Annotated in this window: 62 protein-coding genes and 2 pseudogenes (2 of these 64 running past the window's edge); 25 read left to right on the top strand and 39 right to left on the bottom strand. The window is 67.9% G+C overall.

Going from position 1 to position 53,049, the window contains the following annotated elements; translation table 11 throughout:
- On the top strand, positions 1 to 42 hold the end of the coding sequence (locus tag J2753_RS12180) for a ParA family protein (protein ID WP_209492330.1). Its footprint begins 744 nt before the window's first position; the window shows 42 of its 786 coding nt (coding positions 745-786); the start codon falls outside the window, past its left edge; its stop codon occupies positions 40 to 42.
- Here J2753_RS12180 and J2753_RS12175 read toward each other — a convergent pair.
- Complete coding sequence (locus J2753_RS12175) at positions 39 to 536, bottom strand: DUF7858 family protein (protein ID WP_209492329.1); 498 nt, start codon at positions 534 to 536, stop codon at positions 39 to 41. The two genes, J2753_RS12180 and J2753_RS12175, sit on opposite strands and share 4 nt — an antisense overlap.
- Before the next feature lie 169 nt (positions 537 to 705).
- Here J2753_RS12175 and J2753_RS12170 point away from each other — a divergent pair, with 169 nt between their 5' ends.
- A complete protein-coding gene (locus J2753_RS12170) occupies positions 706 to 1,560 on the top strand; it encodes a transcription initiation factor IIB (RefSeq protein ID WP_209492328.1) in 855 nt (284 codons plus the stop codon).
- A 15-nt stretch (positions 1,561 to 1,575) separates the two neighbouring features.
- Here the strand turns inward: J2753_RS12170 and J2753_RS12165 are convergent, their stop codons facing one another.
- From J2753_RS12165 to J2753_RS12135, 7 genes are all read right to left on the bottom strand, one after another.
- Positions 1,576 to 2,235, bottom strand: coding sequence for a MinD/ParA family ATP-binding protein (locus J2753_RS12165; RefSeq protein WP_209492327.1), 660 nt, complete (start codon positions 2,233 to 2,235; stop codon positions 1,576 to 1,578).
- On the bottom strand, positions 2,232 to 2,915 hold the full coding sequence (locus J2753_RS12160; RefSeq protein ID WP_209492326.1) for a DUF7857 domain-containing protein: 684 nt from the start codon (positions 2,913 to 2,915) through the stop codon (positions 2,232 to 2,234). Before J2753_RS12160 ends, J2753_RS12165 begins: the two co-directional genes overlap by 4 nt.
- 41 nt (positions 2,916 to 2,956) lie before the next feature.
- Entirely contained in the window at positions 2,957 to 3,769 is an 813-nt protein-coding gene (locus J2753_RS12155; RefSeq protein ID WP_209492325.1) for a DUF7856 family protein, read from the bottom strand.
- Entirely contained in the window at positions 3,769 to 4,107 is a 339-nt protein-coding gene (locus J2753_RS12150; protein WP_209492324.1) for a DUF7855 family protein, read from the bottom strand. Before J2753_RS12150 ends, J2753_RS12155 begins: the two co-directional genes overlap by 1 nt.
- Positions 4,108 to 4,133: 26 nt before the next feature.
- The gene (locus J2753_RS12145; protein WP_209492323.1) at positions 4,134 to 4,763 is read right to left on the bottom strand and encodes a DUF7504 family protein; all 630 of its coding nucleotides are present in this window, start codon (positions 4,761 to 4,763) and stop codon (positions 4,134 to 4,136) included.
- 78 nt (positions 4,764 to 4,841) lie between these two features.
- Complete coding sequence (locus tag J2753_RS12140; RefSeq protein WP_209492416.1) at positions 4,842 to 5,117, bottom strand: DUF7854 family protein; 276 nt, start codon at positions 5,115 to 5,117, stop codon at positions 4,842 to 4,844.
- Between the two features lie 181 nt (positions 5,118 to 5,298).
- Positions 5,299 to 9,873, bottom strand: coding sequence for an LAGLIDADG family homing endonuclease (locus J2753_RS12135; protein ID WP_209492322.1), 4,575 nt, complete (start codon positions 9,871 to 9,873; stop codon positions 5,299 to 5,301).
- A 130-nt stretch (positions 9,874 to 10,003) separates the two neighbouring features.
- Here J2753_RS12135 and J2753_RS14585 point away from each other — a divergent pair, with 130 nt between their 5' ends.
- Positions 10,004 to 10,135 (top strand): hypothetical protein, encoded by a 132-nt coding sequence (locus tag J2753_RS14585; RefSeq protein ID WP_281064221.1) that lies wholly within the window; start codon positions 10,004 to 10,006, stop codon positions 10,133 to 10,135.
- 90 nt (positions 10,136 to 10,225) lie between these two features.
- On the opposite strand, the gene J2753_RS12130 is transcribed toward J2753_RS14585, so the two are convergent.
- Complete coding sequence (locus tag J2753_RS12130) at positions 10,226 to 11,626, bottom strand: MATE family efflux transporter (protein WP_209492321.1); 1,401 nt, start codon at positions 11,624 to 11,626, stop codon at positions 10,226 to 10,228.
- Between the two features lie 100 nt (positions 11,627 to 11,726).
- Here J2753_RS12130 and J2753_RS12125 point away from each other — a divergent pair, with 100 nt between their 5' ends.
- From J2753_RS12125 to J2753_RS12115, 3 genes are all read left to right on the top strand, one after another.
- Complete coding sequence (locus tag J2753_RS12125) at positions 11,727 to 12,065, top strand: hypothetical protein (protein WP_209492320.1); 339 nt, start codon at positions 11,727 to 11,729, stop codon at positions 12,063 to 12,065.
- A 75-nt stretch (positions 12,066 to 12,140) separates the two neighbouring features.
- Positions 12,141 to 12,671, top strand: a complete 531-nt coding sequence (locus J2753_RS12120; RefSeq protein WP_209492319.1) for a TRAM domain-containing protein — start codon at positions 12,141 to 12,143, stop codon at positions 12,669 to 12,671.
- 53 nt (positions 12,672 to 12,724) lie between these two features.
- Positions 12,725 to 13,210 (top strand): Tfx family DNA-binding protein, encoded by a 486-nt coding sequence (locus J2753_RS12115; RefSeq protein WP_209492318.1) that lies wholly within the window; start codon positions 12,725 to 12,727, stop codon positions 13,208 to 13,210.
- A 28-nt stretch (positions 13,211 to 13,238) separates the two neighbouring features.
- Here the strand turns inward: J2753_RS12115 and J2753_RS12110 are convergent, their stop codons facing one another.
- Together J2753_RS12110 and J2753_RS14465 are read right to left on the bottom strand one after the other, a co-directional pair.
- The gene (locus J2753_RS12110) at positions 13,239 to 14,282 is read right to left on the bottom strand and encodes a mannose-1-phosphate guanylyltransferase (RefSeq protein WP_321168820.1); all 1,044 of its coding nucleotides are present in this window, start codon (positions 14,280 to 14,282) and stop codon (positions 13,239 to 13,241) included.
- Complete coding sequence (locus J2753_RS14465) at positions 14,276 to 14,551, bottom strand: DUF7091 family protein (RefSeq protein ID WP_245334616.1); 276 nt, start codon at positions 14,549 to 14,551, stop codon at positions 14,276 to 14,278. Before J2753_RS14465 ends, J2753_RS12110 begins: the two co-directional genes overlap by 7 nt.
- Positions 14,552 to 14,746: 195 nt before the next feature.
- Here J2753_RS14465 and J2753_RS12105 point away from each other — a divergent pair, with 195 nt between their 5' ends.
- From J2753_RS12105 to J2753_RS12095, 3 genes are all read left to right on the top strand, one after another.
- Positions 14,747 to 15,676 (top strand): replication factor A, encoded by a 930-nt coding sequence (locus J2753_RS12105; RefSeq protein ID WP_209492316.1) that lies wholly within the window; start codon positions 14,747 to 14,749, stop codon positions 15,674 to 15,676.
- Positions 15,677 to 16,282 (top strand): RPA family protein, encoded by a 606-nt coding sequence (locus J2753_RS12100; protein WP_209492315.1) that lies wholly within the window; start codon positions 15,677 to 15,679, stop codon positions 16,280 to 16,282. It begins immediately after the preceding gene.
- Positions 16,283 to 16,453: 171 nt separating this feature from the next.
- Positions 16,454 to 17,605, top strand: coding sequence for an NAD(P)/FAD-dependent oxidoreductase (locus J2753_RS12095; RefSeq protein ID WP_209492314.1), 1,152 nt, complete (start codon positions 16,454 to 16,456; stop codon positions 17,603 to 17,605).
- Between the two features lies 1 nt (position 17,606).
- Here the strand turns inward: J2753_RS12095 and J2753_RS12090 are convergent, their stop codons facing one another.
- Both J2753_RS12090 and J2753_RS12085 read right to left on the bottom strand, forming a co-directional pair.
- Positions 17,607 to 18,089: an Hsp20/alpha crystallin family protein gene (locus J2753_RS12090; RefSeq protein ID WP_209492313.1), complete on the bottom strand. Its 483-nt coding sequence runs from the start codon at positions 18,087 to 18,089 to the stop codon at positions 17,607 to 17,609.
- On the bottom strand, positions 18,086 to 18,244 hold the full coding sequence (locus J2753_RS12085; protein WP_209492312.1) for a DUF7559 family protein: 159 nt from the start codon (positions 18,242 to 18,244) through the stop codon (positions 18,086 to 18,088). The genes J2753_RS12090 and J2753_RS12085 overlap by 4 nt, the downstream gene beginning before the upstream one ends.
- A gap of 140 nt (positions 18,245 to 18,384) precedes the next feature.
- Between J2753_RS12085 and J2753_RS12080 the strand changes: the two genes are divergently transcribed.
- Entirely contained in the window at positions 18,385 to 18,741 is a 357-nt protein-coding gene (locus J2753_RS12080; protein WP_209492311.1) for a DCC1-like thiol-disulfide oxidoreductase family protein, read from the top strand.
- Here the strand turns inward: J2753_RS12080 and J2753_RS12075 are convergent.
- The 6 genes from J2753_RS12075 to J2753_RS12050 all read right to left on the bottom strand — a co-directional run bounded on the left by J2753_RS12075 (position 18,736) and on the right by J2753_RS12050 (position 24,141).
- On the bottom strand, positions 18,736 to 19,086 hold the full coding sequence (locus J2753_RS12075) for a DUF7853 family protein (RefSeq protein ID WP_209492310.1): 351 nt from the start codon (positions 19,084 to 19,086) through the stop codon (positions 18,736 to 18,738). The genes J2753_RS12080 and J2753_RS12075 overlap by 6 nt on opposite strands.
- A gap of 37 nt (positions 19,087 to 19,123) precedes the next feature.
- Complete coding sequence (locus tag J2753_RS12070; protein ID WP_209492309.1) at positions 19,124 to 20,089, bottom strand: phosphotransferase family protein; 966 nt, start codon at positions 20,087 to 20,089, stop codon at positions 19,124 to 19,126.
- A gap of 478 nt (positions 20,090 to 20,567) precedes the next feature.
- Positions 20,568 to 21,731: an acyl-CoA dehydrogenase family protein gene (locus J2753_RS12065; protein ID WP_209492308.1), complete on the bottom strand. Its 1,164-nt coding sequence runs from the start codon at positions 21,729 to 21,731 to the stop codon at positions 20,568 to 20,570.
- A 294-nt stretch (positions 21,732 to 22,025) separates the two neighbouring features.
- Positions 22,026 to 22,574: a hypothetical protein gene (locus J2753_RS12060; RefSeq protein WP_209492307.1), complete on the bottom strand. Its 549-nt coding sequence runs from the start codon at positions 22,572 to 22,574 to the stop codon at positions 22,026 to 22,028.
- 65 nt (positions 22,575 to 22,639) lie between these two features.
- On the bottom strand, positions 22,640 to 23,368 hold the full coding sequence (locus J2753_RS12055; protein ID WP_209492306.1) for a type 1 glutamine amidotransferase: 729 nt from the start codon (positions 23,366 to 23,368) through the stop codon (positions 22,640 to 22,642).
- 56 nt (positions 23,369 to 23,424) lie between these two features.
- Positions 23,425 to 24,141 (bottom strand): phosphoribosyltransferase, encoded by a 717-nt coding sequence (locus J2753_RS12050; protein WP_209492305.1) that lies wholly within the window; start codon positions 24,139 to 24,141, stop codon positions 23,425 to 23,427.
- A gap of 117 nt (positions 24,142 to 24,258) precedes the next feature.
- Here J2753_RS12050 and J2753_RS12045 point away from each other — a divergent pair, with 117 nt between their 5' ends.
- Positions 24,259 to 25,080 (top strand): amidohydrolase, encoded by an 822-nt coding sequence (locus tag J2753_RS12045; protein ID WP_209492304.1) that lies wholly within the window; start codon positions 24,259 to 24,261, stop codon positions 25,078 to 25,080.
- A 16-nt stretch (positions 25,081 to 25,096) separates the two neighbouring features.
- Here the strand turns inward: J2753_RS12045 and J2753_RS12040 are convergent, their stop codons facing one another.
- Together J2753_RS12040 and J2753_RS12035 are read right to left on the bottom strand one after the other, a co-directional pair.
- Positions 25,097 to 25,567 (bottom strand): DUF6789 family protein, encoded by a 471-nt coding sequence (locus J2753_RS12040; RefSeq protein ID WP_209492303.1) that lies wholly within the window; start codon positions 25,565 to 25,567, stop codon positions 25,097 to 25,099.
- Between the two features lie 245 nt (positions 25,568 to 25,812).
- Positions 25,813 to 26,733 carry a glycosyltransferase family 2 protein gene (locus J2753_RS12035; protein ID WP_209492302.1) on the bottom strand — a complete coding sequence of 307 codons (921 nt, stop codon included), beginning with the start codon at positions 26,731 to 26,733 and terminating at the stop codon, positions 25,813 to 25,815.
- 87 nt (positions 26,734 to 26,820) lie between these two features.
- On the opposite strand from J2753_RS12035, the gene J2753_RS12030 reads away from it, so the two are divergent.
- The 3 genes from J2753_RS12030 (at position 26,821) to J2753_RS12020 (ending at position 28,217) form a co-directional block, all read left to right on the top strand.
- The gene (locus J2753_RS12030) at positions 26,821 to 27,213 is read left to right on the top strand and encodes a PPOX class F420-dependent oxidoreductase (RefSeq protein WP_209492301.1); all 393 of its coding nucleotides are present in this window, start codon (positions 26,821 to 26,823) and stop codon (positions 27,211 to 27,213) included.
- A 39-nt stretch (positions 27,214 to 27,252) separates the two neighbouring features.
- Complete coding sequence (locus tag J2753_RS12025; protein WP_209492300.1) at positions 27,253 to 27,435, top strand: hypothetical protein; 183 nt, start codon at positions 27,253 to 27,255, stop codon at positions 27,433 to 27,435.
- 74 nt (positions 27,436 to 27,509) lie between these two features.
- Positions 27,510 to 28,217 carry a class I SAM-dependent methyltransferase gene (locus J2753_RS12020; RefSeq protein ID WP_209492299.1) on the top strand — a complete coding sequence of 236 codons (708 nt, stop codon included), beginning with the start codon at positions 27,510 to 27,512 and terminating at the stop codon, positions 28,215 to 28,217.
- A 1-nt stretch (position 28,218) separates the two neighbouring features.
- Here the strand turns inward: J2753_RS12020 and J2753_RS12015 are convergent, their stop codons facing one another.
- From J2753_RS12015 to J2753_RS11970, 10 genes are all read right to left on the bottom strand, one after another.
- The gene (locus J2753_RS12015; RefSeq protein WP_209492298.1) at positions 28,219 to 28,635 is read right to left on the bottom strand and encodes a TRAM domain-containing protein; all 417 of its coding nucleotides are present in this window, start codon (positions 28,633 to 28,635) and stop codon (positions 28,219 to 28,221) included.
- An 84-nt stretch (positions 28,636 to 28,719) separates the two neighbouring features.
- Entirely contained in the window at positions 28,720 to 29,439 is a 720-nt protein-coding gene (locus J2753_RS12010; protein WP_209492297.1) for a YkgJ family cysteine cluster protein, read from the bottom strand.
- Between the two features lie 48 nt (positions 29,440 to 29,487).
- Positions 29,488 to 30,285: an MBL fold metallo-hydrolase gene (locus J2753_RS12005; RefSeq protein WP_209492296.1), complete on the bottom strand. Its 798-nt coding sequence runs from the start codon at positions 30,283 to 30,285 to the stop codon at positions 29,488 to 29,490.
- Between the two features lie 449 nt (positions 30,286 to 30,734).
- A complete protein-coding gene (locus J2753_RS12000) occupies positions 30,735 to 32,456 on the bottom strand; it encodes a radical SAM protein (protein WP_209492295.1) in 1,722 nt (573 codons plus the stop codon).
- Positions 32,457 to 32,894: 438 nt separating this feature from the next.
- Entirely contained in the window at positions 32,895 to 33,344 is a 450-nt protein-coding gene (locus tag J2753_RS11995; RefSeq protein ID WP_209492294.1) for a hypothetical protein, read from the bottom strand.
- Positions 33,341 to 33,916, bottom strand: a complete 576-nt coding sequence (locus J2753_RS11990) for a DUF7342 family protein (RefSeq protein WP_209492293.1) — start codon at positions 33,914 to 33,916, stop codon at positions 33,341 to 33,343. The genes J2753_RS11995 and J2753_RS11990 overlap by 4 nt, the downstream gene beginning before the upstream one ends.
- A gap of 91 nt (positions 33,917 to 34,007) precedes the next feature.
- Complete coding sequence (locus tag J2753_RS11985; protein WP_209492292.1) at positions 34,008 to 36,170, bottom strand: (Fe-S)-binding protein; 2,163 nt, start codon at positions 36,168 to 36,170, stop codon at positions 34,008 to 34,010.
- A 51-nt stretch (positions 36,171 to 36,221) separates the two neighbouring features.
- On the bottom strand, positions 36,222 to 36,926 hold the full coding sequence (locus J2753_RS11980; RefSeq protein WP_209492291.1) for an energy-coupling factor transporter transmembrane component T family protein: 705 nt from the start codon (positions 36,924 to 36,926) through the stop codon (positions 36,222 to 36,224).
- Positions 36,926 to 37,657 carry an energy-coupling factor ABC transporter ATP-binding protein gene (locus tag J2753_RS11975; protein WP_209492290.1) on the bottom strand — a complete coding sequence of 244 codons (732 nt, stop codon included), beginning with the start codon at positions 37,655 to 37,657 and terminating at the stop codon, positions 36,926 to 36,928. The genes J2753_RS11980 and J2753_RS11975 overlap by 1 nt, the downstream gene beginning before the upstream one ends.
- A 1-nt stretch (position 37,658) precedes the next feature.
- The gene (locus tag J2753_RS11970) at positions 37,659 to 38,243 is read right to left on the bottom strand and encodes a biotin transporter BioY (protein ID WP_209492289.1); all 585 of its coding nucleotides are present in this window, start codon (positions 38,241 to 38,243) and stop codon (positions 37,659 to 37,661) included.
- 90 nt (positions 38,244 to 38,333) lie between these two features.
- On the opposite strand from J2753_RS11970, the gene J2753_RS11965 reads away from it, so the two are divergent.
- Both J2753_RS11965 and J2753_RS11960 read left to right on the top strand, forming a co-directional pair.
- The gene (locus J2753_RS11965) at positions 38,334 to 38,942 is read left to right on the top strand and encodes a conditioned medium-induced protein 4 (protein ID WP_209492288.1); all 609 of its coding nucleotides are present in this window, start codon (positions 38,334 to 38,336) and stop codon (positions 38,940 to 38,942) included.
- A gap of 36 nt (positions 38,943 to 38,978) precedes the next feature.
- Positions 38,979 to 39,653, top strand: a complete 675-nt coding sequence (locus J2753_RS11960) for a CRISPR-associated protein Cas4 (RefSeq protein ID WP_209492287.1) — start codon at positions 38,979 to 38,981, stop codon at positions 39,651 to 39,653.
- Positions 39,654 to 39,661: 8 nt separating this feature from the next.
- Here J2753_RS11960 and J2753_RS11955 read toward each other — a convergent pair whose 3' ends face one another.
- The 3 genes from J2753_RS11955 to J2753_RS11945 all read right to left on the bottom strand — a co-directional run bounded on the left by J2753_RS11955 (position 39,662) and on the right by J2753_RS11945 (position 41,100).
- Positions 39,662 to 40,246 carry an L-threonylcarbamoyladenylate synthase gene (locus J2753_RS11955; RefSeq protein WP_209492286.1) on the bottom strand — a complete coding sequence of 195 codons (585 nt, stop codon included), beginning with the start codon at positions 40,244 to 40,246 and terminating at the stop codon, positions 39,662 to 39,664.
- A 78-nt stretch (positions 40,247 to 40,324) separates the two neighbouring features.
- Positions 40,325 to 40,834: a redoxin domain-containing protein gene (locus J2753_RS11950; protein ID WP_209492285.1), complete on the bottom strand. Its 510-nt coding sequence runs from the start codon at positions 40,832 to 40,834 to the stop codon at positions 40,325 to 40,327.
- A 5-nt stretch (positions 40,835 to 40,839) separates the two neighbouring features.
- The gene (locus tag J2753_RS11945; protein WP_209492284.1) at positions 40,840 to 41,100 is read right to left on the bottom strand and encodes a glutaredoxin family protein; all 261 of its coding nucleotides are present in this window, start codon (positions 41,098 to 41,100) and stop codon (positions 40,840 to 40,842) included.
- Positions 41,101 to 41,256: 156 nt separating this feature from the next.
- Between J2753_RS11945 and J2753_RS11940 the strand changes: the two genes are divergently transcribed.
- Complete coding sequence (locus J2753_RS11940) at positions 41,257 to 42,639, top strand: hemolysin family protein (protein WP_209492283.1); 1,383 nt, start codon at positions 41,257 to 41,259, stop codon at positions 42,637 to 42,639.
- Positions 42,640 to 42,695: 56 nt separating this feature from the next.
- On the opposite strand, the pseudogene J2753_RS14580 reads toward J2753_RS11940, so the two are convergent.
- From J2753_RS14580 to J2753_RS11925, 3 genes and pseudogenes are all read right to left on the bottom strand, one after another.
- A pseudogene (locus J2753_RS14580) lies at positions 42,696 to 42,926 on the bottom strand (amino acid--tRNA ligase-related protein); the annotation flags it as partial.
- A gap of 31 nt (positions 42,927 to 42,957) precedes the next feature.
- Positions 42,958 to 43,659, bottom strand: coding sequence for a phosphoglycerol geranylgeranyltransferase (locus J2753_RS11930; RefSeq protein WP_209492281.1), 702 nt, complete (start codon positions 43,657 to 43,659; stop codon positions 42,958 to 42,960).
- Between the two features lie 49 nt (positions 43,660 to 43,708).
- Positions 43,709 to 44,656: a WD40/YVTN/BNR-like repeat-containing protein gene (locus tag J2753_RS11925; RefSeq protein ID WP_209492280.1), complete on the bottom strand. Its 948-nt coding sequence runs from the start codon at positions 44,654 to 44,656 to the stop codon at positions 43,709 to 43,711.
- Positions 44,657 to 44,735: 79 nt separating this feature from the next.
- Here J2753_RS11925 and J2753_RS11920 point away from each other — a divergent pair, with 79 nt between their 5' ends.
- On the top strand, positions 44,736 to 45,194 hold the full coding sequence (locus J2753_RS11920) for a hypothetical protein (protein ID WP_209492279.1): 459 nt from the start codon (positions 44,736 to 44,738) through the stop codon (positions 45,192 to 45,194).
- A gap of 3 nt (positions 45,195 to 45,197) precedes the next feature.
- Here J2753_RS11920 and J2753_RS11915 read toward each other — a convergent pair whose 3' ends face one another.
- Positions 45,198 to 45,401, bottom strand: coding sequence for a hypothetical protein (locus tag J2753_RS11915; RefSeq protein ID WP_209492278.1), 204 nt, complete (start codon positions 45,399 to 45,401; stop codon positions 45,198 to 45,200).
- 99 nt (positions 45,402 to 45,500) lie between these two features.
- Here J2753_RS11915 and J2753_RS11910 point away from each other — a divergent pair, with 99 nt between their 5' ends.
- From J2753_RS11910 to J2753_RS14575, 5 genes and pseudogenes are all read left to right on the top strand, one after another.
- The gene (locus J2753_RS11910) at positions 45,501 to 47,051 is read left to right on the top strand and encodes an AAA family ATPase (protein ID WP_209492277.1); all 1,551 of its coding nucleotides are present in this window, start codon (positions 45,501 to 45,503) and stop codon (positions 47,049 to 47,051) included.
- The gene (locus tag J2753_RS11905; RefSeq protein WP_209492276.1) at positions 47,048 to 48,388 is read left to right on the top strand and encodes a hypothetical protein; all 1,341 of its coding nucleotides are present in this window, start codon (positions 47,048 to 47,050) and stop codon (positions 48,386 to 48,388) included. The genes J2753_RS11910 and J2753_RS11905 overlap by 4 nt, the downstream gene beginning before the upstream one ends.
- 4 nt (positions 48,389 to 48,392) lie before the next feature.
- A pseudogene (locus J2753_RS11900) lies at positions 48,393 to 48,608 on the top strand (restriction endonuclease); the annotation flags it as partial.
- A gap of 78 nt (positions 48,609 to 48,686) precedes the next feature.
- Positions 48,687 to 49,499 carry a hypothetical protein gene (locus J2753_RS11895; RefSeq protein ID WP_209492275.1) on the top strand — a complete coding sequence of 271 codons (813 nt, stop codon included), beginning with the start codon at positions 48,687 to 48,689 and terminating at the stop codon, positions 49,497 to 49,499.
- A gap of 113 nt (positions 49,500 to 49,612) precedes the next feature.
- Positions 49,613 to 49,747: a hypothetical protein gene (locus tag J2753_RS14575; protein ID WP_281064218.1), complete on the top strand. Its 135-nt coding sequence runs from the start codon at positions 49,613 to 49,615 to the stop codon at positions 49,745 to 49,747.
- Between the two features lie 44 nt (positions 49,748 to 49,791).
- On the opposite strand, the gene J2753_RS11890 is transcribed toward J2753_RS14575, so the two are convergent.
- A complete protein-coding gene (locus J2753_RS11890; RefSeq protein ID WP_209492274.1) occupies positions 49,792 to 52,305 on the bottom strand; it encodes a DNA topoisomerase I in 2,514 nt (837 codons plus the stop codon).
- An 89-nt stretch (positions 52,306 to 52,394) separates the two neighbouring features.
- Between J2753_RS11890 and J2753_RS11885 the strand changes: the two genes are divergently transcribed.
- Together J2753_RS11885 and J2753_RS11880 are read left to right on the top strand one after the other, a co-directional pair.
- On the top strand, positions 52,395 to 52,796 hold the full coding sequence (locus J2753_RS11885) for a plastocyanin/azurin family copper-binding protein (protein ID WP_209492273.1): 402 nt from the start codon (positions 52,395 to 52,397) through the stop codon (positions 52,794 to 52,796).
- Positions 52,793 to 53,049 carry the 5' portion of a hypothetical protein gene (locus tag J2753_RS11880; RefSeq protein ID WP_209492272.1) on the top strand. 148 nt of this gene lie beyond the right edge of the window, so only the first 257 of its 405 coding nucleotides appear in the window; it begins with the start codon at positions 52,793 to 52,795; its stop codon lies off the right edge, out of view. Before J2753_RS11885 ends, J2753_RS11880 begins: the two co-directional genes overlap by 4 nt.

Genomic DNA, 53,049 nt, shown 5'->3' with positions numbered 1-53,049 from the left:
GGTATCGTCGAAACCGTCGCCTCGTTGGGCGCGGACCGCTAGAAGAACTCGTCGGCGTCGCCGACGGCGTCGGTGAGCGGATCCTCTGTCTCGGGACTCCCAACGTCCGCCACCGCGGCCGAGAGTGCCGGATCGGCGTCGTGGCTCTCGATGTAGCTTCCCAGTGCGAACTCCGCCTCGCTGGCGCCCGTGAGTTCCAGCGCGTCCGCACGCGAGAGGTCGCCGGCCAGCCAGTCCCGCACTACCTCGCGGGCCATCGGTGACAGCGGCGTCACACCCGAGACGCCACAGCGATGCAGCGCTTTCGCGGCCGTGACGGGGGCGATCCCGGCCTCGCGCGCGCTCTCGCCCACGCTGGTGCCCGCGGCGTGGGTCTCGACGACCGTCGCCGCCGCCTCGGGGGTGCAGGGGAGCCCGTCGGCGTGGTCCCGCAGGCGTTCGACCAGATCGGCGCCCGTCTCGTCGACGGCGGCGACGCCGCGGGCCTCCTGCTCGGCGGTCACCTCGATGCCGGCGGCGATCTCCGAGAGCGTCATACGAGACGGTTCTCCCCGGGATAGTTTAAGAACTTTCCCTATTGAACTATCAGAGCTGTATCGCGGGCTGATAACCTACCGATAACCGGTAGGTTCGCCCGCGGTGATCGGGGTCGAAACGCCGCTGACCACCCGGGTTTATGTATTCGATCGGGACCGATCTTCGAGTATGAGCACGACGCGCTCTACTGGCTGTCCCGAGTGTGAGGGGCGACTGACCGCCGACGGCGACGAGACCGTCTGTGAGAGCTGTGGCCTGATCGTATCGACCGACCGGCTGGACCGCGGCCCCGAGTGGCGGAGCTTCGAGGACGACGACCGCAACCCCGCGCGGTGTGGGGCGCCGCTGACCCGGTCGCGACACGACCGCGGGCTCTCGACGGAGATCGGCCGCAGCGGCCGCGGGAAGAGCCGCAAGTGGTCGCGCCTGCGCCGGCAGCACCGTCGCACGCAGATCCGCTCGAAGCGCGAGCGCAACCAGGTGTACGGCTTCACGGAGATCCGCCGGCTGATGGGCGCGCTCTCCTTGCCCGACCGGATCCGCGACCAGTCCTGTTCGCTGTTCGAGTCCGCCCAGAACGAGGACTTGCTTCGCGGGCGTTCAATCGAGGGGTTCGCCAGCGCGGCGGTGTACGCGGCCTGCCGGGTGGCCGGCGTCTCCCGCACGATCTCGGAGGTCGTCGACGCCGCGAAGGCGACCGCCGACGAACACCGCGCGGCCTACGACGCGCTGAACCGCGAACTCGGTCTCCCGGTCGCGGCCGCCGACCCCGCGGAGTTCGTCGCACGGTTCACGAGCGAACTCGATCTCGGGCAGGCGGTCCGCCGCCGGGCCCGTGACCACGCCGAGCAGGCAGTCGAGTCGGGCCACGCCAACGGCCGCAACCCCGGCGGCGTCGCCGCGGGCGCCGTCTACCTCGCTGCCCGCGAGGAAAACGAGCCCGTCACACAAACCGAAGCGGCCGAGGTCGCTGACGTGACGGCCGTCACCGTCCGAACCACGTATCAGGCGCTGCAGGACTGATCGACGCGTTCGCCATCACTTCTCGGAGCTGTCGACCCGCCCTGCGAGCGCCGCGAACGTGGCCGCCGGATCGCTGTCGGGCGCGGCGTCGACGACCGGTGCCTCCTCCTCGACCGACTGACCAACACGCGGATCAGCGGGAACGGACTCCACCGGCGCCCCCAGCGCGTCCCGAACCGTCGGGATCGGTGGCTCCTCGACCACCCTGTTCAGCGCCACCGCCACGAGCGGCGCGTCGAGTTCCCGGGCCAGTTCCCGGGTGCGGAGCGCGTCGGCCAGCGCGAACGGCTCCGGTGCGGCGACGAGCACGGCGGCGTCGGCGACCGCCAGCGGGACACCCACGTCCGCGCGCAGGCCGGCGGGACAGTCGACGACGGCGGTTCCGTGCTCGCGTTCGACACTCGTGAGCGCGTCGCCGAGCGCCGACACGTCCGCTGCGCGGGCGCCCGCCAGCGACCGCCCGCAGGGAAGCACGGTCACGGGGCCGGCGCGGAGCGCCTCCCGCGCGCTGGCGCGCCCGGCCAGCACGTCGTGGAGCGTCGGCCCGTGATCGGCCGGGAGGTTCGCCATCCCGAGGTCGCCGTCGACGACCACGGCGTCCAGCGCGGCCGCGAGGTTGTACGCGACCGTCGATTTGCCGACGCCACCCTTCCCGCCCGCGACGGCGACGATCACGACAGCCTCCGGAGCGACTGGGTCGGCGGCGTCGCCGCCTCGGCCCGGTCGGCCAGCGTCTCCGCGGCCGCAGCGAGCGCTCGGAGTCGCGTCGCGTCCGCCTCGAGGCTCTCGGCGAGCACCTCGACGCCCACGAGACCGTCGTTTGTGGCGAGCAGGTCGGTGGCCCCTTCCACGCCTACGGCCCCCAATGCCTCGGCCGTCTCGATCCGGGTTCGGTAGTCTGTGAGGGGCTCGTGGGTGTCGGTTGAAGAGGTCGTTTTGCGGGGTCTCGTCGATGTCTCGGCCACGACTGACTCGTCCGATTCGGTCCCGTCGCAGCAACGATCCAACACGTCCCGCGGCGGCCGGTGGTCACCGAGTTTCCGGACCGCGGTGGCTGGGTCGGTTTCCCCGCCTCGGTCTGCCGCCGGTTCGACAGCCTCGACCGCGACCGGCGGCGTCGACTCTGGTGCGGGACAAGCGTAGCCGAGCGCAACCGTCCCGCCGGCCGGGACGACCGTCGTGACGCCGCCCCGGTCCCAGCCAGCCTCGGGGACGCCGTTGCGCCGCGGCGGGAAGACCGGGCCGTCGAGGCGGTTCTCGAGGCGGACCCGGCGGTCGGTCGCGCGTCTGTTCCGCAGGCGGGCCGCGACGAGGCTCACTCCCGCGGCGGACTGCTGTGTCCAATCGAGATCCATCGTCGGACGTGGTGCCCGATCCCGCAAAAGGGGTCGTCCGGTCAGAGCAGGACGACGGGGACGTCGAGTGCGTCAGCGGCCGCGCCCGCACTCTCGAAGCGCCCGGTAGTGTCGATCACCGGGGCTCGGAGGTCGGCGATCCGCGCTGCCGCCAGCGCCGCGGTCACCGCGTCGCCCTCGACGCCAAACGGGTCGAGCGAGAGTGTCGCCTCTCCGGGTAGAGAACCGGCGGCGGCCGCGAACGGGTCCGCGACGCTGGCGGCCAGCGCGCGCCGGGTGTCACGCCGGCGATTCGCCACGCGGTCCTGAAGCCGGAGTCGACGCTCGCGAGACTTTCGGGCCTCGCGCGTGCGGCGCTGGGCGGCTTCGTGGGCCTGTTCGGCGGCAACGCGTTCGGTTTCGGCCTCTGAGAGCCGCCGGGTAGCGTCCTCGAGTGCCGCTTCGGCCTCGGCGGTGGCGGCACCCATCTCCCGACGGCTCTGGAGTCGCCCTCGAGCAGTCGCGACTTCCTCCCGCAGACGTTCGACTTCGGTTCCAGCGTCGGCGAGGCGTCGCCGGGGTTCCTCGGTATCGACGCGCTCGACGGCGATTTCTTGTAGCTCCCGCTGGGCGGCTGCGAGTTTGCGCTCGATGGGTGGGTGGTGGCCGCGGGAGCGTGCGGCGGCGACGAGGCGGTCCAGCGCCGACGTGTCGTCGCCGGGAATCCCGAGCGAGGGCCACCACCGAGTCGGCTCGGGGCAGTCGACGCGCAGGGTCGAGTGGTTCCTCTGAATCGCTTCCCGGACTGCATCGACGGATATCGACGCCGCTCGGAGGTCGATGGCACGATCAGTGCTATCGCCGACGGCCCGCATCAGAGCTCTCGGTCCCGCATCGTCGTCGGATCCGGGTGGTCGGTCCCGGCCGCGAACTTCGCGTAGGGGGTGCTCGGCTGTTCGCGGGTCGCGTAGGCGGCCGCCGCCTCGCGAACCCCCTCGGGGACGGCCGCGTACTCGTTCAGTGGCGACGTCCGTTCGATCTGGACGTCGGCGCCGTGTGTCTCCCGGAGGCGGAGCGCGAGGAAGGCGCCGAACTCGGTCTCGGCCAGCAGCGCTGCGCGGCCGAACCGCCGGATTACGGCGGACTCGTGGCTGCGAACGGCGTTGCGTAGACTCGTCCGTGCCTCGCGGGAGTACGTCGCGACCAGCAGCATTTGACTGCGGGTCTCCGGCAAGAAAATTAAGCCTTGCGGGAGCGGATCGTTTGCTCGCCGTCCTCGTCGACCTCGACGACGGCGTCCATCAGGCTGGTGACGATCTCGACGGTCTGTTCGTCGTGGGCGTCGGGGTCCATATGGAAATGGGCGAACGCGCCGGCGCTGGCCATTCGGCCGGTGATGATGTGAAGGAACTCGTAGGCGGTGTCGAGTTCGACGTACTGCAGCAGGGCGGTCAGGGAGTCGAAACAGACCACCGTGCGGTTGTCGTTGTCGGCCCAGTCGCTCAGGAACTCCGTGATCCGGATGCCGAGCCCCGTGAGGTCGTTCGGGCTGTTGACCGTCTCGATGGGGGCGTTGGGGCCGGGCAGCGACGGGCCGCCGTCGCCGCCGGCGTCGGCGGCAACCGAGCGGGTGGAGTCCTCGACGCTCACCATTCCCATCTCCGCCGGCCGGTCGTCGGTGTGTGCGCGCCAGCGACGAAGCTGTTGGTCGGGCGATTTGGTGTAGGAGACCCAGAGGACGTTCGTGTCGTCGGCCGCGCTCGGACGAAGGAGCTCCGCGCAGTTCTCGCCGTCGCTGAACGACGAGGAGAGAAGCAGCGTGCTGTTCGCGCCGTCGAGTCGGTCGGGGAGCGTCTCAGTTTTCTGCATTGATCTCACGGGCGAGCCTCTTTGCTTACTGTTTGACGGGAACTGTCAAAGTCTTTTCGGCTACGTCAACGCCGGCGTTCAGAGCGGCTCCACCCGGAACTCGGCGTCCTCGGCGTCGGCGAGTGACCGCACGCGCGCTGTGGCGGCTTCGGCGTCGGCGGCGACGACGACGACGCCGTCGGCCGGCGCCTCGCCGTGAGCGCGGTAGGCGCGGCGCGCCTCGGCCTCGAACTCGGTGGCGTAGCTCTGGAGCACGGACTGCACGCGTCGCTGGGTGGTCGCCAGATCGGCGTCGCCGTCCTCGAACGCCCGCAACGACTCCTCGATGTTGCGCAGCGCGGAGATGTGGTCCACGTCGGTCGTCGGTGGCGCGCCCGGGACCATAATGGTTCCCGAGCGTGATCGGCGCTACACAGTCACGGCAACACGCTCCGAGCGCCGATCCGGCGGTCGGCGCCGGTCACGAGCCATCACCAGAAATCGGAGATTTTGGTTGGCAGCCGAGAATCGCAGATTCTCGGCGACGTGACTGGTGTTACGTCGTCCGGAGGTGGCCCTGCACGGGTTCGTACAGTTCGCCCTTCTTCCGCAGGCTCTCGATTTCCTTCTCGGCTTTGTCCTCGTCCATACCGACCTCACCGGCCCGGTCGAGCACCTCCTCGATGGGCGCACCCTCGTCGTACTCCTCCTCGATATCGCCGATGAGCGCCTTCACGCTCTTGATGCGGTCGCGCTGGGACTTGGTGGTCCCCGTTTCGACCACGTCGGCGTCGAACTCGCCGGTCTCGGGGTCGACGCCGATGTCTTCGAGGCTGTCCCGGACGATCTTGATCACCTTGTCGGCGTCCTGCTCGTCGACGGTGTCCGAGAGGCGAACCCGGGCAGAGGCCTCTGCCAGCCGAACCAGCGCCTCCAGCTTTCGGGCGGTGACGGGCACGGGGGCGTCCTCGTCGGCGCCCTTCGCGCGCAGGTCGACGTAGAACTCCTCGATGGCGTCCTTGGCCTCGTCGGTCATCGTCGGGTAGACGTTGCGCTTGGCGTAAGCGATGTACTTCCGCAGGAGTTCGGCGTCGATGTCCGGCGCCACGTCCTCGGTGACGTCGTCGACCTCCTGCTCGGTGAACTCCGAGTTGGGCACCTCCTCGCGTTGGGTGTTGAGCTCACCGGCGTAGTTCGTCTTCAGGATGTGCTCGGCCAGCCGACTGTCGTGTTCGGGGTCTGGCTCGTCGGTGACGGTGAAGATCAGGTCGAACCGGGAGATCAGCGCCGGCTCGAGGTCGATCTGTTCGCCGATGGGTTCGTACTGGTCGAACCGGCCGTACTTCGGGTTCGCGGCACCGAGCAGCGAACACCGGCTCTTGAGGGTGGCGTTGATCCCGGCCTTGGAGACCGAGATCTTCTGCTGTTCGAGCCCCTCGTGCATGGCTGAGCGGTCCGAGGAGTTGTGAACGACGAGCCCGTTCGCGACGAAGTTGTGCGTCCCCTCGACGGTCAGATCGTACACCTTCGGTGTCTCGCCGTCCTCGATGCGGTCGAGCAGCGCCCGGAGCTCGCGTCTGACGGCCCCGATCTCCGCCAGCGCGGCCTCGCGGGCGTCGTCGAAGCGGTCGGTCTCGACGGTGCCCGAGAGCCATCGCGAGACGGTCGACTGGGCGACGCCGAGACCCCTGGCGAGGCCGTCGTGGCTCACCCCGTGGGCGTCGATTTCGCGGGCCAGTTCGTCCAACGACTCGACCGTCGGTTCGCGGGCGAGCAGTTCGCGAGCACGCTCTTCGGCGGTTTCGGTTGGGCCGCCGAGGACATCAGTGAGCCGTTCCCGAAGCACGCGACCGCGGTGCTCCGCCGACTCAGGGTCGACGGTCTCGACCGACTCGACGCGACGCCACTTCACGTCGCCGTTGACGAACTGCCGGAGGTCGTCGAGGTCGGTCTCGGACACGCCAGCGACGATCTCCTGCAGCCGTTCGGCCACCACCTGTCGGACTGCGTCTCCCTCTCCCCACTCTCGGGAGATCTGCTGTTGGCTCAACGCCGTGCCGTCAGCGAGTTCGGACTGGGAGGCGTGATAGCGGGCCTTCAGTTCCCCCAGCGTCTCCCAGTCGGGGTCGTCGAGCAGGGAGCGGTCTTCGGCCGCCGACTCGCGTCGGCTTTCGAACGCGTCGAGCACCCGACGCGCTCGGTGGAGCGAGACGTTCGCCGTTCCGTTCTCGAAGTCGCAGTACGTTACCGGATTGATGCCGCACTCGGACTGATGGAGGCGGAGCGAGTCACGCGCGTCCGAGAGCAGGCCGTCGATCTCCGGAATCACGTCCAGAATCGTCCGGTCGCCGTCCGCGGAGTCGACGACCTCCTCCAGCGCCTCGGCCTTCCGCGTCGCGGTGAACCCGACGAACCGACGGAACGCCGCAAGCGAGTCGGCGTCGGTCACGGTGAGGTAGTACACGTCCCGGCCGTCGTCGCGCTCGTCACGCTGGAGCTGACTCGATACGCCGAACTGGAGCAGGAGGCTCCGCGTGCCCCGTAGGAGGTCTCGGCTCGCGGAGGCCACCCGGACGTTGCCGCTGGCGACATCGACGTGGCCCTCGCTGTCGGCCAGCGCGCGGACGAACGCTGCCTTCGCGGCCCGCGACCCCGTCGAGACTGCGGCGGGGAAGCATTTCTCGTCGTAGCGGCCGAGGCTCATCCCCGCCTCGAGCACGGCGTCGGCGTGTTCCTTCCCGTTCACGCGGACGGTTCCGACGCCGCCGCGCTGCTCGCTCGGCGGGCGGGTCGGCGTCGTACCGAACGCCTGCTCGGCAGCGCGCTCGAAGTCGTCCAGTAGCTCCCCGTCCGCGTTGACGAACCGAACGCCGTAGGACCCCTCCTCGCGGTCGTAGTAGACGTTCCCGTCGCCGGAGAGGTAGCCGAGCACGCTCGCCATCGCGGGCGAGACGCCGTCGTCGACGCTGACGCTGTCGGTCACCCCCGGTTCGGCGGCTACCCCTGCACCGTTCGCGGCTTTCGTCGGCACCTCGCGGGGGACGTACACCCAGTCACCCTCGTCGAGCCGTGCTGCCTCGCGCTCGATTCGCTCGCCGTTTTGGAGGACAAAGAACGGGTGGTCGGCGGTCGCGGTCAGTTCTTCGCCGGTCGCCATCTCCACCCGCGTGAGTTCACTCGGCGCGTCGTACTCGTGGACGACCGAGACGGGTCGTTCGACGAACTGCCCGTCCTCGTCCATCGTCCAGACATCGAGGTCGACATCGCGGACCAGTTGGCCGTTCGAGAGCGACTCGATCTCGCCGTCCTCGGCGGCTTCGCGGGCCAGTTCGTCGATGCGCTCGACGCGGCCGTCCGAGAGAGAGACCAGCGTGTCGCCGGTCACGCAGTCCATCTTGTCCAGCTCGTCGACTGCGGCGATGCCTTTGTCCGCGAGCACGAGTGCGCCGGCTTCGAGCGTCCACTGCTGGCCGTCGCCGAAGTCGTCGCGGACCGCGGCGGCGGTGAGCCCTGCCGCGGACGACCCCTTGCCGGAGGTGTAGACGGATCTGGGGGCGACCTGTTCGACGTACGAAATCATCTGGGAGTTGTGAGAGACTACCCCGTTGGAGATGTAGTTGTGCGTCCCTTCGACCTCTAGGTCGTATACCCAGTCGTCTTCGGGTTCGACGGCCTCGATCGACTCGATCCGGTCCCAGTCAATGTTCTTCTCCGCTGACGGGGCTGTGGACTGCGTCCCGACTGCAGTCGTACCACCGTCGGCCAGTACTGGCTGATATTCTTGGGCTGTCGCGACGAACTGTCCCGCCTCGAGTTTCGCGGCCCGAACTGCGTTTGGCCCGACACTCCCCGGAACGAACAGCGGGTGCGACGGCGTCACGTCCAGTTCTCGGCCACTGGCGGTACGGATCCGGTAGAGCTTCTCGGGCGCCTCGCGCTTCCAGACTTTCGTCGCGCGCTGTGGCTCGATATGTCCGTCGTTCTGCATCGACGGCACCTCGAAGTCCACCTCGTCCCAGACTCCGTCGTCGACGGGCTTCGGGTCGTCGAGGTTCTCTTCGACCAGTTCACGGATCGGCCGTTCGTGCCCGTCTGCGAGTGTCACTCGCGTATCGCCGTCGAGACACTTCCCGGTACCGGGGTCCCCTATCAGCAGCAGGTGTAGGTCACCACGAATCCGCGAGCCGTCCGGGAGGTGTTTGGTCACTCCGGAGAACAGCTGGAGCACCATCGCGAGTTTCTCCTGGTCGTAGCCGTAGATGGCGGGCGCGATGGAGCCGACCATCTTCTCGTAGATCTCGGGGTCGTTCGAGAGTTCGACGATCTCGGCGATGTCCTCGTCGTCGATGTCCATCGCCTCGAACTCCTCGTCCTCCATCTCGACGGTGACCCCGTCCATGTAGAGGTCGAACAGGGCGGTCTTCTCCTGGCCCTGCGTGACCTGCTCGATGTGGAGCACGCCGGTGACGGTGACGTGGTCGCCGGCGGTCACGTTGCCGGTCACGTCGTCCTCGATGTCGACGTCGATGCTCTGGGGCGTCTCGCCGCCGCGGAGTCCCTCGGGGCTCTCCTGCACCCGGAGCTTCTGGGAGTCGACGAACTCCGACTGGTCGTGGTTGACCGAGAACGGCCCCTGTCGCTCACAGCCCTGACACTCGTGGGGCTCCTGAAACCCCCCGTCGGTCTGGGGGATGTAGCTCATCGTCCCGCAGCGCTGGCACTCGAAAGCCGCCTCGGTCACTTTCGGGCGCACGTCGGTCGCCTTCCGGATGATCCCCTGCACGGCGACCAGCGAGCCGATGTGGTCGTCCTGCACCCGGAGGTCCCGGATGTCGACGGTCTGCTCGCTCGGGAGGTTCCGCAGGCGCACGTGGGCCTGCCCGAGACTCACGTCGGCGGGCAGGTCGTAGAGCCGCAGGGCCTCCTCGGCGTACTCCTGCATCTGCTCGGGCTTGGCGAGGTAGTCCTCCGCGAGGTCCCGGTCGAACGTGAACAGGTCGTTGTAATCGACGTAGAGCGAGCGGCGCTCGTTGGGGTACTCCTGTGCGAGGCGGCCCACCTCGTCCCGGTAGTAGTTCCGGTAGAACTGGATGAAGCGATCGGTAAGTTCCTGGTTCCCCGTCTGAGCCATCTTACGAGGCTTACTGGCCTCATGGGTTAAGGAGTATCGCCTCCGACGACCGACGGGATTCGTTCGTGATAATCAACGTTTGGGTTCCGGAGAAACACTTATCCCCGCCCGGCGCATGGTGACGCTTGTCATGGCTATCCGTGGTGACGAGATCCGGCGGCGAACTGGCTTCGAGCGCGTCCTCTCGTGGTTCGACACGGAGGACGAGGAAGTCGAGAGCGAGGCCGCTTACCGGACGCTCGAAGACGAGTTCCTCTACTGACCGGCGTCGACGCCGCGCCCCGGTCGGGGTGTCGTTAGCCCCGCTTCGGGTCCCGGACCGCTCTCTCGTCACCACACTCGTTTCCGGTTCTCACCCCCAGATCGTCACGTCCGAGCCACGCTCCTCCATCATCTCCGCGGCACGGTCGGCCCAGCCAGTGACGTGGAAGCCGCCCGCGACCACCAGCGCCATCCAGACGTAGGTGGCGCCGATGCCGACGTAGGCGCCCAGCGGCCCCCAGCCGAGCACAACGCCGAGCAGGAACGTGAGGCCGAGTTGGAGGCCGAACACGCCGGTCGTCCGCGCGACGAACGGGATCCGCGTCTCGCTGGCGCCCTGCAGGCCGCCGGAGAGCACCGAGAACACCACCAGCGCCGCGCCACAGATCCCGTACACCTGCGCGAACGCGACGGCGTAGGTCACGGTTTCAGGGTTGCTGGTGAACAGCGAGACGAACGCGTCGGCGGCGAACACGAGGCCGACGCCGACGCTGCCGACGGTGACGAGTCCGAGGCCGGCGACGGCCCACCCCTCGAAGCGCGCGCCGTCGGCGTCACCCTCGCCGAGTCGCTGGCCGACGACGACGCTGGCCGCGACGTTGTAGCCTCGCGAGAGCGGCCCCGTCACCTGCTGGTACATCCGGCGGCCGATCTGGAAGCCGGCGTTGACCGGCTGGCCGAACCCCAGCAGGATGGCGTTGAACGGGAACTCCGCGATGGTGGAGGCAAAGCCCTCGGCGACTTTCGGCGCGCTCACGACCACGAGCTGTCGGGCGATCACGAAGTCACGGGGCCGGGAGAAGGAGGCGTCGGACCAGTCGGTCCAGATAGCCAGACAGAGCATCGTCGCGGTGAACACGTTCGCGACGGCGGTGGCGACGCCGACGCCGACGATTTCGAGGCGGGGGATCCCCAGCGGCGCGAACCCGAAGCCCAGCGCGACGCTCCCGACGATGTTCATCGCGTTGGCGACGACGTTGACGTACATCGGCGTCCGGGTGTCGCCGGTACCCTGCAGCGCGCGGGCGCCGATGAGCGCGACGTGGCGTGCGGGCGCGGTGGCGAAGATGATCGCCAGATACGTCGACCCCAGCGCCACCACGTGTTCGAGGTTCTCCACGTCCTGCCCCGCCCCGAACACCCGGATCGCTGGCTCGCTCAGGAAGAACCCCAGCAGCATGAACGGGATCCCGAGTAAGGCCCCGAGCAGGATCCCCTGCGTGATGGCCTCGTCGCGGTTGGCCTCGGCGGCGGCGCCGCTGTCCTGCGAGGAGAGCGCGATAGTGCCGCCGCCGAGGCCGAGACCGATGCGGAGCGGCATCCGGGCGTAGAGGTCCGCGAGGCCGATGGCGACGACGCTCGCGGGGTTGAACGTCGCGGTGACGATGACGTCGACGGTCCGCATCAGCGTCCGGAACGTCTGCTCGGCCATCACCGGCCACGCCAGCGCGATAACCCGCTTCCAGACCGCCCGGATGCGGGGCCAGTCCATGCGCCGGCCTTGCACGGTGGCGGCTTGACGCTGGCGGAATCGGCGACCCAGCGGGTGGACAGTCGGTGGCGTTTTGCCCCGGCGCGCTGAACGTCCGGGCGTGACCGAGGACTGGCGCGAACGGCTGGCCGAGGTGGGGGAACTCACCCCCGCGATAGTCAGCGCCATCCTCGACGCCCACGGCGACCGGGGCTCTCGCGCCATCGAGGCCGTCTCGGAGGGTCGGGTGAAGGAGTACCGCGACTTCACGGTCGTCGTCGGCCACGAGGACGAGTACGTCGTCGAGGACGGTGGCTGTACCTGCGCCGACTCGGCGTACAACCTCGACAGCGAGGCCGGCGAGCGCTGTTGGCACGCGCTCGCCGTCGACATCGCCGAGCGCGTCGGCGCCGTCGACCACCACGACATGTGGTACTCCGAGGTCCGCGAGTTCATCTGAGCCGGCCGCAGCGGCCGGCTCGGCGCCCGTCCGGGAGTCAGAAGCGTTTAGACCGTCGGCTTTCTAGGTACCAGTATGCCGGAATGTCCGCTCGCCGACGACTGCCCCAGCTTCTCCGAGCGAATCGATGGCATGGGCTGTCAGCACTACGGCGACAAGGGGGGTGCCGAGTGGTGCAACCATTACGACATGCCCATCGACGAGCTCAAGGAGCAGCCCGTGAAGCCGGGCGAGGAGATCGTCGTCGACGTGACGGACATCCACGAGAGCGGCGCGGGCGTCGGCCGAACCGAGGACGGCTTCATCGTCCTCATCGACGGCCTGCTGCCCGAGTGTCGCGCCCGGGTCCGCATCGACCGGGTGATGTCCAACCACGCGAAGGCTGTGAAGGTCGTCGAGAAGATGCCCCTCGAAGAGGACGAAGAGGGTGACGAGGAGGCCGACAGCGCCGAGGACGAAGACGAGGGCGAGGAAGGCGAAGGCGATGAGGAAGCTGCTGACGAGGACGAGGAAGACGACGAGGAGGAAGAGGAGCGCAGTCGGCCCAGCCGGGACCGCGAACGGCTGGGCTCGCGCGACAACTTCTGGGGCAGCGACGGCGCCTGAGGCGCACGTCACGAACTGTAGGCTTTTCACCCGCGAGCGCACACCATCTGCCCATGGACGACGCCGAGACCGCCGAGGGGACCGACGCCGACGAACTCCTCGCGCGGGCTGGGTTCGATGCCGCGAGCAACGTGCTCACCCGCCGGCAGGCGGAGGTACTCGCACTCCGGGAGCGGGGGCTCCGCCAGTCGGACATCGCCGACCGGCTGGGCACCTCCCGGGCGAACGTCTCCAGTGTCGAAGCGAGCGCCCGCGAGAACGTCCAGAAAGCGCGTGAAACCGTCTCCTTCGCCGAGGCGCTCTCCGCGCCGGTCCGGGTCCGGGTCGCCGCCGATACGGACCTCTATGACGTGCCCGAGCAGGTGTACGACGCCTGCGACGAGGCCGGCGTGAAAGTCGGCTACGCCGCGCCGGAACTGATGAAGATCGTCGGCGACGCCGCCGGCGACGCGGTTCACGGCCGCGAAGTCCGCGAAGAGCTACTGGTTGGCGTCACCAGCGACGGGCAGGTGCGGGTGCGCCGCGCTCACGAGGAGTAGCCAGCGCTGCACGAACTGCTCCCGAGCCTCAGAACGACCCTTCTTCCTCCAGTAGCGCGACCAACTCCCGAACACGCTGGGCCTCACCCTTCGGCACCACCAGCACGCGGTCGTCGTAGGCGACCACCGCGAGCCCCGAGACCCCGACCAGCGAGACGTGTTTGTCGTCGCTAACCACCACGTTGTCCGCGGCGTCGACGGTTCGGTGGTCCCCGATGGCGACGTTGCCGTCGCCGTCCGGCGCCAGCACGCGGTCCAGCGCGTCCCACGAGCCCAGATCATCCCACGCGAACGCGGCGTCGACGACGGCGACGGTCGCCGCGCGCTCGAGCACCGCGTAGTCCACCGAGACGGGATCGACCGCGGCGAACCCCGCCTCCGGGTCGCCGTCGTCCAGCGCCTCGACAAGCGGTGCCAGCGGGGAGTCCGCGGCGGCCGCGAGGAACGCCTCGGGCGTCCACGCGAACATGCCGCTGTTCCACCGATAGCCGGCGTCGACGTACTCCCGAGCCGACTCGGCGTCGGGCTTCTCGTGGAACCGCGCGACGTCGTGGAACGCCTCGCCGGCGGCCTCCCGCTTGGTTCCGGGTTCGATGTAGCCATAGCCCGTTTCCGGGCGCTCGGGCGTGACGCCGAACGTGACCAGTCCACCCGTCTCGCGGGCGACGCGCGTACCGGTGGTCATCGCTTTCTGGAACGCCCCGTCGTCGCCGACGTAGTGGTCGCTGGGGAGGGTAACGACCACGAGGTCATCGTCGCCGTCGGAACCGCCATACTCCTCCCGGATCCTGTGGGTCGCGTACGTCAGCGCCGGCCCGGTGTCCTTGCCGTCCGGCTCGACCAGCACGTCGGCGTCGGGGGCGTGTTCCTCGATCTCGTCGGCGAATCGTGGGCGGGTAGCGACGACCACCTCGTCGGCGAAATCGGCGCGGTCGACGGTCCGGGCGAGCAAGGAGCGGTCGCCGCCGATGGGGAGGAACTGCTTGGGTCGGTCGCCGCGGCTAGCCGGGTAGAGTCGGGAGCCGATACCGCCGGCGAGTACGAGTGCGACGGTCGTCTCGCCACTCACCACGTCTCGACGACCCCCTCGCGGACGTCCTCGGCACAGCCACGGCAGTCCGGGTGGTCGGCGTCGAAACACGACGGGCGGCCCTCGCTGTCGACATCGACCGCGCGGCGCTCGGCGTCGCGCCGGCAGACGATTTTCGCGCGCCCTTCGTCGTCGGTCGGGAGGTCGAACGCCTCCGCTCGGCCCTCGCGGTACGCCTCGCGGGCCTCCTCGAACTGCTTGCCCGCACGCCGGAGATTGGTCCGGATGAACCGCCCGAGGCGCTCGTCCATGGCCGTCCGTGCGAGCGCCGCGCCCAAAGAGGCGTCGCCCCGGCGGCCGATTCGGGGTCGTCGACGCCCCAACCGCCATCGACCCAATCGCCGTCGCTCGGGTTTCAGTTTCGCCCCGGTGGGGGAACCTTAACAACCATGAGGCGCCAACCTCGCTATGCCTCCCGACGAAACACAGGCGGAGGCAGGCAACCTATGAGCGAGTTAGAGACCCACGCAGCGGAGATAGCCGAACAGTTCTCGGACCATCTCGACGTCTCCGAATCGGATGTCGAGGAGCGGCTTCGAACCTTAGTCGACGAGTACCGCGTCCCCCTCGAGGAGGCGCGCCGAAGCGTCGTGAGCCAGTATCTCGAGGAGGCGGACCTCGAACGCGACGAACTCGGCAGCGGTGACAGCGAACTCACCCTGTTGGGCGACATCGACGCCGACGAGGAGTGGATCGACCTCCGCGTGAAAGTCGCGGACCTCTGGGAGCCCGGCCACGAGTCCATCGCACAGGTGGGCCTGCTGGGCGACGAGAGCGGGACGATGAAGTTCGTCGCGTTCGACACCTCAGACCTCCCGGAACTGGCGGAAGGCCAGAGCTACGCCCTCTCGAACGTCGTCACCGACGAGTACGAGGGGAGCTACTCGGTCAAACTCAACAAGACCACGACCATCACCGAACTCGACGAGGAGATCGAGGTCGGCGACGACGCCGTCAGCGTCGAGGGCGCACTGGTCGACGTGCAGTCCGGATCGGGGCTGATCAAGCGCTGCCCCGAGGACGACTGCACGCGCGTGCTCCAGAACGGCCGCTGTTCGGAGCACGGGCAGGTCGACGGCGAGTTCGACCTCCGCATCAAGGCCGTCCTCGACGACGGTCAGGACGTCCACGAGGTCATCTTCGACAAGGAGACCACCGAGGAACTGACTGGGATCGATCTGGAGGAGGCCAAGCAGATGGCCACCGACGCTCTCGACACCACCGTGGTCGTCGAGGAGATGCAGGGCGACCTGCTGGGCCACTACTTCGAGGTGTCCGGCCCCGTCTTCGGGCGCTACGTGCTCGTCGACGATTTCGAACGCCTCGACAGTCCGGCCGATCCGGAGAGTGCGCTGATCAAAGCGAGGTCGATCTAAATGTCCGCAAACGCCCCAATGCGCGAAGTCGCCCGACGCGCCTTCGCCACCGAGTTCAACGACGCGAGTCACTCGTTCAAGGAGTCCGACGACGAACGCGCTCCGGCCTACCAGCTCCTCCCCACGGGGGAGAAGGCCAACCGCGTGTTCTTCGTCGGCACCCTGACCGAGAAGGAGGACATCGGCGACGACAACGAGTACTGGCGCGGCCGCATCGTCGACCCGACGGGGACGTTCTTCGTCTACGCCGGCCAGTATCAGCCAGAGGCCGCCTCCACGCTGCGTGATCTCGAACCGCCTGCCTACGTCGCCGTCGTCGGCAAACCGCGAACGTACGAGACCGACGACGGCTCGGTGAACGTCTCGGTTCGCCCCGAGTCGATCACCGTCGTCGACGCCGCGACCCGGGACCGCTGGGTCGTCGAAACCGCCGAACGCACGGTCGAGCGCGTCGCCGCCTTCGACGACGAAGGGAACGAGTACGCCCGGATGGCCGCGGACCGCTACGAGGACCTCGACCCCGACCGCTACCGCGAGACCGCCATCGAGGCGCTCCGGAGCATGGAGGGCGCCGAGGAGGAGAGCGAAGCCGAACCGACGCCGTAGTTCGGTTCGCTCCTCGCCGGCCCCGTGTCGCCGGTCCCCGTACCCGCCCCGGCCGACCCCGGACCCGTTTTTCGCCGACCGAGGCGCTAAGTACCAGCGCGTGAGAGACGACGCCGTGCACGAACCCCACACCCGACCGAGCACCGGCCAGCGACGCGATCCGGAGGGCCGATGCGCGTAGCCGTCGTCGGCGGCGGCGCCGTCGGCGTCACTGCGGCCCACGACCTCGCAGCGGCCGGCGCCGACGTGCGCCTTTACGAACGCGACGAGGAACTGGGCGACGACCGAACCCGGGCCCGGCACCACGTCGAGGGGAGTTCCCACCGCGCGGCGGGTGTGCTGGCGCCCCGGCCCACCAACGCTATCGGCGCCGAAATCGCCGAGCGCGCGCTCGACCGCTTCGAGTGGCTGGGCGACCGCGATCACCGATTCTCCGTCGAGCCAACCCAGCAGGTAACTCTCGTCGGCGCCGACGCCGAGGAGAAACAGGAGTCGCTCCGCAAGCAGGTCGACGCCGCACGCGAGCACGACGTCGACGTGGCCTGTCACGACCCGGAAACCGTCGCCGAGCGCTTCCCCGAACTGGATCTCTCGGGAGTCGGCCTCGCGGCCGTGACCGAGCGCGCGGCGTACACGACGCCCGGCCCGGGCGCGTACGTCGCGGCCATGGCCGACCGCGCGCGCGACGCCGCCGTCGACTGCTGGACGGGCGTCGAGGCGTCGATCAGCCACCGCGGCGACGGGCCCAGAGTGGACGGCGAGCGCTTCGACGCCGTCCTCGTCGCGGGCGGCGGCTGGACCAAGCACGTGCTGGCGCCGACAGGGATCCAACTCCCGCTCAAACCCTACCGCGTGCAGGCGCTGGTCTCCGAGACCGACTACGACGGGCCGATGGTGCTCGACGCCGACGCCGGCGTCTACTTCCGCCCACACCCGGAGGGCCTGCTCGCCGGCGACGGCACAGTGCCGGAGGAGTGCGACCCGGACGGCTGGGAGCCAAGCGGCGACGACTGGTTCGTTGAGGGCGCCGTCGAGGCCGTCGAGGCCCGGACTCGGGTCGACGCCAGCGACGGTGCCGATGCCGACGCGGCGTGGGCCGGCATCGCGACAGCCACGCCGGATCACGAACCGCTGCTGGGTGAGGTGGAGTCGGATCTCTACGTCGCCACTGGCTGGCAGGGCCACGGCTTCCTCCGGGCGCCCGCGACGGGCGAGGCCATCGCCGAGCAGATCCTCGGCGAGCGAGACGCAATCGAGCGGTTCGACCCCGGGCGGTTCGACGGAGTGCCCGAGTTCGCTATCGAAGAAGGAATGTCGGTCTGAGCTACGCGTCCGCGGAGTCGTCGTCTTCGTCGGCCGCCTCAGATTCGTCTTCCGCCGCTTCGGCCTCCTCGTCTCCGGCTTCCGAGAGCGGCACGTCGGTCGTGTCGGTGTCCTTCGGGATGCGTACTTCGAGGGTGCCGTTCTCGGTGAGCGTCGCCTCGGCGTCCTCGGCGTCGACCATCGCGTCCGGCGGGAGCTGTGTTCGCCCGGAGAGCGCCAGCCCGCGGCCCGGGAACCGCGTGTCGAACCCTTCGTGGAACGCGCGGAAGCGGTCCGCGCGGACCTGTACCTCGCCGTCGACGAAGCGGACCTGCACGTCCGTCGGTTCGACGCCCGGCGCGTCGAACATGACGAGGTAGGCATCCTCGCTCTCCAGCAGGTCGTAGGGCAGCGGTTTGCGCTCTTGAACGCGGCCCACGCCGCGGCCGACCCGCTCCATCACCGCGTCGACGGCCGACCCGCCGATGTCGCCGAGTCCCGTCATAGCTCGATCTCTTCGAGGCAGTCTGTCCCGCCACATAACGGGCAGGACAGATCCTCGACGGAGTGGTCGTCGGCGATGTCGTAGGTGTAGTGGTTCTCGAACATGTCCAGTTCGCAGTCCTCGCTCGTGCATTTGACCTCCTTCGTGGCGGGCATCGTGGCCGTTCGTTGGGGCGCCGACGGCATAAACGGGGTGGCACCGGCCACCGAACAAGGGGGTGGGCACCGGCCACCGAACAAAGGGGGTGGGCACCGGCCCCCACAAAACCGAAACCCTCGCCGACCGAAGACGGGGTATGGCCAAGCCGCGGATGGTGTACGACGACGACTGCGGGTTCTGTACGTGGTGTGCCGCGCTCGGCGTCCGCTTTGGCGACGTGGCGGCGGTGGGCTTCGGGGAACTCTCGCCCGACCAGAAAGCCCGCCTGCCCGAGGACTGGCGCAGTTCGGCGCACCTGCTCACTGACGACGCCGTCTACTCCGGCGGCGCCGCGATTCAGGGGGTGCTCGTTCGGATGAGCGTCGCCTTCGCGGCGGCGTTCTGGCTGCTTGAGAAGATACCGGGCTACGACCGCCTGCGCGAGAAACTCTACCGTTGGGGCGCCGACCGCCGGGACTGGTGGGGGAAGATCGTCAGCCGGGATTCGCTATAGCTCGTCGCGGACTTCCGCGAGCACGCTCCGGCAGGTCGCGCGGTCCCGCAGCGGCGCGCCGGCGAGATACTCCGAGAGCAGTTCCCGGACGAGCAGTAGCGACTCGCGTTCGAGACAGAGCGGGTCGCCGCTCTCGAGGGTTTCGAGCAGTATAATCGCGTTATCGGTCTCCTCGTCGGTCTCCACCTCGCCCGGGGCGGGCGGCGACCCGATGTCGCCGCCGGTCGACGTGGCTGCCTCTTCGGCACGCCGATCCAGGTACTGGAGCAGCGCTGCGTGGAGGACCCACTGTTCCTCGTCGCCGAGATCGAGGCGGGCACCATCGTCGTGTTTCGGGTCGGCCATCGGCCTTACAGGCTCTCCGGCGTCCAGACGGGTATAGTTACGCATCGCGCAGGTGACCGTTGGACTCTCGGAGGGCGCCGAGTCGCTCCCGGAGCGACGCCGCCATCGCCCGCGCCCGCCGCGCGACCGCCTGCGGCGGATCCTGATCCCCGCGCTGGAGATGGAGCGACCGGAGGTAGGAGAGGCCGTTGCAGAGCACCAGCGCCTCGCGACGCCGGTCGAACCCCGCGGGAAGCGGCCGGACCGACTCGTAGGCCTCGCGGAACACCGACTCGGGAACGCCGTGCTCCGCACCCGGGCCGAACACGGGGAGGACGGTCCGGAGGTAGTCCCACTCCGCCGGCGCCGCGAGTGCGTGCTCGAAGTCGATGACGGCGGAGGCCTCGCCGTCGGCACCGGTTCCGATATGTTCGCCGAAGTAGTTCCCGTGACACAGCACTGTGTCGCCGGCCGCGTCGAACAGGCCCCGATTCTCCCGGACCCACGTGACGACCTCCTGCGCGAGATCGCCGTAGCCGACTTGCTCCAGATAGCGCGCCCGGCGCTCGAGCAGGGTGAAGAGGGTGTCACCCCAGCACGGATCCGAGTCGATGGGCGGCGATTCGGGGTCGTCGACGCCCGACGAGCGGGGGAAGCCGGTCCACCCGATCTCGGCGGTTTCGGCGTGCAGCGTCGCCAAGCCCCGGCCGAGTGCTCGGATTCGGGATACGTCTCGCGTGGGCGTCCCGTCCGGGACCTCATCCATCCAGCGTGCGACGAAGTGGTCGTCGCCGACGGCGAGCAGTTCGGGCACGGGGATGCTGGTCGACTCGGCGACGTACCGCATCACCGCAGCCTCGGCGCCGAGGTCGGATTCGGGGTGGGTTTCGACTTTGCAGACCGCGCGCTCGCCCCGGAACCGGACCTCGTAGGTGGCGTGCGGGCGGATTCGGTGCAGTTCGCGAACGATCTCGTAGTCGTCGGTGTCGGTCGCCAGTGCGTCGTGGATCTCGGGTTCGGACATGGTGAGCGTCGCGTGACGGGCGACGGCCGGCCGGAACGGTGCTGCGGCTCCGGCCGGGAGAAGACGGATTATCCGTCACGGAGATCGGATAAGTAAATTCTGCTTTCTGGGTGGTCAGCTTCCGTTGGTCGTACACTGCGGCGATCAGCAACAGCATCTCTATCGTTGGCACCTGAGAGGCCGCAAAGCGCCGGACACAAGGCCCGGCGCAGCGCCGATTCCCCACCCCTCCCCCCGCGCTCGCGGCAGGTGCGAGCGCGAGGCGTCCACTGCAACCGGCGGTGGCGCGAAGCGTTTGCGTCGACGGACGCGAACCGAGCGCGAGTCGGCTGGGGAGGCTGTGGCCTGTGCGGGGCAGTGCGGTCACAAGTGGCCCTGGGAACTCCGCGGTGCTGTTCGCCGTCGTGGCGACGTTCGCAGCACGATCAACCGAGATACGTCCACGATAAACAGCGGCTCCAGAAACCACCGAAAAGACCTACTCGTAGGCCGGAATCCCCGTCAGATCCTCGCCCAGGATCAGCGTGTGGATGTCGTGAGTCCCCTCGTAGGTGTACACCGTCTCCATGTTCGCCATGTGGCGCATCGGCGAGTGGTCGGCGACGATGCCGTTGCCGCCGAGCATCTCCCGGGCCACCGGCGCCTGCTCGCGGGCCATCCGGACGTTGTTTCGTTTGGCCATCGAGACGTGCTGTGGCCGGAGGTCGCCGCGCTCTTTCAGGTCCGCGAGGCGATAGGCCAGCAACTGTGCGGTGGTGATCTGGGTCGCCATCTCCGCGAGTTTCTGCTGCTGGAGCTGGAACCGGCCGATGGGGCCGCCGAACTGCTCGCGGTCGGTGGCGTACTGCCGCGCGGTCTCGAAGCAGTCCCGTGCGGCGCCGACGGCGCCCCACGCGATGCCGTAGCGGGCCTGCGTCAGACAGGAGAGCGGGCCCTTCATCCCCTCGACGCCCGGCAGCACGGCGTCCTCGGGGACGTGGGCGTTCTGGAGCGCGATCTCGCCGGTGATCGACGCGCGCAGCGAGAGCTTCTCGTCGATCTTGTTCGTCGTCACGCCGTCGGTGTCGGTCTCCACGAGGAACCCCCGGACCGGATTCCCGTCTGCGGAGCGGTCCTTCGCCCAGACGACCGCCACGTCGGCGATGGGGGAGTTGGTGATCCACGTCTTCGAGCCGTTGAGCACGTACTCGTCGCCCTCCTTCACGGCGTGGGTCTCCATCGCGCTGGGGTTCGAGCCGTGTTCGGGTTCAGTGAGGCCGAAACAGCCGACGGCGTCGCCGGCGCCGAGGTCGGGCAGCCAGCGCTCCTTCTGGTCCTCGCTGCCGAACGCGTGGATGGGGTACATCACCAGCGCGCCCTGCACGGAGGCCATCGAGCGCAGGCCGGAGTCGGCGGCCTCGAGTTCCTGCATCAGCAGGCCGTACGCCGTCTCGGAGACGTTCGGCGAGCCGTAGCCCGCGAGGTTGGGCGCGTAGAACCCCAGTTCGCCCATCTTCGGGATGAGGTCCGTGGGGAACGTGCCGTCGAGCCAGTGCTGGCCGATGTCGCCGCGGACCTCCGAGTCGACGAAGTCCCGGGCGGTGTCACGGATGAGTCGCTCCTCCTCGCCGAGGTCGGCCTCCAGTCCGAGGTAGTCGAGCATAACCTGACTATGAGGGTAATCTGCACAAAGTTGTTGGCAATTCTGGCTGAATGCGAGGGAAAGCTCTTTTACCCATATAGGCTGTATCTATAGTTACAGCAGGCGGCACCGGAGGCGATGATCCCTCTCTGAAGGGGTATGAGGCTTCGGCGGCTGCCTGGTTTTCGGCTCTATCTCGCGAATCGCAAATCGTGGAGAACGCCGGCTGCAGTTCCACAGTCACCCCGCGTGTAGTTCCGCCGCCACGAGTACGCGGCGATATCTGCGAGTTGAATCCCCGGAACGCTCTGACTATCACGCGTTTCGAGTTCGAGATTGGTGTTCTCCACAGCTCCGTGCGTAGTCGGACGCAGGCTGGTCCCATGTCGTTGAGTCCAGAAGCACTCGAACGTCGCTGATCGACCCATCCAGACAGACCTGTTCGGGATGTACGAGTGGTTTGAGAACGGCGTTAAGGGCGAACGATTGTATTACTCTCGGGCGATCGAGTCTGTCGATGTAGTCCGAAATTGTTTCGGTAATCGTGTCTGGAGTAAACGCTACGAGGCTGAACCCGACGGGGTAGCTCATTGACCACGGGAGGGAGGACTGTTCGATAGATTCGTCCTCGTAGACCACGTTCCGTAGGTAGTCAACTCCCGTATTCAGTGTGTCCGGACCAGCTTTTGATCCCTTAAGTTCGTTCGGACCCCCTTCGAACATCGTCTCCATCAGCTTGTCTTTCGTCCCGTCGAGTGTGTCTATTGCTCTCCTTTCGGAGACGAACCAACAGCCGGCCACGGTGTAGCACTGCCCGCTATCCTGTCGACCGCTCTCGTCGACACAGACGTACAGCGTGGCCATGTAACACGAGGCGACTATCTCTCCTATCAGTATTTTGAAATAGGGGATCCTGGAAGCAAACCTCGTCAGTCGTCGGTTGCTGTCGGTTCGATACCGTTCTCGGTCGCCACCTCCTCCGCATACTGCGTGAAGTTCTCGAACAGGCGTTTCACCTCGCAGGCCGCCTCGTAGTTCGCGGGCGTGATGTCCGCAAGCACTGCGTCGACGCGCTCGTCGCCGATCTGATCGCGCTTCCCCTCGGTCACTTCCTCGGCGGTCGCGATGTCGTACTCGGGGTGGAACTGGACGCCCCACGCGTGGCCCGCGCGGAACGCGTGGACGCCGTGCTCGTTCTCTGCGAGCAGTTCCGCCTCGGCCGGCAGGTCGACGACGGCGTCGCCGTGGGTGGTGAACGCGGTGAACGAGTCGTCGATGCCGGCGAGCAGTTCGTCCTCGGCGGCCTCGGGCCGCCGACGGATCTCGTTGTAGCCGATTTCGAACTCGTCCATGCCGGCGACGCGGCCGCCGAGTGCCTCGGCAACGGCTTGGTGGCCGTAACAGACGCCGAGCATCGGAATCCCCTGTTCGTGGGCCTCGGCGGTCCAGTCCAGCAGCGGCGGGATCCACGCCTCGTCCCAGTAGACGGAGGCGCGAGAGCCAGTGATCACGACGCCGTCGTAGGCGTGATCCGGGGGCAGTTCGCCGTCGGTCACGTCGAACTCGGCCAGATCGGCGTCGAGTTCGCGCCGGAAGTTCCGGCTGGTGTTCTCGTCGCCGTGGGCCGCGTGCAGTAGCGCGAAGCGGAGCCTGCTCATGTACTGTGCTCCACGCCGCGTCGAAAAGACGCTTTCCCCGCCGTGGGAGTGGTTCGCTACTCGTCGGCGCCGCCGTCCTCGGAGATCAGTCGCCACGCGTCGCCCTCCTCCGCGAGGTAGCCGCGGTAGACCATCTCGTCGAGCACCTCCTCCAGCCGGTCCGGCTGGGCGATCTCCATCTCGATCCGGTCGATGCCGTGGTGCTCGGAGAGCAGGCCCCGGATCGCCTCCTCGTCGAACAGTTCGGCGTCGTCCTCCTGAGCCATCGCCCCGGAGATCAAGTCGACCATGTCCTCGATGAAGTTCCACGGGTAGACGACCCACGTCCACTCCGCGAGGTTCTCGCCGACGTAGTCCGGGTCGAACTCGGAGGTGTCGAGCAGTTGGAGCGTGGCGGTCCGGACGGATCCGGCGCCGCGGTCGCGGACGTACTCGTCGGCGCGTTTGATCGACCCGCCGGTGTCGGCGATGTCGTCGATGATCAGCACGTCCTTGCCCTCGACGCTGCCCTCCGGCATCGGGTAGCGCACCTCGGCGCCGTCGGTCTTCTGGGCGGCGCCGACGTAGTGTTCCATCTTCAGGCTGGCCAGGTCGTCCAGGCCGAGGAAGTCACAGATACACCGGCCGGCGAACCAGCCCCCGCGGGCCAGCGCCACGACGACGTCCGGTTCGAACGCGTCGTCCCGTACGTCGTCGGCGACGTCCCGACAGAGCCCGTAGATATACTCCCAGTCGGTGATCGTACAGTCGAAATCCTCGGGGAGGTCGCTCATCGCTCGGCAAATCGGGTGGCCGGCAGTTAAGCGTTCAGAAGCCCGGCTGGCGCGGCCCCCGCGAGCGCGCCCGGTCGACCCATCCCTTTTTGCGTTACCCACGGAAGGGAGGGGTAGATGCTGGAGCTGGAACACGGCTTCCGCGTCGCCGACGTCCACACCCGGCTGGACCCCGACGAGGAGGCCGTCGCCGTCCGTGGTCGACAGGTCTCGCCGGAGCGTCTGGAACGCGAGATGCACCAGGCCGGCGTCGAGCGCGCGGCAGCCTCGCCCGGTCGGACGCCCCGCGGCGAGGGGTACCTCCGGGCCAACAACGCCGTCGCGCGGCTGAGCGTCGACCGACCGATCCTGGCGTTCGCGCGCCTCGGCGGCCCGCGGCGCGTCCACCGCATCGTCGGGCCGCTGATCAACCCCGTCGTGCGCCCGAAATCCCACCACACCACCGCCGGCGATGTCGAGCAGTACGCCTACGACGACCGCTACCACGGGTTCACGCTCGACCCGGCCCACGACGGCCTCCCGACCGAGGCGGTGCTCGACGAACTCGCGAGCGTCGGCGACCCGGTACTCGTCCACGGCGGCGAGCAGTTCCCGCCCGAGGCCGTCGCCGACACCCTCCTAGACCGGGGGTTCCCGGTCGTCCTCACCTCCTTCGGCGGCGACCCGCTGAACGAGGCGCTGATGGACGACGCGCTCTCGCTGCTGGCGGACCACGACCATCTCTATCTCGACACCGCCTACGTTCCGGACCGGGACGTGCTGGAACGGGGCCTGCTCGAACACCCCGACCGGATCCTGTTCGGCAGCGGCGCGCCCTCGGTCCACCCCAACGTCGGCGTGATGGCGATTCTGACCCTCGACGTGCCGGAGGACGCGATGCGACGTGCGTTCACGAAGAACCCCGCGCGGGTGGTGCCGGGGCTGCTGCCGGATCTCTGATCTGCCTCCCGCCGGCTCAGATCTCCCCCTCGGTCGTGGCGTACACCCCGCCTAGCACGACGCCGTATGCGAGATGCCAGAGCAGCGACGGCGGCGCGAAGTTGGGAAACGGCGGGCTCGCCGGGGAGCCGACTGCCGAGAGCCACACCGGCATCACGAGCGCGGCGAGTACGACCCATGTGGCGACGCCCCACGCGGCGCCGGCGCCGACGGTCCGCCCGGTCGACTCGATATCGAGCGTGCCGACGATGGCCGCGAACGCCACCCCAAGCACGGCGCCGTGGGAGAGGTGGACGAACAGCCCTGCCCCGACGCTCTCCGGCGGTGCGAGGCCGTAGAGTGACGGGATCGCCACCGCGAGGGTCGGCGGATTCATCGCGAGCACGAGTGCCCCCATCACGGCGGCACCGGCGATGCCGCCGAGGACACCCGCCTTCCAGTCGCCGGTACCGGTGCTTCCGCCCTCCGCTGTCCCAGTTGTGGACATAAAATAGCGGTCTCCGACCGGCACAAAGGCTGTTTGGGGCGAATGTGTTCAGTTTGCACGCCCGTGACAGTCGCACAAGCGTCCGTCGTCGGATGGTTCGAGTCGATACCCGCGACTGCGTCCGTCGCCGACTTCCACTACCGAGAGCGTCGGCTGTCCGTCGCGGACTTCCACTACCGAGAGCGTCGGCTGTCCGTCGCGGACTTCCACTACCGAGAGCGTCGGCTGTCCGTCGCCGACTTCCACTACCGCCAGTCGTACACGGCCACCGCCCGCTCCTCCTCGACCGAGAGGCCGTTCGGGTTGCGTGCGTAGCTCCGGTCGCGGGCCCGCGCGGTCAGGCCGTCGGCGGTCCCGCGGCCCATCCCGGTTATCACGTCCCGACCGTTCCCGATCCATCCGGAGGGCGTCCCCTCCCCCTGAATCACTTCCCGTGCGGCGTCGGCGGCGTCGGCGGCCGCGTGTGAGAGCGTGCGCCGCGCGACGGTCGGCCGCGGACCGTAGTTTTTCACCAGCCGATAGCTGAGCGAGCGGTACTTCCACGCTCGGTCGTGTTCGTCCGGGCCGTGGGGCTGTGGGCCGCCGTTGTCGCCGTCCTCGCCGCGGTGGGTCGCCATCGCGTCGCGCCACGCCACGTCGTCGCCGGCGCCCGCGAGGCGGTGGGCGGCGTCGCGCGCGCCGCCGGTCAGCAGGTACTCGTCGAAGCCGTCGAGGGTGTCCCGGAGCGTCGTCGCGCGGAACGCGACGTTGTCGCCACTGAAGTAGGTCACGTCCCGCCCGGCGATAGTCCGCTGTTCCGGCCCCTCGTCGACGTGCTCGTGGTCGCCACGGTTCACCGGGCCGCTGACTGCGCTTGCGGCCGCGAGGCCGTCCCGGATCGCGTCGACCCAGCCGTCGCCGATCCGGAGATCGTAGCCCAACAGGGCGATGGCGTCGCCCTCGGCGACGGCGATGCCGGCGTTCCGGGCGACGTTGATACAGCGGTCGGCCACCTCCACCAGCACGTCCACGTCGTCGCGTTCCCGCACCATCCCGGTGGTACCGTCGGCGGAGGGGCCGTTGACGACGACCACCTCCGCGTCGGGCGCACGCGCGGCCAGCGAGTCGAGGCTGGCCGCGAGTCGGTCCCGCCCGTTGAGCGTCGGGACCACGACCGAGAGATCCATACGTGACCCAAATTGGGGCGATGCTTAAAACGTGGTCGGGTGCGTCCGACCGAACCCTTAGGGGAGACCGGCGCTATCCCCCGAAACGTGATCCCCGAGTCACACGTCGACATCTTCGAGTCCGAATCGTTCGCCCACCTCTCCACGATGCTCCCGGACGGGACGCCCCACGTCACGCCGGTCTGGGTCGACCACGAGGACCGGGAGTACGTACTGGTCAACACCGCCCGCGGCCGGCGCAAGGAGAAGAACGTCCGCAACGATCCCAGCGTCGCGCTCTCGGTCACGGATCCAGACGACGGTTATCGCTACGTCTCAGTCCGGGGCGAGGCCGAACTCACCGAGGAGGGGGCCAAGGAGCACATCGACAAACTCGCCCAGCGCTACTTCGATCAGGAGGAGTACCCACACCACGGCGAGGAGTCCGGCGCGCGCGTACTGATCAAGATCCCGACCGACCGGATCATGACCTCGGGCTAGCGCCGGTAGCCCTTTCTCGTCGCCCGCCAACTTCGACGCATGATCTCCCGCGAGAACGCCGTCATCGCCGTCTGTATCACGCTCTCGCTGGTCGCCGTCTACGCGGCCTCGGCGGCGACGACGCTGCCGACGTGGGGCAGCATCGGGATCGTCATCGGTGTCGGCGTGCTCCTGCCGACGCTGCTGAACGAGTATCTCGACCGGCAGTCGGGCGAGCACTGACCGGTGCACATCGACGCCGCACGCGGTTCGGCAAGCAGTACGGTTTTAGTGCTCGGCCTTCGATCCCCGATAGCGTGAAGGGAAAGGAGTGGTACCAGGCCGACGACGTCGCCGAGGAGTACGACGCAAAGCGGTTCTCCCGCGGCGGCCGCCTGATCGACCGCCGGGAGAAGCAGGCGGTGCTCGACGCCATCGGACCCGTCGAGGACCGGAGCGTACTCGAGATCGCCTGCGGCACCGGCCGGTTTACGGTGATGCTGGCCGAGCGCGGCGCCGACATCGTCGGTCTGGACATCTCGGACGCGATGCTGGCCCAGGGCCGCGCGAAGGCCCATCAGGCCGGCGTCGACGACCACGTGGAGTTCATGCGCGGCGACGCCGCCCGCCTCCCCTTCCCCGACAACCATTTCGACACGGTGGTCGCGATGCGGTTTTTCCACCTCGCGCCCACCCCCCGGAAGTTCATGGCGGAGATGGCCCGCGTCTCGAAGGAGCAGGTGTTCTTCGACACGTTCAACGACTTCAGCACGCGGGTGCTGTACAACCGCCTGCTGCCGATGGGGTCGCATCTCTACGGCCGCGACGAGGTCGAGAATCTGCTCGACTCCGCGGGACTGGAGCTCGGCGACGCGGAGCACGACTTCGTCCTCCCCTACGGCTTCTACCGGAAGATCCCGGACGCGATGGCCGGGCAGTTCAGAAAGCTCGACACCACCATCGGTGGCTCGTCGCTGGGCAAGAAGCTCTGTTCGGTCTCCTACTGGAACGCCCGGGTGGCGTAAGCTACTCCTCGAGGATCTCGCCGACCGCGAAGTTCGACTTGACCTCGGTCACCTCGATCTTCACCCGCTCGCCGACCTCGGCGCCGGGGACGATGATCACGTAGCCACGCTCGACGCGGGCGATACCGTCGCCCTGCTTGCCGATGTCCTCGACCTCGACGTAGCGCACCTCGCCTTTCTCGACGGGTGGCTGGGGTTCGCCGTCGGTCGTGGTCTCGCCGCCCGCGGTGGCCGCCGTGGTGGTGGCGCTGCCGCCGTCCCCACCGGCCTCGCCGTCGATCAGCGCGACCCGGTAGGTGTCGCCGGCCGACAGCGACCCGCGTTCGATCTCTCGTTTCGGTACCTCGACGACGTACCGGTCGCCTTCTTCCCGCACCGCCGCACTGAACAGACAGAGGAGTTCGTCGGAGATTTCCATACTGAGACTCGGCTACGAACAGTCGGGCCTCCGTAATATGTGTACCGCTCTCACGGGCTGCGCGAACCCGGATTCACGCTGCCGTCACTCGACGGGCGTGCCGTCCGGGCGCTTGGCCCCCTCCGAATCGTGGACGACCACCTCGCCGCTCCCTGCTTCGACTGGCTCGTAGTTCTCGCGCAGCGCGATGGCCTCCTCGAGTTCCCGGATCGCTCGCTCTTTCAGCGCCGCGGCCAGTTCCTCGGCCTCCTCGCGGCTGATGTCGCGACCCAGCCCTTCGCACTCGTGGGCGCGCACGACGCCCTCGGAATCGACGGGCGCGCCTGCTGGCTCCGCGGTGCCGTCGAGCGCGACGCTGAACGGGTAGGTCTCACAGATCAGCGGGCGGTCCTCGTGGACCGTACAGACGCCGCGGCCGTCTTCCTCGGCGTAGAACGCGCAGTCGCCGCAGGCGTCGGTCTGGAGCGCCCACTCGAACGTCTCGCCTTCCTCACCGGCCTCGCCCTCCGAGAGGCCGTAGGGCATCGGCCGGGCAACGTCGCGCCACTCGCGGTTTTCGTCGTCCTCGTCCCCACCGGCGTCGCCGTTTTCCCCGCCCCCGCCCCCGCCCGCCGCCTCCTGCAGCGTCCGGACCTCGTCGGGGAACACGGTCGCGGTGTGGGGTTCGACCTCCCCCTCCTCGTCGACTTCCTTGGTACAGCAGGCGCCACAGCGCGTGCACTCGAAGCCGATGGACTCGATGGCGTCGGCGAGGTCGGCGATGTCAAGCCCGCGGGCCCGTTCGAGCTCGGTTGTCAGGGACACGGCCGGACTCGGTGATCCCTGCGGAAAACGTCGTCGGCGTCCTGACGGCTACGCCCGCCCGATTCGGCCGTGTTCGGGCTCCCAGCCGACCTTCCCCTCCACGGCCAGTTTCTCGACGTGTGCGAGCACGGTCGCCCGGGCCAGATCCCGCACGCCCGTGAGGTCCTTCTCGTAGGCGGCGTCGAGGACGGCGTCGATGTCGGTCGCGCCGCCCTGAATCGCCGCGAGCACAGCTCGCTCCCGGCGCAGTCGGTGGGCGATCAGGCGTTCGAGACTCTCGCGTGGGGTCGGGCCGGCACCGCCCTCCGCGGTCATCGCCGGGCCGTGCCCCGGCAGTAGTCGGTCGGGATCCCGCGCCCAGAGCCGCCGGAGGGAGGTGAGATAGGCCCGGAGGTCGCCCTCGGGGGCGCCGACGACGACGCTTCCCTCGGCGACTGCGAGGTCACCACAGATCACGGTGCCGTCGAACTCGAACGCGACGTGATCGCTGGCGTGGCCCTGTGTATCGAGCACCGATACCGGGCCGGAACCGGTGTGGATCTCGCTGCCCTCCGAGATTTCCTGGTCCGGTTCGACGCCGGTCGCGTCGGCGAATCGGTCGGGCCGGCGGGCGAGCAGGTCGGCGTCAGTCTCGGCGGCGTACTCGGCGACGGCGCCGACGTGATCCGGGTGGGTGTGTGTGACGGCGATGGCGCCGATGTCGTGGTTCGCGACGAGCGAGTCGAGTTCGGCGGTTCGCCCCGCGGGGTCGACGAGCAGCGCGGGCGACTCGCCGACGAGGTAGGCGTTGGTCGCGCCGGTTGGGGCGCGAGTCTCGACGGGGACCGAGACGCGTTCGACGTGCATGGGTCGGATTTCGTGGGTGGGACTAAAGGTTCCACGACGCGCTATTCGTGTTTGTGTGATTGGTGGTCCGCTGTCTCTTGATAGAGAACTACTGGAACAGCACCCGCAACAGCATCTCGTTCGTTGGCACCTGAGAGACCGCCGGGCGCCGGGCACGAGGCCCGGTCATCAGAAATCGGAGATCTCTGATTGGCAGACGAGAGCCTGCGGCTCTCGTCGACCTCGCAGGAAGGCAGCGCCTTCTGGCTAGCAGCCGAGAGAGCTTCGCTCTCTCGAACCACTTGCTCCCTCGGAGGGTGAGCGAGGGTTAAGCCCGAGCGAACCGGCTGGGGAGGCTTGAGGCCGCTGAGCGGTCAGCGGTGCGGTACAAGTAGTCTAGCCTCGAGACGCTGTTGCCGTTGGTGGCTCAGTATCCGCCGAAGCAGCCGCAATACCCACGAAAACCGCAACTAATCAGCCCGACTGTTCGGCTCGAACGTCCGCGTCACGTCAACGTCAGCATCACCCGCGGTCGCGAAGCGCGTCAGGTCCACGCCGTCGTCGTTGGCGACCTCCGCAACCGAGTCGTACGGCCGCGAGACCACGATGTCGCCCGCGCGACTGTCGGTGACGCCCGGAACCGTCGTGAGTTCGTCCATCGACGCCGCGTTCACGTCCAGCGGGTACGGCACACCCGTCACCGAGCGGTAGCCGTGGTCGACGATGGCCACGTCGATGGATTTCCCGAGTTCGCGCTCGCCGGGAATCCCCACGAGCAGCGGGTAGGTCCCGAGCTGGCGGCCGAACGTCTTGCCGTCCTGATGGTACTCCAGATGCACGTTCGGGAGCACCGTCCCGGGGGGGACGACGCGCTGGAGCATCGGGTTGTCCACCTGCTCGCGGACCTCCTGTTTGTACTCCTGGAACTGCGCTTTGTGCTCCTTCGCGATGTCGGCGCCGGTGTCGCCCATCTCCGTGCCGGCAAAGGCCATCACCTGCCGGATGTTGATCCGGCGGAGCATCAGCCCCTCGTCGTACACCTGCCGGAGGAACCGGCGGTTGTGGTCGTACGTCTCCGGGCGCTCGCCCTGCAAGCCGTGGACGAGGTTGATCCCGGGCAGGAGTTTGGGGAGGCGGTTCTCGTCGGGGCGCCAGCCGCCGGCTTCGTTCACGACGCGGACTGCCTCCAGGCATTCCTCGGCGGTCACGAGGAGGTTGTTCTGCTCCTGCACGACCGGGTCAGCGCTCTCGAGGCCGAACGCAGCCGTGTCGCCGGGCGTGTTGTACTCGGCGATGATGCGAATAGCCTCCCGCGACTCCTCGGGATAGTCCGTGATCGTCACGGGGTTCATGTTGTCGAGGTGGAGCGTCTGGAGGTTCGGCGCCACCTCGCGGATCCCGGCGTAGAGGTTGTGGAGCGCCTCGGGGTTGGGTGCCTCGCCGTCGCCGCCGTAGGCGAGGATGTCGGCCTGCCGGCCGATACGGAAGTGTTCGAGGCCGTGATCCGAGAGGCGGTCGACCTCCTCGACGACCGACTCGGGGCTCCGGAACGCGGGGTTGCCGTACAGCGGTTCGGTACAGAACGAGCAGCGGTAGGCACACCCGCGGGAGGTCTCCAGTTCGGCGATCAGGTAGTCGGGGTGGTTGGGGTGCTGCTCGACGACGAACGCGCCCGCCGAGGCCCAGCGGTCCAGTTCGTCGTTGTCCCGCATCCGGTCGTTGAACCCCTCCAGTCCGGAGTCGACGAGGTCGTACGCCGCAGCCTCGATGTCGCCCTTGGCGACGAACTCGTAGTCGAGGTCCTTGCGCTCCATGTCCTGTGCGCCGGAGTTCTCCTCGCCGACGCCGAAGCGGACGGGGCCGCCGAGCAGAGTCGTCCCGTTGGCGGTCCAGGCGAGTTCCTTCACTTCGTCGGGTTCGGCGGGGGTGCCGCCGACGTACTTCCCGGGGACGGTCATCCCGCCGACGTAGATGAACAGGTCGGCTTGGGAGACGTCGCCCCACTTCATCCGGTCCTCCCGGAGTTCGTCGATGGTGTGGTAGGTGATCTGCTCGCGGGGGACGCCGGCGTCGACGAGCGCACCGGCGGTGAACCGGGGGTAGGTGGAGATGTACGGCGGCACCCCGAAGTGGGCCGGTTCGTCGACGTAGCCGTCGACGATAGTGACGGAGAGCGAATCGGGGTCGGTCATGGACGGGTTTGTCGGTGAAGGGGTAAAACGCGTGTGGTGCGGCGTCTGGGTAGTGTTCAGATAAGGAGTTTCTACCAGCAGAAGTGGTGGGAACAGCTGAAAGCCCTCGGCTGTCTCGGCTCCCGCGGCTCGCTGTGCGCGTTCGCTCCTTCCAGTCGCTCACGTGCTTACTTCGCCGGGGTTCGCCGAGCACGGAGGGAGCAGAGCTCCCTCTAGCCGCCGGGCGGCGGCGCCGCCCGGCGAACGCCTCGCCCTTTCAATCTACGGAAACGGCGAGCCGTTTCCGTCGCCCGGAAATCTCCGATTTCCGCAGGCCACCAGGAATGCCGGCTGATTCACAGATGCAGTTTCCTTTTTGACCCGATTATCTGAACACCGCCCGGCGTCTGTGGCGGTCTCGTTCAATCGGCACGGTCGAGAGATGGAACAGCTGACAGTTTACTCGGGCTCCCAGAACGCCCGCTGCCGGCTCTCGATTTCACCGAGCACGTCGGCGAGAACGTCTCGCCAGTCGGCAGGATATGACGTGTCGTCCCCGACGGTCGGTGCGTCAGGCCCGGGATGAACGTGCTCGCGCTCGTTGTGGCCCGATGGGTGTCTGTCCCACCGCTGGTTGAACGTCCCGTCCTCGTGGTCCTCGTGATAGTGGAGGGAGAAATCGCCGTTCTCGAACCACACGATCTCCAGTCGGGCTTGCTGAACAGTCTTCGGGTAGAAGCGCGTCTCGTAGATACAGACGACACGCTCAGGTGCGTATTCGGGCTGTTCGTCGATTCGGACGAACCGGTCGTCGGTGGTGAGGCGCTCGTAGAAGACGTCGAGAAGATCCGCATCGATTGGCGCATTCGATGCTACATCGGGCGAACCGGCGTCGTCTCCGCCAGTCATGTGGCCGGACGTCGGTCGGCTGTCTCGCCTCGCTCTGACGAGAGCGCCCGTTCGAGCAGCATCACGTGACGCTGTGCAGTCCGCCAATTCGAGAGGTCGTTCCAGACCGATTTGACGGAGCGGTCGGTATCGACGGTCTCTTCGGACACTGAAACCGAATCGGGCGAGGAAACCCCGTGTTCCTCGACGAACCTGTCGATTCGGTCGGTTTCCGTCTCAAGGAACTCCAGCAACTCATCCGTCGTGTACTCGTTCCGTAACGTCTGGACACGCCGCCAGTTCAGATACGACTGGTTCCGCCGATACGTCGACGGCGAGTCGCTGACTCGTGTCACGATGCCCACCTCCTCGAACCACTCCAAGTACTCTCTGGCGGCGTCGACGCCGTGGCCAGCACGCTCGGCGACATCACTCACCGTCGTCGGCGCCGCGAGGCCGAGGACGGCGTCGAAGAAGTCGTCTCGTGTCCGTTCCCCCCGGACGAGGTCGGCCGGGTCAGTGAGTGCGTCGAAATCGGGGGTGTCGGCTCGCTCCTCCGCGTCGGCGCGGCGTTCTTCACGCGGTTCCTCCATACGTCCCGTTCGACGGCCTACGGTATAAATCTTCTTCGGGCGGATTATCCCCCGAACGAACACCCCGACTACGGAAAAGGTGTACCGCCGATCAGTCCGCGCTCGCGGGTGCCGCGCCCTCGTCGGCGGCCGTCGACGCCAGCCCGCCGGTCTCCTCCAGCGCCTCGAACAGCAGTTCGGCCACGTCGACGATTTCGAGGTCGTCCTCGAAGCCGCCCGTCTTGCGGCCGTCCTCGAACATCGTCGTACACACCGGGCAGGCGACGACGAACTTCTCGATCTCTGCGCCCGCGGCGGTGTCCTCGATCCCCTCGCGCAGGCGCTCCTCGCTGGGTTTGGGTTCGTCGTCGAACTCCATCCAGAGGCCGCCACCACCGCCACCGCAGCAGAACGAATCATCGCGGCTGCGGGGCATCTCGTGGAGGTCACAGCCAGTCGCCTCGATGAGTTGGCGGGGGGCCTCGTACTCGCCGTTGTACCGGCCGAGGTGACACGGGTCGTGGTAGGTGACGGTGTAGTCCAGATCGGCGCCCGAGAGGTCCAGCCGGCCGGCCTCGACCAGATCCGCGACGACCTGCGTCCAGTGGAACACGCCGATTTCGCCGTTCTGGTTCCACTCCTCGTCGTAGTCGAACGGCATCACGGGGTCGTCGGCGAACTCCGCGAAGTCGATCTCCGGGTACTCGTTTTTGATCGTGTTGAACGAGTGTGGGTCGGTGCAGACGATCTGTTCGAACTCGCAGTCCTCGAAGGACTCGACATGGTGGCCCGCCAGTTCGAGGTAGAGGAACTCCTCGCCCACCCGGCGGATGTCGTTGCCGTCGTGTTTCTCGTCGTCGAACAGGATGCCGAAGCTCACGTCCGCCGCCTCGAACACCTGTGCGAGCGCGCGAGCGACCTTCTTGTTCCGGTCGTCGAAACTCGGGTAGTCGCCGACGTACCAGAGATACTCGACTTCCTCCTCGCGGGCGTCGGTGACCTCGAAATCGAGTTCATCAGACCAGTCGCCGCGCTTCCGGTTCGGGTCGCCGAAGGTGTTGCCCTTCTGCATCACGTCCTGGAACACGTCCTGCATCTCCGAGTTCACCTGCCCCGTGTCGACCAGTTCGCGGTTCATCTTCGTGAAGCTGGTCAGATGCTCGATATCGACCGGGCAGGCGTCCATGCAGGCCATACAGGAGAGGCACGACTCCATCGTGCTGGAATCGATGACCGACTCGCCGCCGTCGGCGATGATGTCGACCTCCTCGCCGCCGGCGTCGACGTCCTCGCGGTAGCTCTTCAGGTCGAGAATCACGTCACGCGGGTCGAGGTTCCGTCCCGAGGCGTTCGCGGGACAGACCGAGGAACAGCGCCCGCACTTCGTGCAGGCGTCCTGATCCAGCGTCTCGCTCCAGGTGAACGAGTCGATGGACTCGGCGCCGGTGTCGGCGTCGAGATCGGCGGGGACCGAGGGCAGGCGCGCGCCGGCTTTCTCGTCCCGGACAACGACGTTCGCGAAACTGGAGATCATGTGGAACGGCTTAGCGTAGGGGACGAACGCGACGAAGCCGAACGCGAGCAGTGAGTGGGACCACCAGCCCCACCAGTAGAGCGCCTCGGCGCCGCCGGCGCCGATACCGACGGCCTCGATGACCATCGCGACGAAGTAGCCGACGAAGCTGACCGACTCGAAATCGGGGAACCCGGTCGCGCGGATGCGCAGGCCTTCGAGGATGTAGCCGCCGAGGCCCAAGGCAAAGAGCGTCCAGACGAACGCGTCGTCCTCGAGGCTCGTGTGTTTGCCCCAGAGGCGACCCTCACGCTCGGTGTAGCGCCGGAAGATGGCCATGCCGACGCCGACGACGAACAGCAGCCCCATCGCGTCCATCACCAGCGAGTACGCGAGGTAGAACTCGCCTTGGAAGAACGAGGCGCCCATCACCGTCCGGTAGACGTCGATGTCGAATCCGAGGATGGTCGTCCCGATCAGCAGCGTCAGGAACCCCCAGAGGATGAAGGCGTGCATCGCGCCGGCGTAGCGGTCCCGGTCGAACTGATTCCGGTTCGAGAGCACCGTCCCAGCGGCGTCGACGACCCGGTGTGGCAGGTCGTCCAGCCGCGGGAACGGGTCCTCCTTTGCCTGCGTGTAGCGCTGGAACCGTTCGTAGACGCCGACGGCGAACACCAGTATCGCCGCCGCCGCGAGGAAGTAGAACGCCGCCTTCCCCGTCGGGGATATCGTCCAGAACGTCTCGCGCGTCTGTGCGATCATACCCCGAGTGCTACGCCGCCGCCGGCAAAATCCTGCCGACTGCGAGCGAACTCACACGACCGCCGTGACGGCCAGTCCGGCGGCCAGCATCAGCGCCGGCGCGTCGACGACGCCGAACCGGATCCGTGGCAGCGTCCCGTTCCACGAGAAACATCGCGCCGACAGCGCCGTCGACAGCCGATCCGCCCGGGCAAACGCCCGACGGAGGCCGGCGGCGCCGACGGTCGCCAGTCGCTCCCGCGTCGGCCGCTGATCCCCGAGCCGTGCCGTCTCGGCGTCCCGGATCGCCGCGAGATCCCGGCGCAGCAGCGGCAAGAAGCGGAACACCAGCCCCACACCCGCACCCAAAAGCCGGCCAGCCTTCCCCGGGATCGCCCACTGGACCGCCGCGCGGGACTCGCGGGCCGGCGTCGTCCGGACGTAGCCGGCGGCGACGGCGACGATCAGCAGGGTCCGGTAGCTGGCGAGCAGGGGGTCCACGGCAGCAGCCGGATCCACCCACGGCGGGCCGAGCGTCACCAACTCGAACAGCACTGCGGCCGCGAGCAGGGGGAGGAGGAAGCGGTAGTCCCACAGCACCGAAACCGGCGAGAGCCGGGCGCTCGCGAGCGCCAGCGCGGTCACGCCGGTCAGCACGAGGAGCCCCCGCGGACCCGTGTGAGCGAACGCGGCGACCGCGAAGCAAAGCTGGACCGCCAGCTTCGTCCGCGGGTCGAGTCGGTGGGCGGGCGTGTCGCCGGGTTCGTAGCCGAGCATCAGTCGGTGGTCCGTCGGTCCGGGACGCGCACGCCGTACTGTTCCAGTTCCGCGGCCGCGTCCGCCGGTTCGGTGTCGACGACCACTGCGCCGTCGGCGAGACAGACCACGCGCTCGGCGTCCGAGAGCAGATCCCGGAGGTCGTGGGTGACGACGATCAGCCCCGTGCCGTCGGCGTGGAGGTCCCGCAGGCGGTCGAGCAGCCCCTTGCGGGCGGGCGAATCGAGCCCCGTGAACGGTTCGTCCAGCACGAGGTGATCGGGCTCCATCGCCAACGCGCCCGCGACCGCGAGGCGCTCGCGCTCGCCGCCCGAGAGCGTCTCGATGCGGTCGGTTTCGCGGCCGTTGAGGCCCACCGCATCGAGCGCCCGCGCGACTCGGCGGTCGATCTCGTCGTGTGAGAGGCCGAGGTTCTCCGGGCCGAACGCCACGTCGCCGCCGACAGTGGCTGCGACGAACTGGTCGCGGGGCTCCTGAAACGCCATCCCGACGGCCGTGCGGGCCGCGACGGGGTCCTCGGCGGCCGCGGTCCCGTTCACGAGCACCCGGCCCGCGTCCGGTTCGAGCAGGCCGTTCAGGTGCCGGACGAGCGTCGACTTCCCGGAGCCGTTGGGGCCACAGAGCACGAGGAACTGGCCGTCGGGAATCGTGAGCGAGACGTCGTCGACGGCGGCGTCGCCGTCGTCGTCTTCCCCGCCGTACCGGTGGGTCAGCGAGTCGATATCGAGCACGTCAGGTCGCCTGTACCTCCTCGGAGCGGACGATCCCCACGGCGGCGGCCATCTTCACCAGTTCGGCGGGGACGAACGCGAGGCCGGCGCCGACGACTGCCGCGACGAGGTTCGTGTCGAGGTAGTACCAGTACACCGGAATCCCGAAGCCGTAGATGACGACCGTCCCGGCGGCCATCGCGGCGACGAGTCGGGGGAGCGAGACCGATTCGGGGTCGGCCAGGCCGTCGGTCCCGTGGATCAGCGCCCCGATCAGTGCGGCGGCGAACGGGTACGAGAGGAGATAGCCGCCGGTCGGGCCGAACAGTTGACCCAGGCCGGCGCTGGCGCCGGAGAACACCGGGGCGCCGAGCACGCCGGCCAGCACGTACAGCGCCATCGCGAACCCGCCCCACGCGGGGCCGAGATAGATCCCGGCGAGGAACACACCCAGCACCTGCGCGGTGACCGGGACCGCGGGGTTCAGCGGGTTCGGGAACGAGACGAACGCGAACGCCCCCATCAGCGCCGCCAGCAGCGCCGCGCGGACGAGGTTGCCGACGACGTCGTCGCCGACGAGGTCGACCGAATCAGTTGCAGTAGACACGCCCGACGGTTCTCGTAAACCCACCTTAACGCTACGGTTTACAGACGGCCACCCACATCCTTATTCCGCCACAGGCCCTCGTTCGAGTCAATGGACGAACAAACCGAGGAGCTCCGGGACCTGTTCGTCGAGACCACCGGCGAGGAGTCGGTCACGGAGCGCCAGGAGGCCGACCGCGGCGACCTCTCGGACGTCACGGCCGAGGATGCCGAGGAACGGATCGCCGAACTGGTCGCGGAGATGCGCGAACGCTACGAGTTCGAGTCGGGGCTCGACGACGACGCGCTCGTCCGGGTCGTGATGGGGTTCTACCGCGACGAGAGCGACGCCGAGATCGCCGAGGCTGTCGACGCCGACGAGGAGACGGTGTTCCTCGCCCGGGTGGACCTTCACCTCGTTCGGGACTCCGACCGCGACGCCACGTTCCCGCTTGCGGACCTTCGTGAGTTGATCGTCGACGACGTTCCTCTCGAGGAGCGCGCCGACCGGCTAGACGGTGACGCCGACACCGAGGCCGTCGAGCACTACTCTCGCGTCGTCGAGGCCGAACTCCGGTCCACGCGCGCGAACGACCGCTTCACCGCCCAGTTCGCCGACCTGCTGACCGACGCCGACCTCCGAGAGAGCCACACGGGCGACGCCCACGAGACCGGCCTCGAGGAGGCCGCCGAGGACATCGAGACGAACACCCAGCTATAGCGAGCTTTTAGGTACGATAGCGGGACCACCCGTCCCGTGTCCGACACTGTCGCCGCGAGTGACCTCGGCCGCGCCGCGTACTGCCCGCGCCAACTCTACTACGCCCGGAAGCGCGAGGACCACGAGCCGCCAGCCGAGGTGCTCGAACGCCGGAATCTGGCGTTCCGGTATCCGGAACTTCGAACCGCCAGCGACGCCGCTCTCCGAGAACTCCCGCTCGCCGTCTCACCTCCTGAATACCGCGAGAATCTCGATTCGCTCGCGGACGACCCGCTCTGGGACCGCCTCGTCGACCCTGCCGAGCGAAACGCGCTGCTGCACGGGAAGGACTGCCGCGGCGTCGCGCACAAACTCCTTGGCGGCGAAGAGCAGGAGGCACCGATCCCCGTACTCGTTTCCGGCGGCGTCCCGCCGCCTCAAGGCGTCTGGGGGCCCCAGTCGGTTCGCGCGGTCGCGCTGGCGAAGGCGCTCGCGTGGGAGCATGAGCGCGAGGTCCCGCGGGCGCTCGTCGAGTACCCGGCGGTCGGCGTCGTCCGGCCGGTCAGACTCACCACGCGCAAGAAGGCCCGCTACCGGGAACTGCTCCGGACGGTGAGAAACCTCGACGGGCCGCCGCCGCGGATCAGCGACGACGCCAAGTGCGACACCTGCGACTACCGCGGGGAGTGCGGAGTGAAAACGCGGTCGCTCCGGTCGCTACTGGGGCTCTGAACCGCCGCTCAGTGCTCGTCCAGCCACGCTTCCACCTCGTCGGCGCCCGCGCCGCGGCGGTGGATCTCGCCGCTCCCGGGGTCGACGACGGTGCTCTCGCCGCCCGGCAGTTCGCCGGCGTCGACGACGGCGCCGACGCCCTCGCGGATCTGCGGGTCGAGTTCGTCGGGGTCGAGGACGTTTGCCTCGCCGCTGGGGTTCGCGCTGGTAGCGGTGATCGGCGCGAACTCCCCGAGGAGGTCCAGCGCGAGATCGTGGTCCGGGATGCGGATCCCGACGCGGTCCTTGCCGGCCGTGAGCACGTCCGGGACGTGGGACTGGCGTTCGAGCACCACCGTCACCGGGCCGGGGAGGAACGCGCGCATGAACGCCTCCTCGCGCTCGCTCGCCTCGACGTGTTCGAGCGCCGCGTCCACGTCGGGCACGGCCATCGAGAGCGGTTCGTCCCGGGAGCGGCCCTTGAGGTCGTACACCCGTTCGACGGCGTCGGCGGCGATGGCGTCGGCGCCGAGGCCGTAGACGGTGTCGGTGGGGTAGACCGCCAGTTCGCCCATCGCGAGCATGCTGGTGGCCTGAATCATGTCGTCGCGCATACTCGGGCTGGGAGGTCGGCGGGAAAAAAGCGCGCGGTCGAACGTTCCCGGGCAAACCCGCTGGCAGGTAACCTCGGCCTACAGGTCCTCGATGGCCGCCTCCACCGCGTCGTAGTCCGGGAAGTCCGGCCACGTCTCGGCGACCCACGCGTACTGCACAGTCTGGTCCTCGTCGATGAGGAAGGCGGCGGGCCGGTGTTCAGTGACGCCGGTCATGCCGTCGAGGTCCCGTTCGATGCCGTACTGCGCGGCGACGCCGGCGCCGGGGTCCGAGAACAGCCGGGCATCCTCGCCGCGTTCGGCGAGCAGGTCCTTGTGCTCGTAGGGCGAGGAGATCGAGAGGCCGATCACCTCGACGTCGTTGGCCCAGCCGCGGTCGTCGATCTCGTTCCAGACGTACGTTGCCAGGAACGCGCCGTCCATCGGGTGGGCGACGAGGAGGACCGGGCCCTCCTCAGTCAACGAGGCAAGCGAGCGGTCCTCCCAGAACTCCTCGTTGACCAGCGGGCGCGTGAAGTCGGGGGCGGTGTCGCCCACCTCGGGGTAGTCGGCGGCGGGCAGGTCGACGACGTCGAAGTCGAGACCCATCACCATCAGGCCTCACCCCCGTAGGTCTTCTCGAGGTACTCGACGATGTTGCCCGACTCGGACATCGTGAGCCCGGTGTTCTCGTCGACGATGGCCGGCACCGAGCGCTTGCCGCTGATGCGCTTGACCACGTCCCGGTTGGCGTGCATCGGTTCGACGAACCGCGACCGGTAGTCGAGGCCGTACGCGTCCAGTTTCCGGACCACCCGTTCACAGAACGGGCAGGCCTGTAGCCGGTAGAGCGTGATTGCTGGCTCGTCGGTCATACCGACTGCTTGGGGCGGCCAGCGCGTAAAACCGTCGGCGACGGCACGGGGTCGCGTTGGATCGACGCCGAACTGTCGCCCCAGACCGGCGTAAACGCTGCGTACGCCGCCGGGAGGGGAACCCTTAATCCGGACCCCGAACAAGCCCGACTGGAAATGGGCTTGCTTCCCACGGTTATCCCCGCCCTTAGCAGGGGCGTTCTGCAAACTGGCTCGCAGGAGGCCGACCCGCTCACCACCGCGGTGGGTGTCGGTCTACTGATCGTGCTCATCGGGTTCTCCGCGTTCTTCTCGTCCTCGGAGATCGCGATGTTCGGGCTCGAGAGCCACCGCGTCGACTCCCTCGTCGAGGAGGGCGTCCCCGGTGCCTCGCTCGTCCAGGATCTCCTCGCCGATCCCCACCGGCTGCTGGTGACGATCCTCGTCGGCAACAACATCGCCAACGTCGCGATGTCCTCGATTGCGACGTGGCTGTTCACCTTCTACCTCTCCGAGGGACAGGCCGTGTTGGCGGCGACGTTCGGCATCACGACGGTCGTGCTGCTGTTCGGCGAGAGCGCGCCGAAGTCCTACGCCGTCGAGCACAGCGAGTCGTGGTCGCTGCGTATCGCCCGGCCGCTGAAGTGGGCCGAGCGCCTGCTGCTCCCGCTGATCGTCGTCTTCGACTACCTCACGCAGGTGATCAACCGGATCACCGGCGGGGGTTCGGCCATCGAGGACTCCTACGTCACCCGCGACGAGATCCAGAACATGATCCAGACGGGGGAGCGCGAAGGGGTCATCGACGAGGAGGAACGCGAGATGCTCCAGCGCATCTTCCGGTTCAACCAGACCATCGCCAAGGAGGTGATGACCCCGCGCCTGGACATGACCGCGGTGCCGAAAGACGCCACCGTCGAGGAAGCCATCGAGGAGTGTGTCCAGTCCGACCACGAGCGCGTCCCCGTCTACGAGGGGAACCTCGACAACATCATCGGCGTCGTCAACATCCGGGATCTGGTCCGGGCGGCCCACTACGGCGAGGGTGAGCCGGTGCTCGAGGACATCGTCCAGCCCACGCTCCACGTTCCGGAGTCGAAGAACGTCGACGAACTGCTGGAGGAGATCCAGGAGAACCGCCTCCGGATGGTGATCGTCATCGACGAGTTCGGCACCACGGAGGGGCTGATCACGATGGAGGACATGGTCGAGGAGATCGTCGGCGACATCCTCGAGGGCGACGAGGAGATGGCCATCGAGTTCGTCGGCGACGACACGGCGATGGTGCGCGGCGAGGTAAACATCGACGAGGTGAACGAGGCGCTCGAACTCGACCTGCCGGAGGGCGAGGAGTTCGAGACGCTCGCGGGCTTCATCTTCAACCGCGCCGGCCGCCTGGTCGAGGAGGGCGAGACCATCGAGTACGACGGCGTCCGCATCCGCGTCGAGGAGGTCGACACCACCCGGATCAAGCGGGCCCGGGTGACGGTGACCGAGGAGTACTACGCGTCGGACGACGACGAGGGCGACGCCGACCCCGTCGACGCCGACGCGGAGTAAGCCGTCGCTGTCGGGACGGTTTTGAGAGCCGTTCTCGGTTGGTGATTCTGGCCGACAGGGCGCAGTCGCTGCCGGTCGTGCAGGAACAGCACGGCTTCGCGGATGTTGTCCAGATCCAGCATCGTCATCACGAGGCGCTCGGCGCCCATCCCCCAGCCGGCCACCGTGGCCGCCTCGCCGGCGTCCACGTCTCCCGTGTAGGTTCGGTTCTGCATGCCAGAGAGTTCGCTCGAACGCCGTGTTTCGGGGGCGAGCGGCTGGCTTCCTCGGAATACGCCGTTCGACAGGCTGCGGTGTGGTACCTCGCTCGGGCGCTGTTCAGGCGTCCTTCGCGCCCGCGACGGTTTCGGCGACGGCGTCGACGCCCTCGTCGTGGAGCAGGTCGCCGACGACGACGGTGTCGGCGTACTGGCCCATCTCGTTGGCGCTCTCGTAGCCGTGGATGCCGCCGCCGTAGAACAGCGTCGCGTCGTCGACGGCCTCGCTGGCGGCCGCGACGGTCTCCGAGTCACCGTAGGTGCCCGAATACTCGAGATAGACGATCTCTTGGCCGAACATGCGCTCGGCGACGCCCGCGTAGGACGCGACCTCCTCGGCGGTCAGGTCGCAGTCGGCCTCGGTGTAGGTCGCCACGGAGGCGTCGGGGTTCAGGACGATGTACGCCTCGGTGTGGGTGTTTTCCCAGTCGAGGTCGTCGTCGATCCGGGCCCACTCCTTGTGTGCGCCGGTGATCCAGAACGGGTCGCCCGCGTTGAGTACTGTGGGGACGAGATAGCCGTCCAGTGCCTCGTGGTCGATGACGACCCCGGGGTTCGACGGCTCCTGATAGATGGGCACGTCGTGGGCCGCGCAGGCGTCGACCACGCGCTGCATCTTCTCGCTGGTCACGTCCATCGTGCCGCCGATTTCGAGGGCGTCGGTGCCTGTCGCGGCGACGTCCTCGAACGTCTCGTCGTCGTGTAGCTCCTTGTCGGGGTCCACTTTCAGGACGTGGTCCCACTCCGCCCACGGGCCGGTCATGGGGAGCGACTCCTCGGTCCCCGCGTATAAAGGGTGCGAAGCCGGCGCCCTATCGCTCGATCACGGTGCCGCTAGCGCCGACGGCGATGGATCGCTCGCCGGTGAGCACCGCGTGGAGGTTCTCGTCAGTCGGCGTCGCGACGCCGACCCAGTCCTCGCCCTGAAACACCGCGCCGCTGGCGCCGACGGCGATGTGCTCGCTGCCGGTCGTCACTGCGTTCAGCCGCGCGTCGCCGACGTTCGTCTCGCTCCAGGTCTCGCCGTCGTACGTCCGGACGGTGCCGTTCCCGCCGACGACGGTCACGTCGTCGCTCGCGGTGCCGTCGATGCCGTAGTAGCTCACGTCGGCGTCCTCGACGCCGATTTCGCTCCACGTCTCGCCGTCGGTCGTGGCGAAGACGGTCCCGTCGGTGTCGCAGACGTGGCCGGCACGGGCGCCGTAGAAGGAGACCGCGGGCATCGACGCGCTGCTCCCGGGGGTGGTGCGCTGCCACGACTCGCCGCCGTCGTGGGAGGCGAACACCTGCCCGGACTGGTCGGTGAGGTAGACGTGCTCCTCGCCGGCCGCGCCGGTGACTGCGAGGCCGTCGAAGTTGGCGGTGCTGTCAGTCGGCGCGGAGTAGTCCGTCGGCCCGGCGTTGCCCTCGCTCACGTCCAGTGCGCCCACGGCGCCGCTGGCGCCCGCGAACCAGAGTCGCTCGCCGTCGTCGGTGGCGTCGGCCGCGAGCAGGTCCCGGCCGTCGCCGGTCGGTCCGCTGTCGACGACGGTCTGCCACGCGCCGCCGTCGCCGCGTTCCAGCACGACGCCGTTGTCGCCGACCGCGAAGGAGGAGGTTGCCGTCCCGCTCACGTCGTGGAGCGTCTCGGTCGTGTCGGTGTCGGCGGTCGCCCAGTCGCTCCCCAGCACCGAGCCACCGAACAGGGCGGCACCGCCCACCGCCGCCCCTGCGCCGGCGCCCGCGAGCGCTTTCCGCCTGGTGATCTCGAAGTCGACCATAGCCGTCCGGACGCATTGGACGCCGAAGAGCGTGGTGGCCACCCATTCGTTTATTGGGGCGCGGCGGAACGGGTTGGGTATGCGTTCGAACTTGGTCCCCGCTCGTGCGGTGCTGGCCGGGGCGGCCGCGACGGTCCTCTGGATCGGCGCCGTGCTCGCCGTCCACGCGCTCCGCGCGCCGTCCATCGTCCTGGCGCTGGATACCGTCCAGAACGTCTCCCCGTGGCTGCTGCTCGGGGGTGTGCCGGGGGGCCTCGTCACCGGCGCCGTCGCCCACGACTACGCCCCCTTGATGAAGCAGGCGTTCCTCGCGACTGTCGGCGGCGCGGCACTGCTCGTGACGACGATCTCCTGCTACGGGATCGCGCTCTCGATTGTCCGGGGGTACGGCGCCGACTCCGTGCTCACGTTCATGTTCACCGGGCCGACGATGGTCACGTTCTTCCTGTTGATGCCGCTGCTGGGCATCGAGGGGATACTCGGGGCGCTGGTCGCCGACTCAGTTCGGGGACGGCTTCGGAAGCGTGGGGTCGTGTAGGGCTCAGAACTGCTCGCCCATCCCTTCGGCGCGCTCCCAGACGGCGTCCCGGTCGTCGACGTCGGCCATCGCGATTCTCCCCGCTCGGCGCTCGAAGCCACAGGCCGTACACTCGTAGTAGACGGCCCAGCCGTTCCCCTCCGACTTAGTCCCGAACCAGAGCAGGCTGTCGCAGTCCGGGCAGGTCGCGGTGTCGTGTCGAACCATCTGCATCGGTCGTCGGTCCTCCCCGCGGCTTCCTACCTGAGTTCCGGGGCGGCGTGTCAGCGTGTGGGTTTTTGTGCTCCCCAGCGAGAGGCGTGGGTAATGGGCTACGACGGGCCGGAGATCTACCGGGCGCCGTTCGGGAACGACGCTGCACTCGAGAACTTCGAGCGGACCGTGCTCTCGGGCGTCGACGCCGACGATATCGACGCGTCGACCGAGCGGGAGCTTCAGGGAACTGTCCGACTGTGGGGGACGAAATCCACTGTCGAGAGTTCGTGGCAGAAAGTCGACCCGGGTGACTTCCTCATCTTCTACCGCGACGGGAAGTACGAGTACGCCGCCGAAGTGCTCGAGACCGAACGAAACGAGGAACTGGGCCGCGAAATTTGGCCGAATCACGAGGAGGGATCCCCGTGGGTCTGCATCATCTACCTCGAGGAGCCAGTCGAGTTGGGCGTCGACTCCGCGGAGGTCCACGACCTCGCGGGCTACGAGATGGACCACACGATGGGATTTAGCCCGCTCAACGAGATGGGGATCGGCGGTATCCGCGGGCGCTGGGGCTCCGTCGAGGAGTTCGTCTACGGTTCGGAACAGGAGGAACCGCCGGAAGGCGAAGGTACGCCCGATGTGGACGTGCGGGCGGTCCCGGACGTTCAGGTGCCGGAATCGGTGCTCGACGACCTCTACTTCCCGGATGAGCAGGCGGCCGACATCGTCGATCAGGTGAACGCGGCACTCAACGCAGGCAAACACGTCATCTTCACCGGGCCGCCGGGAACCGGGAAGACAGAGATCGCCCGCCGTGTCTCTCGACACCTCGCGGACGCCCACGGGGAGATCTACTCGGGCTACGAGATGACGACCGCGACTGCTGACTGGTCGACGTTCGAGACCGTCGGCGGCTATATGCCCGAAGAGGAGGGCGACGGCGACCTCTCGTTCGTCCCAGGGCAGGTGCTCCGGCGCTTCAAGCGCGACGGCGTCCAGCGCAACGAACCGCTGGTGATCGACGAGATCAATCGTGCCGACATCGACAAGTCGTTCGGCCAACTGTTCACGCTGCTCTCGGGACAGGGCGTCACGCTCCCGTTCACCCGCGACGGCGCGGAGATCGAGATCCAGCCCGGCAGCGAGTTCGACGGCGACCTCGCGGCCAACGAGTACGTCATGCCCGAATCGTGGCGGCTGTTCGCGACGATGAACAGCTACGACAAGACTGCGCTCTACGAGATGTCCTACGCGTTCATGCGCCGGTTCGCGTTCGTCCACGTCGACGCCCCCGAAATCCCGGAGGACGACCCCGGCGCGCTCGTCGCGGCGTACGCGGCCGTCTGGGGGATCGACGCTGACGACGCCCTCCTGACCGACGTGGGCCGGATCTGGCGCATCGCGAACACCACCATCGAGGAGCGAAAGCTCGGCCCCGCCATCGTGAAGGACATCCTCGCGCACGTCTCGCACTCGGGGATGCCCCGGAAGGCAGCGCTCACGCGGGCCGTCGCAGACTACGTGTTCCCGCAGTTGGAGGGGGTCGCCCGGGGTGAGGCCATCGTCTCGGAACTGCTGGCGTTGGACTGCATCGACGCTGCCCGGCTCGGGACACTGGCCCGGAATATGCTCCAAGTCAGGCTGACAGACGGTCGATGAGGCGCGAACAACTGGTCGAGGGGCTGTCGCGGGACATCCTCGCGTACGTCATGCACGGCTCGTTCCCCGAGCAACAGATCGTCGAGGAACTCCGCCCCGACGGCGTCGACGGCCGGTTCGACGACTACGAGAGCCTGATCCGGCTTCACTTCGTGCTCCGGCCGGACGTGGTGTCGTTCGTCGAGGACCTGCCGAAACGGCTCCGCAGCATCCGGACCGAGACCGAGAACGTCTCGAAGACCTCCCGAGGGCAGGTCGACGGCCGGATCAACTGGAACCGGACGATCCAAGCGCGCTACTCCCAAAACCCGAACGACCGCTCGCTGTTCGTCTGTGAGAGTCGCTCGGAGGACTACGACATCGACGAGAACGTCGTCCTGAAGCGACTGCTTGCGCTGATCCACGAGACGCTCGCGGACTGTGCGGCGCTGTTCGAGCGGGAGTACGACTGGGTCACCGACCGCTGGCGCGAGAACCTCGAACTCGTCGACGTGCTCCGCAACATTGTCGAGCGGAACGTCCACGTCACCCGAATCCGGGAGCCTGCCGAGTACGAACCGACCGACCGGATGCTCCAGCGCGCCGAGAACTCTCGAAGCGAGATCTACCGCGAGGCCGCCCGACTGCTCCGGACCTATCGACGGAGCCTCGCGGCCGAGGAAGACGCCATCGCCGAACTACTCGAACAGACCGCTGTCACGCCCGACGACGAGGAGACGCTGCTGGAACTGTACGTGCTGTTCCGGTACGTCTCGGCCATCGAATCCCTCGATGAGGGCTCGTTCACGATCCGGACCATCGAGTCCGGATCTCAGGAAATCGCCCGACTGGAGCATGACAGCCGGGAGCTACTGCTCTATCACGATAGCTCCGCACGGGGCCGTGGGCTCTCCTTCCTCCCGGAGGAGTTCGAGCGCCCGCGCGAGGAACTCTCCCGGGCCGGCGTCGTCCAGCGCGAGGCCCAGTCGGTGGCGGAGACGTACTTCCAAGACCGCGAACTCCGCCGGTCGACGGGACGCCCCGACGTGATCGTCCTCGAAATCCGCGAGGAGAGCCGCCGGGAGTATCTCGTGACCGAGGTGAAGAACTCCACCAACTTCGACACCGTCCGCTCGGGAATCAAGGAGACACTGGAGTATCTCGCCTTCCTCCGGCAGGACGGCGACCTCGTGTTCGACGACGACCGGCCGTTCGGTTCGGGGTGGAACGGTGTGCTCGTGGTTCAGGACCTCGACGGTGAGGAGACGGCGGGTCTGGCCGAACAGGAGTCGATCCGGATCCTGCAGGCCTCCGAGGTCGAGCAACGGCTCATACGAGTGCTCGAAGAAGTTCTCTGAACGGGCTAACTCGCTGGTGGATCGCCTGCGCGCGCTGACGCTCCCGCGCGTCGACGACGTGGCCGATGGGCTGGCGCAGTACCGCGAGACCAAGGAGCGCGCCGACGAACTCGACGAGAAGATCCAGCGCACCGACGACCTGATCGACGAGATCGTCTACGACCTCTACGGCCTGACCGACGAGGAAATCGAGATCGTGGAGGAGAGCGTCGGGGAGTAGGCCGCGGTCCGGAGTCGTCCGTTCTGTATCGCCGTTGCAACGGAGAAAATAAATACTACCGTGCCACCAGATAGGGGTATGCGACAGCGGCTCTTCTTGGTGTTCACGCTGACCGTCCTCGGTTGGCTTCTCTGGGTGTTGAACCAGCGGTTCCACGCGGCGGTCCGTCGCGCGGTGGAGCGGTACGCGCTCTTCATCTTCGTGGCGGTCGGTGGGCTGCTCGCCGTCGGTCTCGTCGTCTTCTGGTACAGTGAGCGGGTCCAGGACCGTGTCCTCGGACTCTTCGAGGACGACGATGAGTCGTTATCTCCCCCCGCCCGCCCCGCTTCGTGGTACGTCCGGGATTCAGTCCGGCGGGAAGCCCGTGAGACGATCGACCAACAGATCGCGTGGGTCAACGGAATCGACGACAAAGCGATGCGGACGCTTCGATTCAACGTACTCATTCTCGGAGGCGTGGTGTCCGGCGTCTCCATCCTGCTCGACCGCGGGATCATCGACGGTGTCGAGGAAGTCACTGATCCGTTCCTTCTCATGGGAGTTCTGGCGCTCGTCGGATCGACCAGTCTCGCTGCGCTGACCTACACTGCTTCCTCGATGAAGGTCGGTATGAGCAGTAACGACATCGAGAGCGTGCACCAAAGCGACCTCTCCGACGAGGAGTACACCCACAAACTGATGACCAGCTATCGGCGCTGGATCCAACAGAACCGCCGAACGATCGCTCTCAATTCGGACTTGGTGACGTTGACCATCCTGTTACTGGTCTACGGAACCGTATTCACTGTCTTGGGAATCCTCTCGCTGCTTCCGACAGCAGTCGGCGATTCGTTGATTATCGGCTCCACGTTCAGTCTCGCGCTCATGACTCTCGTCGCGCTGTGGTACTAATCCCACATCTAACCGCGAAAAAGAGCCGTAACAGCCCGTGAATAGTTTGTCACGACCCTCGGGACGATGAATGATTCCATACAATTATAACCGTGGCCGAGGGAAGTCCGTGTATGAGTAAGAGCGAACTGTCGACAAACGGTGAAGCGTTCGAGGGAGAAACCCTGACGCATAGCCCCCAGTTCGCCCAGCGCGTCTCGTCGTGGGTCGAACGCCGACTCCGAGCCCTCGCAGACGAATCTGAGTAGTCGGAACGAAATCTGGTTTTTTATCGAAACCGGTGCGAACGCGGTCAGTCCGCCTTCGCCTGCCAGTCCCGCACGGACCCCGCACTAACGCCCTCAACGCTCGCCGCGAGGTCGTCCGGATCCGCTTCCTTCAGTCCCTCGACGTTCTCGACGCCCGCTTCCTCCAGCTTTTCGGCCGTCTTCTCGCCGATCCCTTCGACGGTCTCTAACTCCGAGCCAGCCTCGCGGGCCTGGAACTCCCGGTAGTTGCAGATCGGACAGCCCAGTTCCCAGGGCTCGTCGTCGTCGCCGTGGACCACGAGATGCGGGAGGCCGTGCTCCTCACACTCCTCGTCGGTGACCTCGATCTCGCCGCGGCGGGGCAGCGGCAGCGAGTAGTCACAGTCCGGGTAGCGCGTACAGCCGACCAGTCGCGACCCCGAACGGAGTTGCTTGATCGCCAGTTCGCCGCCCTCCTCGTCGCCACACTCGGGGCAGGCGCCGATGATGCGGTCGGCTTCGGCGTCGGCTTCCTCGGCCTTGCAGAGCGGGCAGCCGTGGACGAACGTCTTGCGCCCGGCGAGCATCTTCACGTGGTTGAGGCCGTGCTCCTCGCACTCCTCGTCGAGGATCAGCGGCTTGCCCGTGGAGGGCAGCGGCAGCGTGTACTCGCAGTCGGGGTAGCCGTCACAGCCGACGAAGTAGCTGCCGTAGCGGGATTTCCGCACCAGCAGGTCCGAGCCACACTCCGGACATGGGCCCAGAATCTTGTCGGCCTTCATCGACGTGCGCAGGTGGTCGCCGACCTCCTCGCGGGACTCTCGGAGCTCCTCGAACACCGTATCGAGCATCTCGCGGGACTCCTCAGTGACCTCCTGGAACCCCTTCTCGCCGGCGGCGATGGCGCGCATGTCCGCCTCCAGCTGGGCGGTCATCTCCTCGCTGACGATGCGGTCGGCGAACTCCTCGGCGGCCTCGACGACCGCGCGGGCCAACTGCGTCGGCCGGGGGGGGTCGCTCTCGACGTAGTTCCGGTCGTAGAGCTTCTCGATGGTGTTGTGCCGCGTGGACTTTGTCCCGACGCCCATCTCCTCCATCGTCTCGATGAGGCGCGACTGGCCGTAGCGCCGCGGTGGCTGGGTCTCCTTCGCGTCGAGGTGGACGTCGCTGACGGCCAGTTCCTCGCCGCGCTCCACGTCCGGAACGACCGTCTCGTCGGCCGAGGAGTACGGATACACTGAGTGGTACCCCTCCTCCAGCAGGCGCTTCCCGTTGGCCTTCAGCGAGAGGCCGCGCTCGCCGCCCGAGGGGAGGCCGACCTCGCCCTCCACGCCCGCCACCACGCGCAGGTGCTCCCACGTCGCCGCGGGCGCACAGGTGGCGAAGAACCGCCGCACGACCAGTTCGTACACCTCCCACTCGTCGTCGTCCAGATCCGTCGGCATCTCGCCGGTCGGGTGGATCGGCGGGTGGTCGGTAGTCTCCTCGTCTCCCTCGGTGGGTTCGATCTCGTCCTGCTCCAGCAGTTCCGCGACGCTCTCGCCGAAGAACGTCTCCGAGAACGACTTGAGTAGCTCTTCTGGGTCCAGATCGTCCGGGTAGACGGTGTTGTCTGTCCGGGGGTAGGTGATGTAGCCAGCCGTGTACAGGTCCTCGGCCATGCTCATCGCGCGCTGAGCCGAGTAGCCCAGCGAACTCGCCGCGCGGATGAACTGGGTGGTGTTGAACGGCGCCGGGGGGTCGTCGGTGCGTGTGCGCCGATTGACCTCCCCGACGGCGGCAGACTCGGTCGCCGCGAGCGCCTCGTGGGCGTCGTCGGCGGCGGCCTCCTCCCAGATGCGCCGGGCTTCGTTGCCGTCCTCGTCGAGGTAGAAGTACTGGGCCTCGAAGCCGGCGCCGGCCTCTTTCGTGAGGTCGGCGAACAGCTCCCAGTAGTCGTCGGGGTCAAACGCCTCGATTTCCCGCTCGCGGTCGACCAGTAGCTTCAGCGTCGGCCCCTGCACCCGGCCGACGGAGATGAAGTCCTCGCCGAGTTGGCCCGCCGAAAGCGAGAGGAACCGCGTGAGGGCGGCGCCCCAGACGAGGTCGACGGTCTGGCGGGCCTCCCCCGCCGCGGCGAGGTCGAAGTCGAGTTCGCCGGTGTTGGTGAACGCCTCCGTGACCTCACGCTCCGTAATCGAGGAGAATCGGGCGCGCTCGATGGGGACGTGTTCGTCCACCTCGCGCACGATGTCGAACGCCTCCTTCCCGATGAGTTCGCCCTCGCGGTCGTAGTCTGTCGCGATAATCACGCGGCCGGCGTCCCGGGAGAGACGGCGCAGCGCGGCGACGATGGCCTCCTGGGTGGGTTCGGTGTCGATCGGCGCGTCGATGAGTTCGTGAGGTTCGACGTCCCGCCAGTCGTCGTACTCCGGCGGGAAGTCGACGCCGACGACGTGGCCCGAGAGGCCGATGACCCGCTTGCCCCCCCAGCCGTAGACGTTGACGCCGTTGACCCGGTCGGCGTCGGCGGTCCCGTCGCTGAGGATGTCGGCGATGCGACGGGCCGCGTTGTCCTTCTCGGTGACGATGAGTTCCATTCAGTACGGAAGCTAGGCCGCTCCCCGGCCTAAACGTTTCGCGCTCCGAGACCGCACAACGGTTCCCGCGTGTGCGCCCACGCTGGCGCATGGGCGATCACTACTCCCGCCGCGCGCTGCTGCGCCGCGGCGGCGCCGCCCTCGCGGCGACGACGGCGCTCGCTGGCTGTTCGGGCGGCGACACGACCGAGACCGAGAACTTCGACGGCGAGGTCGTCGAGGTGGGCCCGGACGCCCGGAACGTCTTCACCCCCGGAACCACCGACCCGCTGCGCATCGAGGCCGGCACCAGCGTCCGCTGGGTCTGGCGCTCGGCCAACCACAACATCGCCGTCCGGGACCAGCCAGCCGACGCCGACTGGGGCGGGGAACCGGACATCTACCGCACCGACCACACCTACGAGTACACCTTCGACGTTCCCGGCCAGTACCACTACGTCTGTGAACCCCACGAGGGGAGGGGGATGGTCGCCGACATCGTCGTCGAATGACGCTCCCCCGTCGCCTCCCACGTCCCGGCGCGGTCGACCGGGAGTCCTACTGGGGCTGGGTGGCGGCGGCGCTGTTCCTCCTCCTGCCGGTCGACCTGCTCACGACGCTGCTCTGTGCGGCGGTCGTCGGCGCCGACGCCGAGGCGAACCCGTGGATGGCGTGGCTGTTGGCCCAGCCACTGTCGGTGCTGATCGGGGTCCACGTCGCCGTCGGGATGACTGCTGTCGCGGGCTTCGCCGCCTACGAGGTGCT

It is taken from the genome of Halolamina salifodinae, from assembly GCF_017874235.1.
GTDB classification, from domain to species: domain Archaea; phylum Halobacteriota; class Halobacteria; order Halobacteriales; family Haloferacaceae; genus Halolamina; species Halolamina salifodinae.
This window is presented reverse-complemented; position numbering and strand designations above follow the sequence as displayed.

Bases quoted from the DNA above. Each gene is read 5' to 3' on its own strand.
- J2753_RS12085 (WP_209492312.1), bottom strand. From the start codon at position 18,244: ATGCCCGCCACGAAGGAGGTCAAATGCACGAGCGAGGACTGCGAACTG.
- J2753_RS12135 (WP_209492322.1), bottom strand. From the start codon at position 9,873: ATGGCTCAGACGGGGAACCAGGAACTTACCGATCGCTTCATCCAGTTC.
- J2753_RS12045 (WP_209492304.1), top strand. From the start codon at position 24,259: ATGCTGGAGCTGGAACACGGCTTCCGCGTCGCCGACGTCCACACCCGG.
- J2753_RS12060 (WP_209492307.1), bottom strand. From the start codon at position 22,574: ATGGCCACGCTGTACGTCTGTGTCGACGAGAGCGGTCGACAGGATAGC.
- J2753_RS12115 (WP_209492318.1), top strand. From the start codon at position 12,725: ATGGACGACGCCGAGACCGCCGAGGGGACCGACGCCGACGAACTCCTC.
- J2753_RS11980 (WP_209492291.1), bottom strand. From the start codon at position 36,926: ATGCTCGGCTACGAACCCGGCGACACGCCCGCCCACCGACTCGACCCG.
- J2753_RS11940 (WP_209492283.1), top strand. From the start codon at position 41,257: ATGGGCTTGCTTCCCACGGTTATCCCCGCCCTTAGCAGGGGCGTTCTG.
- J2753_RS11910 (WP_209492277.1), top strand. From the start codon at position 45,501: ATGGGCTACGACGGGCCGGAGATCTACCGGGCGCCGTTCGGGAACGAC.
- J2753_RS12075 (WP_209492310.1), bottom strand. From the start codon at position 19,086: ATGGCCGACCCGAAACACGACGATGGTGCCCGCCTCGATCTCGGCGAC.
- J2753_RS11885 (WP_209492273.1), top strand. From the start codon at position 52,395: ATGGGCGATCACTACTCCCGCCGCGCGCTGCTGCGCCGCGGCGGCGCC.
- J2753_RS11925 (WP_209492280.1), bottom strand. From the start codon at position 44,656: ATGGTCGACTTCGAGATCACCAGGCGGAAAGCGCTCGCGGGCGCCGGC.
- J2753_RS14575 (WP_281064218.1), top strand. From the start codon at position 49,613: ATGAGTAAGAGCGAACTGTCGACAAACGGTGAAGCGTTCGAGGGAGAA.
- J2753_RS12160 (WP_209492326.1), bottom strand. From the start codon at position 2,915: ATGGATCTCGATTGGACACAGCAGTCCGCCGCGGGAGTGAGCCTCGTC.
- J2753_RS11995 (WP_209492294.1), bottom strand. From the start codon at position 33,344: ATGACTGGCGGAGACGACGCCGGTTCGCCCGATGTAGCATCGAATGCG.
- J2753_RS14465 (WP_245334616.1), bottom strand. From the start codon at position 14,551: ATGGACGAGCGCCTCGGGCGGTTCATCCGGACCAATCTCCGGCGTGCG.
- J2753_RS11920 (WP_209492279.1), top strand. From the start codon at position 44,736: ATGCGTTCGAACTTGGTCCCCGCTCGTGCGGTGCTGGCCGGGGCGGCC.
- J2753_RS11895 (WP_209492275.1), top strand. From the start codon at position 48,687: ATGCGACAGCGGCTCTTCTTGGTGTTCACGCTGACCGTCCTCGGTTGG.
- J2753_RS11890 (WP_209492274.1), bottom strand. From the start codon at position 52,305: ATGGAACTCATCGTCACCGAGAAGGACAACGCGGCCCGTCGCATCGCC.
- J2753_RS12005 (WP_209492296.1), bottom strand. From the start codon at position 30,285: ATGCACGTCGAACGCGTCTCGGTCCCCGTCGAGACTCGCGCCCCAACC.
- J2753_RS12100 (WP_209492315.1), top strand. From the start codon at position 15,677: ATGTCCGCAAACGCCCCAATGCGCGAAGTCGCCCGACGCGCCTTCGCC.
- J2753_RS12055 (WP_209492306.1), bottom strand. From the start codon at position 23,368: ATGAGCAGGCTCCGCTTCGCGCTACTGCACGCGGCCCACGGCGACGAG.
- J2753_RS12000 (WP_209492295.1), bottom strand. From the start codon at position 32,456: ATGACCGACCCCGATTCGCTCTCCGTCACTATCGTCGACGGCTACGTC.
- J2753_RS11945 (WP_209492284.1), bottom strand. From the start codon at position 41,100: ATGACCGACGAGCCAGCAATCACGCTCTACCGGCTACAGGCCTGCCCG.
- J2753_RS12015 (WP_209492298.1), bottom strand. From the start codon at position 28,635: ATGGAAATCTCCGACGAACTCCTCTGTCTGTTCAGTGCGGCGGTGCGG.
- J2753_RS11985 (WP_209492292.1), bottom strand. From the start codon at position 36,170: ATGATCGCACAGACGCGCGAGACGTTCTGGACGATATCCCCGACGGGG.
- J2753_RS12050 (WP_209492305.1), bottom strand. From the start codon at position 24,141: ATGAGCGACCTCCCCGAGGATTTCGACTGTACGATCACCGACTGGGAG.
- J2753_RS12065 (WP_209492308.1), bottom strand. From the start codon at position 21,731: ATGCTCGACTACCTCGGACTGGAGGCCGACCTCGGCGAGGAGGAGCGA.
- J2753_RS12150 (WP_209492324.1), bottom strand. From the start codon at position 4,107: ATGCTGCTGGTCGCGACGTACTCCCGCGAGGCACGGACGAGTCTACGC.
- J2753_RS11950 (WP_209492285.1), bottom strand. From the start codon at position 40,834: ATGGGTCTCGACTTCGACGTCGTCGACCTGCCCGCCGCCGACTACCCC.
- J2753_RS12035 (WP_209492302.1), bottom strand. From the start codon at position 26,733: ATGGATCTCTCGGTCGTGGTCCCGACGCTCAACGGGCGGGACCGACTC.
- J2753_RS11955 (WP_209492286.1), bottom strand. From the start codon at position 40,246: ATGCGCGACGACATGATTCAGGCCACCAGCATGCTCGCGATGGGCGAA.
- J2753_RS12155 (WP_209492325.1), bottom strand. From the start codon at position 3,769: ATGCGGGCCGTCGGCGATAGCACTGATCGTGCCATCGACCTCCGAGCG.
- J2753_RS11930 (WP_209492281.1), bottom strand. From the start codon at position 43,659: ATGACCGGCCCGTGGGCGGAGTGGGACCACGTCCTGAAAGTGGACCCC.
- J2753_RS12170 (WP_209492328.1), top strand. From the start codon at position 706: ATGAGCACGACGCGCTCTACTGGCTGTCCCGAGTGTGAGGGGCGACTG.
- J2753_RS12070 (WP_209492309.1), bottom strand. From the start codon at position 20,089: ATGTCCGAACCCGAGATCCACGACGCACTGGCGACCGACACCGACGAC.
- J2753_RS12105 (WP_209492316.1), top strand. From the start codon at position 14,747: ATGAGCGAGTTAGAGACCCACGCAGCGGAGATAGCCGAACAGTTCTCG.
- J2753_RS12120 (WP_209492319.1), top strand. From the start codon at position 12,141: ATGCCGGAATGTCCGCTCGCCGACGACTGCCCCAGCTTCTCCGAGCGA.
- J2753_RS14585 (WP_281064221.1), top strand. From the start codon at position 10,004: ATGGCTATCCGTGGTGACGAGATCCGGCGGCGAACTGGCTTCGAGCGC.
- J2753_RS12175 (WP_209492329.1), bottom strand. From the start codon at position 536: ATGACGCTCTCGGAGATCGCCGCCGGCATCGAGGTGACCGCCGAGCAG.
- J2753_RS12080 (WP_209492311.1), top strand. From the start codon at position 18,385: ATGGCCAAGCCGCGGATGGTGTACGACGACGACTGCGGGTTCTGTACG.
- J2753_RS12090 (WP_209492313.1), bottom strand. From the start codon at position 18,089: ATGACGGGACTCGGCGACATCGGCGGGTCGGCCGTCGACGCGGTGATG.
- J2753_RS12040 (WP_209492303.1), bottom strand. From the start codon at position 25,567: ATGTCCACAACTGGGACAGCGGAGGGCGGAAGCACCGGTACCGGCGAC.
- J2753_RS12025 (WP_209492300.1), top strand. From the start codon at position 27,253: ATGATCTCCCGCGAGAACGCCGTCATCGCCGTCTGTATCACGCTCTCG.
- J2753_RS12095 (WP_209492314.1), top strand. From the start codon at position 16,454: ATGCGCGTAGCCGTCGTCGGCGGCGGCGCCGTCGGCGTCACTGCGGCC.
- J2753_RS11965 (WP_209492288.1), top strand. From the start codon at position 38,334: ATGGACGAACAAACCGAGGAGCTCCGGGACCTGTTCGTCGAGACCACC.
- J2753_RS11990 (WP_209492293.1), bottom strand. From the start codon at position 33,916: ATGGAGGAACCGCGTGAAGAACGCCGCGCCGACGCGGAGGAGCGAGCC.
- J2753_RS12145 (WP_209492323.1), bottom strand. From the start codon at position 4,763: ATGCAGAAAACTGAGACGCTCCCCGACCGACTCGACGGCGCGAACAGC.
- J2753_RS12130 (WP_209492321.1), bottom strand. From the start codon at position 11,626: ATGGACTGGCCCCGCATCCGGGCGGTCTGGAAGCGGGTTATCGCGCTG.
- J2753_RS11915 (WP_209492278.1), bottom strand. From the start codon at position 45,401: ATGGTTCGACACGACACCGCGACCTGCCCGGACTGCGACAGCCTGCTC.
- J2753_RS11905 (WP_209492276.1), top strand. From the start codon at position 47,048: ATGAGGCGCGAACAACTGGTCGAGGGGCTGTCGCGGGACATCCTCGCG.